The 57671-nt window shown below is 31.7% G+C and carries 53 protein-coding genes (2 of these 53 running past the window's edge); 12 read left to right on the top strand and 41 right to left on the bottom strand.

Translation table 11 applies throughout. The features are described from left to right. From Q0891_RS06590 to Q0891_RS06605, 4 genes are all read left to right on the top strand, one after another. Positions 1-124, top strand: partial view of a hypothetical protein gene (locus Q0891_RS06590; protein ID WP_299099978.1) — the 3' portion only. 989 nt of this gene lie to the left of the window's left edge; 124 of the gene's 1113 nt are visible here — the last part of the coding sequence; the start codon falls outside the window, past its left edge; it ends in the stop codon at positions 122-124. A gap of 586 nt (positions 125-710) precedes the next feature. Further along, positions 711-3962 carry a T9SS type B sorting domain-containing protein gene (locus Q0891_RS06595; protein ID WP_299099980.1) on the top strand — a complete coding sequence of 1084 codons (3252 nt, stop codon included), beginning with the start codon at positions 711-713 and terminating at the stop codon, positions 3960-3962. A gap of 471 nt (positions 3963-4433) precedes the next feature. Beyond that, positions 4434-5777: an ATP/GTP-binding protein gene (locus tag Q0891_RS06600; protein WP_299099983.1), complete on the top strand. Its 1344-nt coding sequence runs from the start codon at positions 4434-4436 to the stop codon at positions 5775-5777. After that, positions 5764-6399: an RloB family protein gene (locus Q0891_RS06605; protein WP_299099985.1), complete on the top strand. Its 636-nt coding sequence runs from the start codon at positions 5764-5766 to the stop codon at positions 6397-6399. The genes Q0891_RS06600 and Q0891_RS06605 overlap by 14 nt, the downstream gene beginning before the upstream one ends. A 1013-nt stretch (positions 6400-7412) precedes the next feature. Here Q0891_RS06605 and Q0891_RS06610 read toward each other — a convergent pair. The 3 genes from Q0891_RS06610 to Q0891_RS06620 form a co-directional block, all read right to left on the bottom strand. Then, positions 7413-8072, bottom strand: a complete 660-nt coding sequence (locus tag Q0891_RS06610; protein WP_367179563.1) for a DUF6090 family protein — start codon at positions 8070-8072, stop codon at positions 7413-7415. An 85-nt stretch (positions 8073-8157) separates the two neighbouring features. Then, complete coding sequence (locus Q0891_RS06615; RefSeq protein WP_299099987.1) at positions 8158-9033, bottom strand: YihY/virulence factor BrkB family protein; 876 nt, start codon at positions 9031-9033, stop codon at positions 8158-8160. A gap of 154 nt (positions 9034-9187) precedes the next feature. After that, a complete protein-coding gene (locus Q0891_RS06620; protein WP_299099989.1) occupies positions 9188-9379 on the bottom strand; it encodes a cold-shock protein in 192 nt (63 codons plus the stop codon). Between the two features lie 205 nt (positions 9380-9584). Here Q0891_RS06620 and Q0891_RS06625 point away from each other — a divergent pair, with 205 nt between their 5' ends. Further along, entirely contained in the window at positions 9585-9848 is a 264-nt protein-coding gene (locus Q0891_RS06625; protein WP_299099991.1) for a hypothetical protein, read from the top strand. Between the two features lie 446 nt (positions 9849-10294). Here the strand turns inward: Q0891_RS06625 and lpxD are convergent, their stop codons facing one another. The 7 genes from lpxD to Q0891_RS06660 form a co-directional block, all read right to left on the bottom strand. Beyond that, the gene (lpxD, locus tag Q0891_RS06630; protein ID WP_299099993.1) at positions 10295-11284 is read right to left on the bottom strand and encodes a UDP-3-O-(3-hydroxymyristoyl)glucosamine N-acyltransferase; all 990 of its coding nucleotides are present in this window, start codon (positions 11282-11284) and stop codon (positions 10295-10297) included. A gap of 424 nt (positions 11285-11708) precedes the next feature. Beyond that, the gene (locus Q0891_RS06635; RefSeq protein WP_299099995.1) at positions 11709-12029 is read right to left on the bottom strand and encodes a GIY-YIG nuclease family protein; all 321 of its coding nucleotides are present in this window, start codon (positions 12027-12029) and stop codon (positions 11709-11711) included. A gap of 343 nt (positions 12030-12372) precedes the next feature. Beyond that, positions 12373-13491, bottom strand: a complete 1119-nt coding sequence (locus Q0891_RS06640; protein WP_299099997.1) for a DEAD/DEAH box helicase — start codon at positions 13489-13491, stop codon at positions 12373-12375. Between the two features lie 109 nt (positions 13492-13600). Then, complete coding sequence (locus tag Q0891_RS06645) at positions 13601-14242, bottom strand: DUF4251 domain-containing protein (protein ID WP_299099999.1); 642 nt, start codon at positions 14240-14242, stop codon at positions 13601-13603. A gap of 44 nt (positions 14243-14286) precedes the next feature. Beyond that, positions 14287-15837, bottom strand: a complete 1551-nt coding sequence (locus Q0891_RS06650) for an SDR family oxidoreductase (protein ID WP_299100001.1) — start codon at positions 15835-15837, stop codon at positions 14287-14289. A gap of 12 nt (positions 15838-15849) precedes the next feature. Beyond that, a complete protein-coding gene (locus tag Q0891_RS06655) occupies positions 15850-16299 on the bottom strand; it encodes a KTSC domain-containing protein (RefSeq protein ID WP_299100003.1) in 450 nt (149 codons plus the stop codon). 86 nt (positions 16300-16385) lie between these two features. After that, positions 16386-17942: a DEAD/DEAH box helicase family protein gene (locus Q0891_RS06660; protein ID WP_299100005.1), complete on the bottom strand. Its 1557-nt coding sequence runs from the start codon at positions 17940-17942 to the stop codon at positions 16386-16388. 204 nt (positions 17943-18146) lie between these two features. Here Q0891_RS06660 and Q0891_RS06665 point away from each other — a divergent pair, with 204 nt between their 5' ends. Both Q0891_RS06665 and Q0891_RS06670 read left to right on the top strand, forming a co-directional pair. Then, positions 18147-19076 carry a peptidoglycan DD-metalloendopeptidase family protein gene (locus tag Q0891_RS06665; RefSeq protein ID WP_299100007.1) on the top strand — a complete coding sequence of 310 codons (930 nt, stop codon included), beginning with the start codon at positions 18147-18149 and terminating at the stop codon, positions 19074-19076. A gap of 59 nt (positions 19077-19135) precedes the next feature. Then, positions 19136-21370 (top strand): type IA DNA topoisomerase, encoded by a 2235-nt coding sequence (locus Q0891_RS06670; RefSeq protein ID WP_299100009.1) that lies wholly within the window; start codon positions 19136-19138, stop codon positions 21368-21370. A gap of 3 nt (positions 21371-21373) precedes the next feature. Here Q0891_RS06670 and Q0891_RS06675 read toward each other — a convergent pair whose 3' ends face one another. The 5 genes from Q0891_RS06675 to Q0891_RS06695 all read right to left on the bottom strand — a co-directional run bounded on the left by Q0891_RS06675 (position 21374) and on the right by Q0891_RS06695 (position 26352). After that, a complete protein-coding gene (locus Q0891_RS06675) occupies positions 21374-21844 on the bottom strand; it encodes a GyrI-like domain-containing protein (RefSeq protein WP_299100011.1) in 471 nt (156 codons plus the stop codon). A gap of 120 nt (positions 21845-21964) precedes the next feature. After that, on the bottom strand, positions 21965-22543 hold the full coding sequence (locus Q0891_RS06680; RefSeq protein WP_299100013.1) for a fasciclin domain-containing protein: 579 nt from the start codon (positions 22541-22543) through the stop codon (positions 21965-21967). Between the two features lie 177 nt (positions 22544-22720). Then, positions 22721-23179, bottom strand: a complete 459-nt coding sequence (locus Q0891_RS06685; protein ID WP_194241988.1) for a cold-shock protein — start codon at positions 23177-23179, stop codon at positions 22721-22723. Between the two features lie 237 nt (positions 23180-23416). Further along, a complete protein-coding gene (locus Q0891_RS06690) occupies positions 23417-23878 on the bottom strand; it encodes a DUF4251 domain-containing protein (RefSeq protein ID WP_299100016.1) in 462 nt (153 codons plus the stop codon). 2 nt (positions 23879-23880) lie between these two features. Continuing rightward, positions 23881-26352 carry a zinc-dependent metalloprotease gene (locus Q0891_RS06695; protein ID WP_299100017.1) on the bottom strand — a complete coding sequence of 824 codons (2472 nt, stop codon included), beginning with the start codon at positions 26350-26352 and terminating at the stop codon, positions 23881-23883. 135 nt (positions 26353-26487) lie between these two features. On the opposite strand from Q0891_RS06695, the gene Q0891_RS06700 reads away from it, so the two are divergent. Both Q0891_RS06700 and Q0891_RS06705 read left to right on the top strand, forming a co-directional pair. After that, on the top strand, positions 26488-26784 hold the full coding sequence (locus tag Q0891_RS06700) for a DUF3817 domain-containing protein (protein ID WP_299100020.1): 297 nt from the start codon (positions 26488-26490) through the stop codon (positions 26782-26784). After that, positions 26777-28009, top strand: a complete 1233-nt coding sequence (locus Q0891_RS06705; RefSeq protein WP_299100023.1) for a mechanosensitive ion channel domain-containing protein — start codon at positions 26777-26779, stop codon at positions 28007-28009. Before Q0891_RS06700 ends, Q0891_RS06705 begins: the two co-directional genes overlap by 8 nt. Positions 28010-28011: 2 nt before the next feature. On the opposite strand, the gene Q0891_RS06710 is transcribed toward Q0891_RS06705, so the two are convergent. Further along, positions 28012-28404 (bottom strand): hotdog domain-containing protein, encoded by a 393-nt coding sequence (locus tag Q0891_RS06710; RefSeq protein WP_299100025.1) that lies wholly within the window; start codon positions 28402-28404, stop codon positions 28012-28014. A 198-nt stretch (positions 28405-28602) separates the two neighbouring features. Between Q0891_RS06710 and Q0891_RS06715 the strand changes: the two genes are divergently transcribed. After that, positions 28603-29019, top strand: a complete 417-nt coding sequence (locus tag Q0891_RS06715; protein ID WP_299100027.1) for a glyoxalase — start codon at positions 28603-28605, stop codon at positions 29017-29019. A gap of 5 nt (positions 29020-29024) precedes the next feature. On the opposite strand, the gene Q0891_RS06720 is transcribed toward Q0891_RS06715, so the two are convergent. The 3 genes from Q0891_RS06720 to Q0891_RS06730 all read right to left on the bottom strand — a co-directional run bounded on the left by Q0891_RS06720 (position 29025) and on the right by Q0891_RS06730 (position 30979). Further along, on the bottom strand, positions 29025-29702 hold the full coding sequence (locus Q0891_RS06720; RefSeq protein WP_299100029.1) for a DUF2461 domain-containing protein: 678 nt from the start codon (positions 29700-29702) through the stop codon (positions 29025-29027). A 92-nt stretch (positions 29703-29794) separates the two neighbouring features. Beyond that, positions 29795-29959 (bottom strand): hypothetical protein, encoded by a 165-nt coding sequence (locus tag Q0891_RS06725; protein WP_299100031.1) that lies wholly within the window; start codon positions 29957-29959, stop codon positions 29795-29797. A 111-nt stretch (positions 29960-30070) separates the two neighbouring features. Beyond that, positions 30071-30979 carry a mechanosensitive ion channel family protein gene (locus tag Q0891_RS06730; RefSeq protein ID WP_299100033.1) on the bottom strand — a complete coding sequence of 303 codons (909 nt, stop codon included), beginning with the start codon at positions 30977-30979 and terminating at the stop codon, positions 30071-30073. A gap of 296 nt (positions 30980-31275) precedes the next feature. On the opposite strand from Q0891_RS06730, the gene Q0891_RS06735 reads away from it, so the two are divergent. Together Q0891_RS06735 and Q0891_RS06740 are read left to right on the top strand one after the other, a co-directional pair. Then, positions 31276-31497 (top strand): hypothetical protein, encoded by a 222-nt coding sequence (locus tag Q0891_RS06735; RefSeq protein WP_299100035.1) that lies wholly within the window; start codon positions 31276-31278, stop codon positions 31495-31497. A gap of 136 nt (positions 31498-31633) precedes the next feature. After that, entirely contained in the window at positions 31634-32047 is a 414-nt protein-coding gene (locus Q0891_RS06740; RefSeq protein WP_299100038.1) for a hypothetical protein, read from the top strand. Between the two features lie 70 nt (positions 32048-32117). On the opposite strand, the gene Q0891_RS06745 is transcribed toward Q0891_RS06740, so the two are convergent. The 22 genes from Q0891_RS06745 to Q0891_RS06850 all read right to left on the bottom strand — a co-directional run. Further along, on the bottom strand, positions 32118-32903 hold the full coding sequence (locus tag Q0891_RS06745; RefSeq protein WP_299100040.1) for a tRNA pseudouridine(38-40) synthase TruA: 786 nt from the start codon (positions 32901-32903) through the stop codon (positions 32118-32120). Positions 32904-33089: 186 nt separating this feature from the next. Beyond that, the gene (locus tag Q0891_RS06750) at positions 33090-34730 is read right to left on the bottom strand and encodes a T9SS type A sorting domain-containing protein (RefSeq protein ID WP_299100042.1); all 1641 of its coding nucleotides are present in this window, start codon (positions 34728-34730) and stop codon (positions 33090-33092) included. A 418-nt stretch (positions 34731-35148) separates the two neighbouring features. Then, positions 35149-38262 (bottom strand): zinc-dependent metalloprotease, encoded by a 3114-nt coding sequence (locus Q0891_RS06755; RefSeq protein ID WP_299100044.1) that lies wholly within the window; start codon positions 38260-38262, stop codon positions 35149-35151. Positions 38263-38378: 116 nt separating this feature from the next. Next, on the bottom strand, positions 38379-39026 hold the full coding sequence (gene hisIE, locus Q0891_RS06760; protein ID WP_299100046.1) for a bifunctional phosphoribosyl-AMP cyclohydrolase/phosphoribosyl-ATP diphosphatase HisIE: 648 nt from the start codon (positions 39024-39026) through the stop codon (positions 38379-38381). A gap of 38 nt (positions 39027-39064) precedes the next feature. Further along, the gene (gene hisF, locus Q0891_RS06765; protein ID WP_299100048.1) at positions 39065-39820 is read right to left on the bottom strand and encodes an imidazole glycerol phosphate synthase subunit HisF; all 756 of its coding nucleotides are present in this window, start codon (positions 39818-39820) and stop codon (positions 39065-39067) included. An 89-nt stretch (positions 39821-39909) separates the two neighbouring features. Beyond that, a complete protein-coding gene (gene hisA, locus Q0891_RS06770; RefSeq protein ID WP_299100050.1) occupies positions 39910-40635 on the bottom strand; it encodes a 1-(5-phosphoribosyl)-5-[(5-phosphoribosylamino)methylideneamino]imidazole-4-carboxamide isomerase in 726 nt (241 codons plus the stop codon). Between the two features lie 65 nt (positions 40636-40700). Continuing rightward, on the bottom strand, positions 40701-41282 hold the full coding sequence (hisH, locus tag Q0891_RS06775; protein ID WP_299100053.1) for an imidazole glycerol phosphate synthase subunit HisH: 582 nt from the start codon (positions 41280-41282) through the stop codon (positions 40701-40703). 89 nt (positions 41283-41371) lie between these two features. Next, positions 41372-42505 (bottom strand): bifunctional histidinol-phosphatase/imidazoleglycerol-phosphate dehydratase HisB, encoded by a 1134-nt coding sequence (gene hisB, locus Q0891_RS06780; RefSeq protein ID WP_299100055.1) that lies wholly within the window; start codon positions 42503-42505, stop codon positions 41372-41374. Between the two features lie 91 nt (positions 42506-42596). After that, complete coding sequence (hisC, locus tag Q0891_RS06785; RefSeq protein ID WP_299100057.1) at positions 42597-43640, bottom strand: histidinol-phosphate transaminase; 1044 nt, start codon at positions 43638-43640, stop codon at positions 42597-42599. Between the two features lie 109 nt (positions 43641-43749). Then, complete coding sequence (gene hisD / locus Q0891_RS06790) at positions 43750-45042, bottom strand: histidinol dehydrogenase (RefSeq protein WP_299100059.1); 1293 nt, start codon at positions 45040-45042, stop codon at positions 43750-43752. 58 nt (positions 45043-45100) lie between these two features. Then, positions 45101-45958 carry an ATP phosphoribosyltransferase gene (gene hisG, locus Q0891_RS06795; protein WP_299100061.1) on the bottom strand — a complete coding sequence of 286 codons (858 nt, stop codon included), beginning with the start codon at positions 45956-45958 and terminating at the stop codon, positions 45101-45103. Positions 45959-46225: 267 nt separating this feature from the next. Beyond that, positions 46226-47038: a prohibitin family protein gene (locus Q0891_RS06800; RefSeq protein WP_299100063.1), complete on the bottom strand. Its 813-nt coding sequence runs from the start codon at positions 47036-47038 to the stop codon at positions 46226-46228. Between the two features lie 17 nt (positions 47039-47055). After that, on the bottom strand, positions 47056-49089 hold the full coding sequence (locus Q0891_RS06805; RefSeq protein ID WP_299100065.1) for a VWA domain-containing protein: 2034 nt from the start codon (positions 49087-49089) through the stop codon (positions 47056-47058). 191 nt (positions 49090-49280) lie between these two features. Beyond that, positions 49281-49871, bottom strand: coding sequence for a DUF6515 family protein (locus tag Q0891_RS06810; RefSeq protein WP_299100067.1), 591 nt, complete (start codon positions 49869-49871; stop codon positions 49281-49283). Positions 49872-50099: 228 nt separating this feature from the next. Next, positions 50100-50399 carry a hypothetical protein gene (locus tag Q0891_RS06815; RefSeq protein WP_299100069.1) on the bottom strand — a complete coding sequence of 100 codons (300 nt, stop codon included), beginning with the start codon at positions 50397-50399 and terminating at the stop codon, positions 50100-50102. Between the two features lie 130 nt (positions 50400-50529). Further along, positions 50530-51258 (bottom strand): LytTR family DNA-binding domain-containing protein, encoded by a 729-nt coding sequence (locus Q0891_RS06820; protein WP_299100071.1) that lies wholly within the window; start codon positions 51256-51258, stop codon positions 50530-50532. A 2-nt stretch (positions 51259-51260) separates the two neighbouring features. Next, entirely contained in the window at positions 51261-52235 is a 975-nt protein-coding gene (locus Q0891_RS06825; protein ID WP_299100073.1) for a sensor histidine kinase, read from the bottom strand. Between the two features lie 69 nt (positions 52236-52304). Further along, on the bottom strand, positions 52305-53525 hold the full coding sequence (locus Q0891_RS06830) for an ABC transporter permease (protein WP_299100075.1): 1221 nt from the start codon (positions 53523-53525) through the stop codon (positions 52305-52307). Between the two features lie 2 nt (positions 53526-53527). After that, positions 53528-54271: an ABC transporter ATP-binding protein gene (locus Q0891_RS06835; RefSeq protein WP_299100077.1), complete on the bottom strand. Its 744-nt coding sequence runs from the start codon at positions 54269-54271 to the stop codon at positions 53528-53530. Positions 54272-54281: 10 nt separating this feature from the next. Then, positions 54282-55484: an efflux RND transporter periplasmic adaptor subunit gene (locus Q0891_RS06840; protein WP_299100079.1), complete on the bottom strand. Its 1203-nt coding sequence runs from the start codon at positions 55482-55484 to the stop codon at positions 54282-54284. Positions 55485-55495: 11 nt separating this feature from the next. Then, positions 55496-56824, bottom strand: coding sequence for a TolC family protein (locus Q0891_RS06845; protein WP_299100081.1), 1329 nt, complete (start codon positions 56822-56824; stop codon positions 55496-55498). Between the two features lie 135 nt (positions 56825-56959). Next, a protein-coding gene (locus Q0891_RS06850) for a hypothetical protein (protein ID WP_299100083.1) crosses the window boundary here: on the bottom strand, positions 56960-57671 show its 3' portion. 524 nt of this gene lie beyond the right edge of the window; the window shows 712 of its 1236 coding nt (coding positions 525-1236); its start codon lies beyond the right edge, outside the window — the gene reads right to left on this strand; its stop codon occupies positions 56960-56962.

A 57671-nucleotide genomic window follows, 5' to 3' on the forward strand; every position in this document is an offset into this window, starting at 1 on the left:
ATTTTCCATTCGTTTTGTCGGAGGATTTAGTTTAAAGGTAAATGAAAAAGCTAAGAATGATGACGACGATAACGATGACGATGATGACGGTATTAAAACTGTTGAAGAAGTTAAGGAGGAGTAATGTGCTTGCGTTCAGCTAGTATCTTTCCACGAGAGCTGCACAGCATTCACGAACTTTTAGAACAATATTAAACTTGTGAGTATTCGTCTAAAAATTTTTATTACGTACATTTTGTCGTTTACGTGATTTTTAAATGGAATCAAAAAATTACAAATCCACAATTAGCTTGTACATAATCTGTAGCGTTATATTAAAGCATAGCTGTCATAGAACTCAGATTATGTCAAATATCGCCAAAAAGCGCTAATACTCTAATTGTTATAAAATGTCCTATAATGTACTTGCGCTATGTACAACATGGGCTTTATTCGCAAGACTTCTATTTTCAATTAAAGAACTCATGAATCTTCGATGTGGTTAAAAGCGTATGCTAGTAATCTTATTCTAGAAAATTTAATCTATAATTTTATTTACTCAGTTAATGGAACACTCTTTTTACGAAGCGACGATAGGAGCGCAGTGGAATGTGTGTGGAATGGTAACATAGAAGTAAGTGAAATAAATAACTGATTTTTTTTTAATGTTAGACTACTATTTTTTTAATTTTTACTAATTTATTGTATTATTGAGAATGCATAAATCTACCTTGATAATTATTTTTTCTTTTTTGTTTATCTCGGCGTTTGCCCAATGCCCAACTGGAGATGTTATTTTAGAATCTCAAGCTCAGGTTAATTATTTTGTCGCCAATTATCCAAATTGTCAAAATATTGATGGTAATTTAATAATTGGTTCTGGTGTAACGGATATTTCCAATTTACCCGAAATTATAACTGTTCAAGGTTCACTAAGAATTTCTAGCCCAAATATTACATCAATTTACATATTTGATAATTTAGAGAGTATTGGTAATGATTTAGAAATTTTTGACACTTCATTACTAACTGAGATTGTTGGATTTAATGCCTTAGCTACAATTGGAAATGATTTAATTATCGAAAGCAATAATATTAGTACTACAGGTCTTGAATTAATTAATGGCTTTACCAACCTAACTTCAATCGGAGGGGATTTTGATATAAGCGATAACCAAGTTCTACTCCAAGTTGAGGGTTTTATTGCATTAACTACTGTAGAAGGGGATTTAGCAATTTATAATAATAACTCTTTAGTAAGTATACCCAGTTTCGGCTCTTTAATTTCAATTGGTAAGAGTTTAACTATTATCAATAATGATGCGCTAAATGAAATCAATGGTTTTTCTAGTTTAGAAACTATAGGTGAACTTGCAGATTTAAACCAAGAAGGGGATTTGAATATTACAAACAACGATAATTTAAATTCTATTTCAGGATTTGAAAACTTGAGAACTATCTATCGTTTTTTTGGAATAGGTAACTTCTTTGAAATAAACACAATTTATAGTATACCTAATTTCAACTTATTAGAAACCATTGGCGCTGGTTTTAATATCACTAATACTTCAATATCAACTTTGTCTGGATTTAATAGTCTAATTTCAATAGGAAATGAGATACCTGGTTCAGGTTGGTTTAATTTAACGGATAATAATAATTTAACTACAATTGACGGATTCAATGACTTAATTCAAATTTACGGTTCAGTTCAAATTATTACAAATAATGCTCTAGAGAGTATTGTTGGATTGAATTCACTTACAATTGTAGGTGGTCTTATGCAGTTTAATGCAAACCCAGCGTTAACATCTTTAACCGGATTAGAGAATTTAATTGATGTTGGTGGTTTAAATTCTAGTATAGATACGTCGTTAGTATTAACAGATAATATTTCATTAACAGACTGTTCAGCAATATGTAATCTTTTAAGCATTAATGGTGTAACAGGATTAACACAGATAGAAGGAAACCCATCTATGTGCAGCAGTAGAGAAGAAATTGAACAAGATTGCGTACCAGACTTTGATGATGATGGTATTTTAAATGATAATGATCTAGATGATGATAACGATGGGATATTAGATACAGTAGAACAAAATGGTGATGAGACTAGAGATACAGATTCAGATGGTTACCCAGATCATATGGATTTAGATAGTGATGGAGATGGTTGTTTTGATGCAGTTGAAGCAGGTTTTTCAGACAATGATCAAAATGGAACTCTTGGCACTTTACCAGATAATGTAGATGCTGATGGGTTGATTATTAGTGAGCCTGATGGTTACTCAACACCTTTAGACAATAATTCAAATTTTGTTTTTGATTTTCAAGAAATTAGTATTCTAAACGCAGGAGAAAATGGTAATTTAGAGATATGTATAAATAGTACTTCTGTAGATTTATTTGATAGTCTTAACGGTTCACCAAACATGGGCGGAATTTGGACACCAACTTTATCTAGTGGTACTGGGATATTCAACCCTTCAATTGATGCTATAGGGATTTATACATACACAATTAATAATGGGGTTTGTGGTACTAATTCTTCTGAAGTAAGTGTTGCTGTAGATACATTACCAAATGCAGGAGAAGACGGAAGTTTAGAACTTTGTGAGAACGACAGTCCTGTTAATTTATTTATGCATTTAAATGGTTCACCAGATACCAATGGTGTTTGGTTACCTGCTTTGTCTAGTGGAACAGGAATCATTGATCCTTCAATCGATTCCGCTGGTATTTATACTTATACTGTCGCAAATGGTATTTGTGGTGAGGCTACAGCAGAAGTCAATATTATCATTAATGAATTACCAAATGCAGGTGAGAATGGTAATTTAGAAGTTTGTATAAATGGTACTTCTGTAGATTTATTTGATAGTCTCAACGGCTCACCAAGTATAGGTGGAGTATGGACACCAATGCTATCTAGTGGGTCAGGAATTTTTAATCCATCTGTTGATGAATCAGGTATTTATACATATACAGTAAACAATGGTATTTGTGGCACTAATTCTTCTGAAGTAAGTGTTTCAGTTGATACAATACCAAATGCAGGACAAAACGGAAATTTAGAGCTTTGTGAATCTGATAGTTCTGTTAATTTATTTGCATACTTAAATGGTTTGCCAGATACAAATGGTGTTTGGTCACCAACATTATCAAGTGGAACAGAAATATTTGATCCATCCATGGATTCTGCAGGTATCTATACCTATACTATTACAAATGGTGTTTGTGGTTCAGCTACGGCGGAAGTTAATGTTCTCATTAATGAATTGCCAAATGCAGGTGACAATGGTAATTTAGAAATTTGTATAAATAGTGCTTCGGTAGATCTATTTGATAATCTCAATGGTTCTCCTGATCTAGGTGGAATATGGACACCAACATTATCTAGCGGAACAGGCATTTTTAATCCATCTGTTGATCCTTCAGGTATTTATACCTATACAGTTAGTAATGGTGTTTGCGGCACTAATTCTTCTGAAGTAAGTGTAATAATAACTAATGTTGAACCTATAACAGACTTTGAATTTATAATTACCGAGTTAAGTGATAATAATAGTATCGAAATCATAATAAATTCAAGCCTAGATTATCAATTTTCATTAGATGGGCTCAACTATCAAGATGACAATATATTCTATAATTTAGTAGGAGGTGATTATACGGTTTATGTTAGAGAGATTAATGGCTGTGGTATATTAGAAGAACATATTATAATTATAGATTTTCCAAAATTTTTCACACCAAATAATGATGGTTCTAATGATTTTTGGGGCATAAGAGGTAGAACAGATAGACTTTATTCAATTTTTATATATGATAGATATGGGAAATTGCTAAAAGAAATTAATGCATCAGGAGGACAATGGGATGGTAAGTATAATAATCATGATATGCCAACCAATGACTATTGGTTTAAATTAGTCTTTGATGATGGACTTACTAAAACAGGACATTTTACATTAAAGCGCTAAACCTCATTCTTATTACTAAAGCTTTCAAAAATATATAATAATCTTATCCCATAAAGCGTTACAAAGACATTTTACATAACGACAAATTATAGGAACAATGCTTTTTTAGATCTGCGAAGCAAACCGTTTCTAGTTTAATGCCCAAGTACTACATATTCTAATGGAATTATAAACTATGTGGGATATAATGGTATGTTCTTAGTAAATAATCAATATTTGTCCTATAATGTACTTGCGTTATGTAAACATGGGCTTTGGTTAAAAGCGCATGTTAAATATTACTTTTCTTTATTTTTTTCTTCTAAAATGTTTCTCTACTCAGTTAATGGAACAATCTTTTTCTGAAAGGGTAGAGTAGTGGAGAAAATGTGTGTGGAATGTTAATTATAACGTAAATTTCGTTGCATAAGGTATATTTTATTATTATTTATGCTATATTTGATAATAATAAAACGAAAAAATCGTCATAAAATGCTATTAAGATATAATGTATCCAATTACTTATCTTTCAATAAGTCAACAGAATTCAACCTATTTACTGGTGATTTTAGAAGATTAGATAATCACGTGCACAGATTTAAGAGTTTAGATGTTCTTAAATTATCCGCAATATATGGTGCTAATGCTTCTGGTAAATCAAATCTAATTAATTCTATAGATTATCTTAGAGATAGTGTTTCTTTTGGTAAAGTTATAAATATTGAGTCTTCTAATTTCAAGAGTAATAAAAACAAGCCTTCAGTTTTTGAAGTCGAATTCTTAGCTCATAAGAAAATTTATATTTATGGAATAGAAGTAAATAAAGGTGATATTGTAAATGAATATTTATATAATTCAATAATTGACAAAGAAGACAAATTAATTTTTGATAGAACTGTATCGAAAAAAGGTGTAAATAAAATAAATGTTAGTGATAACTTAATTAAAAACCAAAAGCACAAAATTTTATTAGATCATTATAAAGGTATAACAAAATCTGACGAATTATTTTTAAGTACAATAAGTGAAATTGATTTAGGGAAATTATCTAAAGAAGCAGAAGTAGCTGCTAATTGGATTTTAAGTATGCATATAATCTTCCCTTCTTCGAAACCTAAATACTTATTAAGCAATTTCATATTCGAACCATCTTTTATGGAATTCACACGGGATATGCTTTGTAGTTTTGATACAGGAATTAAAGATTTGCATATTAAGACCTTTGATATAGAAAAATATTTTGGAGAAGATGATAAAGATTTTGCAAATGAAATAATTGAAGATCTAAGCAAGGATCCTGACTCTTTTTATCATATTGATATGGATATGATTGCAATATTTGAAAACAAAAAAGTAGTACTAAAGAAGCTATATATTGAACATATTGGATTTGGTAGTGATAATTTATTTTCTCTTAGTGAAGAATCTGACGGCACTAAAAGGTTAATAGAATTCATGTCTATGCTTTATAACCTTACAGTGCATGATGCAGAATTAGATGTTTTTATTATTGACGAAATTGGTAGAAGTATTCATCCAAGTCTTTTAAAAGGTTTTTTAACTAAATTATCGAATGAAAAACTTATTAAGGGACAATTGATATTTACAACACACGAATCTAATTTATTAGATTTAAACATGTTGAGGCCAGATGAGATTTGGTTTGCGGAAAAAAACAAAAAAACTGGAAGTACTGAATTTAAAACTTTAGCAGATTATAAGAAAATTAGAACGGATTTAGATATAAGAAAAGGTTATCTCAATAGAAGATTTGGAGGAATACCGATGTTAGCAAATTTTGAGGATTTAAATTGGACTGAGTATGCCTCCAATTAAAAAAGAGAATAGAAAATATAAAAAAGGAAAACCTTTCCGTGATGCCAGAAAATTCATCTTGATATGCGAAGGAGAAAGAGAGGCTGAATATTTTAATTTTTTTGATAAAAAATCTCAAAAACTGATAGTAAAAACTATAGCACCAGTGGGTGAAAATAAAGGGGAATCTGCTCCCAATCATTTGCAAAATAGAGCTTCTGAATATATAGAAGAAAATGGGTGGGAAAATGAATTTGAAGATCAATTATGGTTTGTATTAGATGTCGACAGATGGAAAAGAGCTAGTATTGAAGAATTATATCAACTAACTGAACAAACCGATAATTGGCATATAGGAATTAGTAATCAGTGCTTTGAAGTATGGCTATATTATCATAAAGAAAAGACAAAAGTAGTCCCTGATAATCCTACACATATGAAACAGTTGTTGAGTGATCAAGTTGTAGGAGGTTATAAAATTGAGGATTATGCACCTGATATAGAGACTGCCTCAGTTAATGCAGAAAAGCTAGACAACAATAAGCTTGGATATTTTCCAGATGTTGGAATAACTAAACTATACGTTTTAGGTAAAGAAATAGTGAGTTTATTAAAATACGAAGAAGGATCACTCAAATTATGATTTTTTAAAGACATTGATGGCTGAGTGGCTTAAGGCGCTTGATTGAAAATCAAGAGTACGGTTTACTGTACCGAGAGTTCGAATCTCTCTCTTTCCGCAAATACGAAAGTATTATAACCCGTAACAAAATGTTGCGGGTTTGTTGGTTCAGTAGTTATTTTAGAACAGATAAAAACTATTTTTCTGCCGACCTCATAAAATTTTGGTAAAACAATAGGTGAATGAAGCGTAAGATTTTAGGGAGCTAGTAATACATTGTCTAAAGAGTTACGTTATTTAATAGATCCTTAAACAATCTTAATAAGTTCAGAAGTTTCCTAAAATGTAGCGTAGAGAGCCGTAATTGTTTCCAAAATTATATGCAGTCTTGAATTTTTGTTTCTTTTGTTTCAAGACAAAAGATATATAATTAAAATTTGGTTAGTTCTAATGTTTCAAATTTTGTTTTACATAATATAAGTAGTTACAATTAAAAAAGACAAATTGGAACTAACAATATAGTAAGTGCTAAGAATTTTATTTTCTTAAAATTTTAGCTCTTATGGAATGCCATGAGAATCGTCTAGAAAAAAATATGTAGTACAAATATCCAAATACCTCAAAATTTTAATGATTACTAAAACGTAGCTTTTATGTGTGGCTGGCAAGCGTTGGATAATTGTGTACAAAATAAATTGCCAGAGCAATTTGATTTTATAAAGCAATCGAGCGTTTGACAGCGGACATTTTACATAACGTCAAATTATAGGATCTAATGTTCTAAGTTTCCTAAATTGTAAAATATTATTAAAGGATAAAGTTTAATGACCCAAGTTCTGTGTATTGTAATGAAAACAAGTGTTTCTGGGTATTTTACATAATATCATTATAGTTGACTAATGGTACACTTTGACTAAATAACCAATAATAGCATTTGTCCTATAATTTATATTATGTAAAATAGAATATTTCTAAACCAACTTCTATTTGAGTTCTTTTATATTAACAAGATGCTCTATGTAAATATTACAAACCTATTGATCTTCTATAAGAGCATTCAATTCTTCTAAATGTGTTGCATACATTTGTTCAACTTCCGCAAGAATTGAGTCGTAACCATCTACATATAAAAAACGCATGTGTAGCACACGGTTTTTATAATCATCTGAACCAAAATATTTATATTCTTCAACCGTAAAACTACCGTTATCGCCAACCAATTTTTCATACCACGAGAAATTGTCCTTAATATGATTAATATTTTTAATTAATTCATCTTTCATAATATCTTCCATTGGTCGCAATGTTTTGTCAACAACATTGTAATCTTGTTCTATTTCTAACAGTTTGTTAGCCAATGCTGTATTTTGAGAAGATACTTTATCTAATGACGATGATAATACTGGGTTTACAGGTAAAAACTGAATACCAATGGTTACTAAAAATGGTGCTTGAGAAACAATCGTTAAACGTTCGGCTTTCGTTTTATCCTTTTTAAGGTATAAATTATACAGTTTTAAATTCTCGCTAATTTCTTCGCGTGTCTCTTTAATAATAGCAATATCAGAAGTTAATTTTTGCTGTATTTGTTTGGCTATTTTCAAACATTCTTTTTCAGCTTTTTTATCTTCATTATAGTTATTAATAGCCACAGCAACCAAGATACCAATCACTACTAATATAATTTCGCCTATGGCATAGAGAAGAAATTTTTAAGGCGCTTCCCTTCTATCATTTTAAATCTATTCTTGTTAAATAACTTCATATATAGGCTTAAAGTTAAGAAATATAATCGCCTTCAACATATTGATCTGCATATTGTTTGGTAAAATGTGCACCAAACAATAAAATTAAACTCGTATAAGATACCCATAGCATTATTAAAATAATAGAGCCTGCAGCACCATATGTTGAACCTGGTTCCATGGTATTAAAATATAAAGCTAGTAGATATTTACCAATTAAGAAAAACACTGTGGTTAGGCCTGCACCTACGCGCACTGATTGCCATGTAATTTTGGCTGATGGCAAATATTTAAACATGGTTGCAAACAATACGTATATAAATCCTAAAGAGATTAAAAAGTCTACTAAATATAAATAATCAAACCAATTATCTGGTAATAAACGATTTAACTGTGTGCTAAATGTGCTTAATAATGATGTTAATACAAAACTGGTTAACAACAAAAACCCTAAAATTATTATAAAACCAAAACTTTTTACTCTACTCATTAGTGTAGAGATAATACTGTTTTTGTACGTTGGGACTTGTTCCCAAATATCATCAAGTGCAGATTGTACTTGGAAGAATACACCTGTGGAACCATATAATAAAGTGGCAATACCTATTATAGTTGCAAATATTGACGTTTTCTTTTCACTTTGGTTTTCAATCATTGTTCTTATCGCATCTGCAGCATCTGGTCCTATAGCCTTTGTAATTTCGTCTAATAATTCACCTTGTACTAAGTCTTCTCCCCAAAAATTACCAACTACTTTTAAAATAATGATCACCAGAGCAGGTAACGACAATACAGCGTAATATGCAACAATTGCACTACGTTGAAATGGTTCTCCTGCAAACCATGATTTAAATGATTTAACAAGTAAACTTGGTAGATGTGTAATGTTAAATGTTTTTGTTTTGGCCATATACTTCAAACTTTCACCATAAAATTATTAATTATTCTCCACGTGAATTAGCTTATATGCTATGATTGTTATCTTATAAAATCGCTTTTTCAAATAAAAAAAGCCCATCAAATTAATGATGAGCTTCCATAAATTCTAGGTTAAGCCAAATATTTTAGATAACTTTTACGTTTACTGCGTTTAATCCTTTTTTGCCTTCTGTAAGATCGAATTCTACGGCATCGCCTTCACGAATTTCGTCTATCAATCCTGAGATGTGTACAAAATGCTCTTTGTTTGAACCTTCTTCTGTTATAAATCCGAATCCTTTGTCATCGTTGAAGAATTTTACTGTTCCTTTAATCATTGTATTTATATTTTATTTTAATAATTACTTAGTAGTATTCAACAATGATGCCAAAAATTGAAAGGTTGTTAATTATCCGATTTTAAGGTGATTACATCCATATCGTCGGAGAAATGGGTTGGTTTAACTCTCATTTTAGTTGTGGTATCCATTAGTCAATACCTTCGTATGTAGATATCCCTCAGTCTATTAAAACCTATATATTATGGAAACAAAATTCTCTTTGTTTAACCAGATTAATAGTTTATGTTACTGGTTATTAATTTCTAGTGAGTACCGAACTTCAGTAAAACTAGATGCTGACAACGATACCTACAGCGTTTGCATTATGCATGCTGGTGTTGAACTCTATGCCAATACTATACAAGGATTTAGTAAACGAAATGCTAATTTTTTAGAGCATGAATTAGACGGTATGGTTGCAGGTTTATTGCATTTAAAGCAAAATGTAGAACAGAAATCGGCTTAAGATAGTTCACAGTTGTACTTTATTCAGTTGTGTATATTAACTAAATCTATATTGGTTTATATTTTTTTAGATTCTGAAACAAGTTCAGAATGACAAATTAATAGGAACTATGAAATATGAGGATAGTTAATTTTTCTAGCGTTATAATCATTTTATGAACTGTCATGCTGAACTAGTTTCAGCATCTCTATAAGGTTTAAAAACTGAGCCATTCATCACTTCTGAGATTTAATAGTCTGTCATGCTGAACTAGTTTCAGCATCTATCTATCTATCTATCTATCTATCTATCTATCTATCTATCTATCTATCTATCTATCTATCGTCGACAGTAAAATCAGGCATCACTCTAACATAAGCTTGAATAGATATAATATTAAAAGACATATAGATTTAATAGTTTGTCATGCTGAACTAGTTTCAGCATCTCAATTCTGAAATAAATTACTATCGCGCTAATTTCCTAAGTGCAACCCATTGCTTAAGCATTTCTCTAGAGTCTACAGCAGGATAACCCAAAACGGTTTTTCCGGCAGCAACATCATTCATTACACCAGAACCAGCACCAACAGTTGCACCAGAGTGTATAGTTGTATGATCTTTTATAGAAGCAGATCCACCGATTATTACACCATCACCAAGCGTTACAGAACCTGCAAGTCCTGAACTTCCTGCCATAATGCACGAGCGTCCTAATACACAATTATGTGCAATTTGAACCAAATTGTCAATTTTACAACCATCACCTAATATAGTAGAACTAAATTTCCCACGATCTACACAAGAATTGGCGCCTATCTCAACACCATTACCAATAACAACATTACCAATATGTGGGATCTTTACCAAACCTCTACCATCATCACTTGGTCTATAACCAAAACCATCTGCACCTATACTTACATTATTATGAAAAATACAATGCGCACCAATTACAGATCGCTCTCTAATAATGGTACCAGACCAAACTGTTGTATGATCTCCAATGGTTGTATCATCGAGTATTGTTACGTTTGGGTAGATGGTAACATTATTTCCTAAAACAACATCTTTACCAATGTAAGAACCAGCACCTACTCTACTTCCACTGCCGATTTTAGCAGATTTATCAACCGTAGCTGACGGATGAATTTCAGTTTCAAAATGAGGTGTTTCAGGTGTAAAAGACTCTAATAATTTAGCCATAGCTAAATCGGCATTCTTAACTTTTATCAACACACGATTATCACCAGGTTCTATATCTAAATTGTCATTCACAATGGCCAAACTTGCTTTAGAATCCTTCCAAAGCGCAGCAAATTTTCTATTGCCTATAAAAGTTGCTTGATTTTCATTTGCCTTTTGAATTTGCTCTAATCCAGTAATATTATTTGTAGTTGTACCTACAACTTCGCCATTTATAAAGGCATTGATGTCTTCAATTGTGAATGATTTCATTAGTGTAATCGTGTTTGTTGTTTATTAGACACACAAGATAGTATTAAAATACGAAAATGCAATTCTCTCTTGCTATGAGATTGGGATTTTTGTGCTTAAGTTTTGTGGAAGTTAATTTAGTTTTTAGAACAATCTCTCTCGATTTGTCATCCTAAATAAGTATCAGGATCTACATACACGCTCTATCTAGATGCTGAAACAAGTTCAGCAGAACAGAAACTTAAGAAATCCTGTAACTAATCTATGAGGAACAAATACTCATGATTTGTCATCCTGAACTAATTTCAGGATCTAATACAAGGTCAAGCAAGATGCTGAAACAAGTTCAGCATGACAGAAACTTATGAAATCTTGCAACCAACATATGAGGAATAAACACTCTTGATTTGTCATCCTGAACTAGTTTCAGGATCTATCTAATAAATCAATCACTAATCCTTTTAGAATCTAACCGAACCCAAAGGTCATCCCAATTAGGATTAGACTCTTCGATTAAGTTAATTTTCCATTGACGCCTCCAATTTTTAATCTGTTTTTCTCGCTTAATTGCATCATTTACATATTGAAATTCTTCAAAATAAATTAAGCGCTTTAATTTATATTTTGAAGCAAAAGAACTCCCTTTACCTTCGGTATGTCTTTCCATTCTATCATCGATTCCTCCTGTAAAACCGATATATAACACACCATTTTTTTTATTTGTAATTATATAAACCCAATAGTTATGGTAATCGCGTTTTGGCATCGATTGATATTTTTTAGTTATCGATGTTTAAGATATTTAATTTTTAATGAATCTACTCGAAGTAGCTATTATTAGTAATGAGATGCTGAAACAAGTTCATCATGACAAAAACTTAAGAAATCCTGTAACTAACATGTAAGGAACAAACATTCTTGACTTGTCATCTTGAACTAATTTCAGGATCTAATACATGGTCAAGCAAGATACTGAAACAAGCTCAGCATGACAGAAACTTATGAAATCTTGCAAATAACCTATGAAGAACAAACACTCATGATTTGTCATCCTGAACTAGTTTCATGATCTCTTAAATTTGTCAATTTAAACGAAGAAAGTAAGTCAACTACATCGTTATCTCTCTAAACACAATACCTAAAGCTTTCTGAGTATCAATTACTTTCTGCATTTCACCACGAATGATAAGTGCAATAGATTGTCCTGTTTTTCCTGCTCTTGCTGTTCTTCCGCTTCTGTGTGTATAGTAATCTAAATGTTCTGGTAATTGATGATGTAATACAAAAGCTAAGTTATTAACATCAATACCTCGTGCTGATACATCAGTAGAAATTAAAACTTGTATGCTTTCATTTTTAAACGCACGCATTACCTTATCGCGTTCCTTTTGTTGCATATCACCTTCTAAAGCACCAACGGCAAAACCTTCATTTTGTAATTGCTCAGCTAAGGCTTTTGTACCTGCTTTTGTTCTGCAGAATATTATACCTCGCTCGTCTTGACGTTTATCCAAAATTCGGATAATCATATTAACTTTGTCTTTTATTGATGTTTGAATAAAGTGATGAGAAATATTTTTATTTACCAAAGCATTTTTATTTACTTCAATTCTTACAGCACTTGGCGACATGTAGTTTTTAATTATGTTTTTTATTTCTTCAGGCATGGTTGCAGAAAATAACCATGTATTTCTTCGTGAAGTGTTGAATTTTAAAATTTTATTTAAGTCTTCTTTAAAACCCATACTTAGCATTTCATCAGCTTCGTCTAAAACTAAGGTTTTAATCTTCGAAATATCTATAGAACCTCTTTCAATTAAGTCTAATAAACGGCCAGGAGTTGCCACAACAATATGAGTAGTTCTTGTTAGGTTTCTAATTTGTTTATCAATTTTTTCACCACCATATACACCTTCTGAAAATATCTTTTGGTCTACATATTTAGTAAATCTGAAAAGTTGTTTTTGAATTTGTTGAACCAACTCACGCGTTGGCGCAATAATCAAAGCTTGCACGTCAGAATTATTAGTGTCAATACTATGCAAAACAGGTAAGCCAAAAGCTGCTGTTTTTCCAGTTCCTGTTTGAGCCAAGCCTATCAAATCAGTTTTAGATTCAAGTAAAATAGGAATTACGGTTTCTTGAATTTCCGTTGGATTAACAATATTGAGTTCTTTTAATCCTTTTATATAAGATTTGTGAATTCCTAATTCTTTAAATGTAGCCATAGTGTATTTATTGTTGCGCAAAGGTAATTTGTCCTTTGAATAAACACTACAATTTATTGTAAAATATAAAGGATATTTCTAGTTTATGCTTTAGAGGCTTAACGCGTCTCTATTCAGATTCATCTTTTGCTCTGAGTCTTCCGCTATATTTAATAAAAGTCTTGTACGTCGATGTAATATTGACAGCTACTTTATTATTAGGAAATAGTTCTAGTTTTACGTTATAAGTTTCTGAAGGCTCATTAATTTGCTTAATTTCAAATTCAATGTCGAGTCTTTTTTTGGACTCATTAATAGTCTTTACATATTTTTCAGGAATTCCATTAAACACAATACCACTATTGCGACCACCATAATTACCTGCGCTCAAACGTCTTTCTCCAAAAAATGACAAATTACCTGATACAGAATCAGTATTTATTTCGATAAAATGTCCGTCTTCTGTGACATCTATTCTACTCGCATTATTGCCTGTTTGAGATAAAAATAAGGCATTGGCTACTCGTTGAGTCGCTGCGGTATTAAAAGGATATACAACATCGATATCGATATAATACTCCTCTCTTTCTAATAATTTTTGTAATGTGTTAATGGCATCAGACGGTTTATTAGCATCATCAACGTTGCTAGATTTACAACTCCACATCGTCGTTAACACAACTAAAACTATAAATACATTAAATATTTTAACTATTTCTTTTTTAACCATAATAACTAAGATACCAACAAAAGATTGAATTATCAGTAACATTAACAGTCTTTTAAGTTCTGAAATCTATGCTGAATAGCTACCAATTACCAGCTAATGGGTCTATAATCTTTTAAGAATTTGCCAGACCAATGCTTACCTGTGTTTATACCATCAAATAATGGATCCATAACACGTGCTGCACCATCCACAATGTCCAAAGGTGGCTGAAAATCGTGCAATTCTTGTTTTCGTTTTGCTAACTCAGCTGGATCTTCATCTGTAACCCAACCAGTGTCTACAGCATTCATAAAGATACCTTCTTTAGCTAAACTACCAGCTGCAGTATGCGTTAACATATTTAAAGCTGCTTTTGCCATATTAGTATGTGGATGACGATCTTCTTTAAAGAAACTATGAAACTTGCCTTCCATAGCCGAAACATTGATAATGTGCTTCTTACCTGTGTTCTCTTTCTTCATTACTTCAGATAAACGATTGCACAAAACAAAAGGTGCTACCGAATTTACTAATTGGACTTCTATCATTTCTGTGGTCTCAATTTCTCCAAGTTTTAATCGCCAACTATTGGTTTTTCTTAAGTCTACTTGTTGTAAATCGGCATCCAGTTTTCCTTCTGGGAAAACCTCTTGAGAAACTAAGGTATTATCAAAACTATATGGAATTTGGGATAATTTAGCTGAAGCTCTTAATCCAATGCCTGGTTCTGGTCCATGCCAAGTCACTGGCATATTTTTATTTGATGATGCACCAGAGGTTAGTTGTTTTAATTCATTTAAACATTCTGTATGATCATTGAGTAAATCACGTGCAAATTTCGGTAACTCCTCAATTGGTCGTTCTTCATTTGGCATTAAATGGCTATAAAAACCTGCTGGTCGTCTAACGGTTTGTGCTGCATTATTGATAAGTATATCAAGCTTTTCGTAACGTTGCTCTATAAAATTACAGAAGATCTCAACACTTGGAATATGTCTTAAGTCTAAACCATGAATTTTTAGTCGGTGTCCCCATTCTGTAAAGTCTTCCTCTTTAGAAAAACGCAATGCAGAATCTACAGGGAAACGTGTTGTGGCAATTACTGTTGCACCACCACGTAAAAGCATTAATGTAATATGATAACCAATTTTTAATCGAGAACCAGTGATTACAGCGACTTGTCCTTTTACATCTGCAGTTTGAAAACGTTTAGCATAGTTAAAATCGCCACATTCTTCACACATGGTATCGTAAAAATGATGCAGTTTAGTAAACATCGTCTTACAGACGTAGCAATTTCTAGGTGATTCTAGCTCAAATTGTTCTTTGGCTTTTAGATCAGCTTCTGGCAATAATTTTGGCGCAACAAAAATATGCGCTTCTCTGGCACTACGTATACCTGTTTCTTTACGAGCATTTTTATCTCGTGCAGCCTGTTTTCGCTTAGCGGCTTTTTTTGCGTCTTTTTTACGACGCGAAAATTCTTCTCTACTAGGACGTGATAATTGTCCGGAAGCCTTTATTAAAGCCGTTCGTTGTGGCTTAGGAATTTCAAATATCTGATCTGTATCAGCAACTAAACGTTCTAAAATAGAAATGCAGTTTTCAATCTCATTGATAGAGATATCGTCAAGTTTCTCTGAATTTTCGTTGCTCATAACTAATTGATATTATGCTTCTTGAAGTTCCCTCTTAGATTTTCTGTATAAATACGAATTAAAAATACTTCGTCTTGCAAAACGCATTTGTTTATCAGAATTTAAAAATTTGATAAAAACACCTTTAGGCACTCCAAAATACTCATAAGTAGAACCGTCTAAAAATGTGATTTCTAAAAGTTGACCTTTATGCTGAAAATCTAAAATTGAAGAATTTGTTATTGTATTGGTATATTCTTCAAGATTTAAAGCTTTAGTTTCTGGCGCAATACTCACTAAAAAATGATAGCCATCGATAATTTCAACACTCTTTTGCTCTGCCTCTTCTTGGCCAGCATCTCCATCTTGAAATTTATCTGGATGCCACTTTTTTACAAGGTTTCTATACGTTTTCTTTAAAGATTTTAAATCAATAGAATCTTCAATTGAAAATAACTTTTTGTACTGGTTAATACGTTTCATTTTTAGTGCTTTAATTTGAGGCGCGAAACTACGCTAATTTATGAAGCATAAAGCAATTAAATGACTTTAATTACAAAGTCCTTGGTTTACTCATCCTCTGGAGGAAACCCGTGGATTTCTTCAAATTTTTCATCGAAATTAGTCCTTAAATATGAGTTTAACTTCTTTTGATAATCATCCTTCAACCATTTTAAGAAGTTGTAAGTACTTCTACTTATACACTTGGCATAGGTCTCAATACGTTGATTAATATCTTCCTTAAGAAGTTTTGCTAAAGCAAGGGCATCGTATACATCTTCACTATTTTCAATACAAATTTTAGCATGATGTTCAATAGAACGTTCTAACACAACTTTACTAGATTCTCCTTTAGCAACAGCATCCTTATAAGTTTGTTTAATATCAAAATATGTGTCTTCAGATTTTGAAAACTCTTCTTTAACTTCCTCTGATAAATCGTGCTTAAAATTAGACTCAATAGCCTCATCATCTTTAATACGATCAGCATACCAATTTGGTGACTTAAAAATAAGTTGCCAATCTAAATCTGCGCCCCAAGGACCAAATCTGTAAAGGTTGTTTCCTAAATCTATTGTTGTAAATTTAGATTTGTTGTTTAGAATACGAGAACCACGACCAATCATTTGATAATATAGAGTCAATGATTTTGTAGCTCTGTTTAAGATAATAGTATCAATGGTTGGCTCATCAAAACCTGTAGTTAAAATACTTACTGAGGTTAAGATAGCATCTGGCGTTTCATGGAACCACTCTAAAATTTGTTTACGTTGTTTTTTAGTCGCTGTATTATCTAAGTGCATAATAGGAATTCCGGCTTCCTTAAAGGCATAATACACACTAATAGAAGTGTTAATTCCGTTATTAAAAATTAAAGTCTTTTTACCTAGCGAATGTCTTTTATATGCATCAATCAACTTTTGCAACATCGCAGGACTAGAATATAAATCTTCAGAAGATTTTACAGTATAATCGCCATTAGATCCTACTTCTAAAGAGGTTAAACCCATATCATAGGCATACGTTTCTGCACGTGCTAAAAACTCATTCTCGATAAGATTCTCAATTGTTTCTCCTGTAATAAGTTCGTCGTAGTTATCCTTCATAGGTAACTCTTTATTAGAACTTAAAGGTGTTGCAGTAACACCAAGAATAAAGGATTTTTCAAAAAACTTAAACAGTTTGGTAAAAGAATTATAATGGGCTTCATCAATAATAACTAAACCAACGTCAGAGATATCTAACATATTATCGTTTAGTCTATTGTTAAGCGTTTCTACCATGGCCACAAAACAAGAATAATCTGCTTGGTCATCTAAATTAGCCTTACTATTAACCACTTTGTTTGTAACACCAAAACCATCTAACATTTTAGAGGTTTGATTACAAAGTTCTACTCTGTGCGTCATAATCAAAACCTTCTTTTTGTGATTCTTTAGGTATTGACGCACCATTTCAGAGAAAATAACCGTTTTTCCACCACCTGTTGGTAATTGATACAGTAAGTGATAATCTTCGCGTTCGGAATCAAATTTTTCGAAAATCTGACTTATGGCACCTTGTTGGTAGTCATATAATTCTTTATCAGTTTTTTTTGCTTGAACAGCTTGATTTGTTTGAGACATAAATATAATTTCGGATTATCTTTTGAAGCTGCAAATTTACAACACTTTCGCTCACAAAAAAAGTATCAATCCTATAGATAAGTAGTAAAAGTAAAAAAGAATAATTTTAATAAAAATTGAATAACTGATTTTAGAAATTAAATATTGAAAATAATATTTATTATATATTTACGTTTCAAAAATTATTAGATCATTAATCCCTCTATGAAATATCTTTTTTTCTGTGTTGTTTTTGTCTGTACTAGCTTATTTATTTACGCACAGAAAGACTCAATTTCTACTTCTTTAAAGATTGAATTAAACACAAGCAAGTACAAAAAAGGTGTAATTAAGGAAGCTATTGAAATTCCATTAATTGTAAAACCTACGAAACCTGTAGTAGATATAAAAGCAGATCATTGGGATAATACAGATCATCATCCATATCATGACTTTGGTCAAAAATTTCCTTTAGAGTTGTTTTTTACCGATAGTACGTATGCTTCACCTGTTTCACATAAAAAAGTCATTACATCGCATTATGGTTGGCGACGAGGACGACCTCATAATGGTATTGATATTGACCTAGTGACTGGTGATTCAGTAGTTTCCATTTTAGATGGTATTGTGAGAATTGCGAAATACTCCAACGGATTCGGAAACGTTGTTGTTGTTAGGCATTTTAATGGATTAGAATCTACTTATGCGCATTTATCTTACATTGCAGTAAAAGCCAATGACACTATAAAGAGAGCACAATATTTAGGAAAAGGTGGTAATACAGGAAATTCAAGGGGAAGCCATTTACATTTAGAACTGAGTTATAAAGGTCAACCCATCCATCCTGAATATTTATTTGATTTTTCTTCAAATAATAAAATTAGATCTAAGCATGTTTGGGTAACACAAAAATGGACACACGCACGTTTTCACAATTCAAAACGCGTAAGTAAAATTAAAGTAATTAAGTCTGCAGATGAAGCTGCTATGGCTAGTTTAGCTAAACAGCCTAAGTTCTATGTGGTAAGAAAAGGAGATACGCTCTATGGTATTTCTAGACGAAATAATATGTCTGTTTCCAGACTATGCAAAACAAATGCTATCAATCAAAATACAACCTTAAAGATTGGGCAAAAATTAGTTTTAGAACTCTAATAAATTCCTTATTCAACTATAAAATTCTGTATTTTCGCAGTCATTAAACTGAAATCTATTTGAAAGTCTGTATAGCCGAAAAACCAAGTGTTGCAAGAGAAATTGCAGCTGTTTTAGGAGCAACCACGAAGCGCGATGGTTACTTTGAAGGCAATGGCTTTGCCGTAACCTATACTTTTGGACATCTCTGTACCTTATACGAACCAGCAGATTATAAACCGTATTGGAAAAGTTGGGACCTAAACAACTTACCAATGTTACCAGAGAAATTTGAGGTTAAGGTGGCCAAAAATGATGGTATTAAAAAGCAATTTAATATTGTAAAAAGTTTATTTGATAAAGCCGACTTAGTCATAAATTGTGGTGATGCTGGCCAAGAGGGAGAATTGATACAGCGTTGGGTCATTAATAAGGCGAATTACAAAGGTAAAGTACAACGCTTATGGATTTCATCTTTAACCACTGAAGCAATAAAAGAAGGCTTTAAGAATTTAAAGCCTGCAGAAAATTACGATAATCTTTATTACGCTGGTTTTTCTCGTTCTATTGGTGATTGGCTTTTAGGAATCAATGCAACCAGGTTATATACTGTGAAACATGGTGGATATAAACAAGTGCTTTCTGTTGGTCGTGTGCAAACTCCTACGCTTGCGATGCTTGTAAACCGTTTTAAGGAGATTGAGAATTTTGTACCACAACCATATTGGGAATTACAAACTCTTTATAGAGACACACTTTTTAGTTATGAAGAAGGTCGTTTTCTTAAAATGGAAGATGGCGAAATATTAGCCAATAAAGTCAAGGAAGATCAGTTTGAAATTGTATCTACAACCAAAAAGAAAGGTACAGAATATGCACCTAAATTATTCGACTTAACTGGGTTACAAGTATATTGCAACACCAAGTTTGGTTTTTCTGCAGATGATACGCTTAAAATAGCTCAAAAACTATACGAGAAAAAAGCAGTAACTTATCCTAGAGTTGATACTACATTTTTACCAAACGACGTGTATCCTAAGGTAAAAGGCATTTTATCTAAATTAACGGATTACGCGACGCTTACAGCACCTGTTTTAAGTAAGAAGATTAAGAAATCTGCTCGCGTATTTAACGATAAAAAAGTAACAGATCACCATGCCATTATACCAACAGGTATGCAAACACATCTGCAGTATAATGAACAACAAGTTTATGATATTATAGTCAAACGATTTATTGCTGTTTTTTATGACGATTGTAAAGTTTCTAATACAACGGTAATTGGTAAAGCAGCAGATGTCAATTTTAAAACCACAGGAAAAGAGATTATATCTAAGGGTTGGCGTGTTGTTTTTGAGAAAAAAGATGAAGGAATAACCAGCAGCACATCAAAAGATAAATTATTACCAAATTTTGAAAAAGGTGAAAAAGGACCACATGAACCGTCATTTTTAGAAAAACAAACTAAGCCACCTAATCAGTTTACAGAAGCTTCGCTTTTGCGTGCTATGGAAACTGCAGGAAAACAAGTTGAAGATGACGAGTTAAGAGACTTAATGAAAGAAAACGGTATTGGTCGTCCGTCTACACGTGCCAATATTATTGAAACACTTTTTAGACGTAAATACATAAAACGAAATAAGAAACAGATACTACCAACAATAACTGGCATCCAACTCATTGATACCATACAAAATGAGCTGCTTAAATCTGCAGAATTAACGGGTTCATGGGAAAAACAATTAAAGGATATTGAAAAAGGTGAATTTAGTGCAACAGCTTTTATTCGTGGAATGAAACGTATGGTTGATGCCTTAGTTTACGAAGTACGAAGCGAAAAAGTAGAAACTAGAATTTCTGCGGTTAATAATAAACCTGTTGGAAAATCTAAACCTAAAAGTAAACCGAAGTCAGCAGCTTTAGTTGGTAGCGCTTGCCCAAAATGTGAAACTGGCTCACTTTTAAAAGGAAAATCTGCTTATGGCTGTAATTTATACGGTAAATCTTGTGATTTTACATTGCCGTTTAGTTTCGGAAATAAGAAAATATCTGAAAAGCAATTTATTCGTTTAATCACTAAAGGTTCTACTGTAAATTTAAAAGGCTTCAAAGTTGAAAATCAATCTGTTGAAGGGCTAATACGCTTTGATGATAATTTTAAACTAAAATTAGAACCTAAGCAAACCACTAAAAAAGCAGTTTTAAAAGCAGGAGATGCATGCCCTAAATGTAAAACAGGGAAAGTGCTAAAAGGAAAAACAGCATTTGGTTGCAGTAATTATAAAGTAGGTTGTGATTTTAGAGTAGGATTTTAGAATTTAATTAATTACTAATTTTACTGGTACATAAAAATCTTCTTCAGAATCAGGACTTCCATTAATGTACTTTGCTCCCATCACTTGAAAATGTGGTCTATTATCTATTTTATAACCAGAAGACGGTAACCATTCGGTCATAATTTTTTGATAGGTTTCTGATGCATTAATGCCTTTATGAAGAAAAATAGCATAGTCTCCACTAGGTATTGTAAACGTTTCCATTTCAGTTGGTATATTTTCAAAATTAGAAACTTCGGCACAAGCTCTTATTTCAAATGGTTTATCCATAGCATTAAAATTACTATATACTTGAATAGCTATTAATTCTGTATTTATTAATGCTTTAATTTCATTTTTCCGAGGCATAAATTGTTTCCAAAGTGCAATAATTTTTCCGTATTCGCCATGACGCATTGTACTTTTCTTGCCAATTAGTTTTTTCTCTGAAATCGAAATTATTTTTGGTGTCATTTACTAGTTATCATTAGAAACTTAAAGGTATAAAAAAAAGCACAAGTATAAACTTGTGCTTTTCCAGAATTAGCTAACCAATCAACAAAAAAGCTAATTCTTCCCTAACCAATTTATATATTACATTCCTGGTAATACTACAGTATCTACAACGTGGATAACACCATTTGACTGATTTACATCGCTTATTGTAACCATAGACGTGTTACCAGATTCATCTTTTAATACTAAATTTTTTGCATCCATCATTGCAGTTAACGTTCCACCTTGTACAGTTGTAAACGTTGCTTTGCCATCTCCTTTTTTTATAGCTTTCATAATATCTTTTGCGCTATATTTCCCTGATATGACGTGGTATTTCAATACAGCTTGTAGACTTTCTTTGTTCTCAGGCTTAAGTAATGTTGCAACTGTTCCTTCTGGTAGTTTATCGAAAGCTTCATTAGTTGGTGCAAAAACAGTAAAAGGACCATCACCTTGTAATGTTTCTACTAAATCCGCAGATTTTACAGCAGCAACTAATGTTGTATGGTTTTTAGAGTTTACGGCATTAGAAACAATATCTTTTGAAGGATACATAGTAGCTCCTCCTACTATTTTAGTGTCTTTATCCATTTTAGAATCTTGAGCCATTACGGTAGATCCAAATATTAAAGCAAATGCAAATGCTATTGAAGTAATTATTTTTTTAGTTTTCATAATATGTGTTTTAAGTTTATTGTTACTCTATTTACGAAGTTATTAGAAGTATGGTTTTACAAAACTCGATATTTTTTTAAAAACACCTCTAAGTACTTGATAAACAATTCATATAAATGCATAAAAAAAAGCCACTATCTAAGATAATGGCCTTCAATTTTATAAGAAGTAAAAGAATTAAGCTTGTTTTACACGTACGGCATTCATTCCTCTTTGTCCTTTTTCTAATTCAAAAGTCACTTTATCGTTTTCTGCAATATCGTCAATGATACCACTAACGTGAGTAAAGTGTTTTTCGTTTGTTTCTGTATCAATTATAAATCCGAATCCTTTAGAACTATCATAAAAAGAAACTTTTCCGTTTCTAATTGGATCAAATTCTTCTACATCAGAATCGTCTTTTTGTGGTATTCCAATAACAATGTTTTCGGCTTTAACCTTTACTTTCATTGAAGGATCTGGTGGAGTATCTGTAAGATTACCATTATGATCTACATAAGCAAGTGGAATTCCACCTGAACCATTCTCTTCCTTTTGAAGCTTACGCGCTTCCATTTTCTTGCGCTTGTCTTCTCGTTTTTTTAATCGTTTTTTTTCTTTTTCACTTTTACTAAAAGTTTGTTGTGATTTAGCCATTCGTAGTTTTAAAAATTAATATATGTGTGCTTTTGAAAATATTGTAATGCAAACAAGTTAATTAACTTAACAATGAATAGTATTAAAATCTAGCACAATAACTTATAAATTAAGCTATTTTTTGTAGTATATCTTCAATAAGACAGTTGCAAAGATACAATTTCTATACCAATTATTAAAATGTCCTCAACACAAAATAGAATTTCTATTACGTTACACTTGATATAATTAGTTTAATTAAAGCTTAACTAATTTACCACCATACTTTAATTCGTTACCATCCATTTTTGTAATGACCAAAAATGCATTGCCATTGGGTTTTACTTCAATTGTAATCTTGTGCGATATGGCGTCAATATCAATTAAAACTTCCTGCTTTTCATCATTATAATCTACGCTAATTTTACTGTTATCCTCATTTATTGATAAAATCATTCTATCTTTTGAAAAACCATTTAAGCGACCAGATACAGATGATTTATTAATTTGAATATTATTAAGCTCACCATCTAATGTCTCTCTGCCTTCATCATTATAGATCACATTCGCTACAAATTGATAATTGTCTGATTTTATGGTAGACTTCGTGATATTATAGATAGGTTGAAATCTTTCTTTTTGAGTTTGTTTAGTCTGTGCAGTAACAATACTACCAGCAGATAAACTAAATATTAAGGCTATTAAAATTAACTTTTTCATAATTATTTTGGGTCTAAAATTGCATTTATTCTTTCAATACCGTCTTTATAATGATATTGTGTCTCAGTGTTAATATTAGTTCTTGATGCTGAAGTTAACATGCGCTTAACAACATTTAACTCGCCTCTAACTAAGGCTCTAACATCTGATTGATTGACATTATAATATTGTCTGCTTCGTCTAGGATCTAATTCTTCTGTCATTAAATTAAACATAGCATCCAAATATACACGTTGCAAGTTACGTCTAAATACTGAAACATTTTTACCAGAATTGGTCTCAGACCATATCCCTTTTCTTAAATCTCTAAGCATTTCTAATGCTGAATAGTTTTTTGAATCTAATGCGTCATGATCTATAAGACGTCCTAAACGTTCAAAACTCAGTAAGTTATTTAAGTGCCTGGCTTGGTAACGTCTAATTTTTTCTGTGTAACTCGCGTAATCAATGTTTTGAAGAATACTTTTATCAATCAAAAATGTTGGTGTTTCAAAAGCATTTTTATGTAACCATTGAATAGCAGATTTCTGATAAGCCTTATCTACCGGATTATAAACCAAACCGTCTTGCGATGGATTTTTTGTATCTTCCACAACACCACCAACGTGTGTTACGACATGGCCAATATAACGGCTCCAAACACTTAACAATTCGCCGTAAAGTTCTTCTAAGTCTTCATAGTTATCAGTTTTATCACTTGTCCAAGACGGTAAATTTTCAGCAACAATTTTTAGGTTTTTTATTCCATAAGTACTAGCTAATATGCTGTTATTTCCTATATCTTCAGTCTGTGCTGTTGGATCAAAACGACTACTCTGCTTACCAAATTTATAAATTGGATCATTTGCTTTCTCTATAATCCATTTATTTAAAGTTTCTTTTTCATCATCTGCAGATTTTGATGCATCTATATATCTATATCCATAATTAATAGCATAATTATCATAAGGTCCTAACTGCCTAACAAACCTTATGTTTTCATCACCTGGTTGCGCTATGTAATTGTAACGTGCGTAATCCATTATAGTCGCAGCAATTCCGTTCTTTTGCGTAAAAGCACCATCTCTATAGCTCTCTACATCATAAGCGTAGCTTGCACTCATGTTATGTGGCAGACCTAAAGTGTGACCGACTTCATGTGCAATTACCATTTTCATCATTTCTCCAATTTCTTCATCTGGTGTATTTAACGTTCTTGCAGAAGGATTTGCTGCACCTGTTTCTAATAAATAACGATTACGATAAGAGCGTAAATGATTATGGTACCAAATAATATCACTTTCAATTATTTCGCCACTTCGCGGATCTGAAACACTTGGTCCTGTAGCATTTCTTGTAGTACTAGCAACATATCTTACTACTGAGTATCTAATATCCTCTGGGCTAAAATCTGGATCTTCTTCTTTAGTTGGTGGATCTTTAGCTATAATAGCATTCTTAAAACCTGCAGCTTCAAAAGCTTGTTGCCAAAGCTCTATACCATCTTTCATATAAGATCTAAATTTCATTGGTGTTGCAGGATCTAAATAATAAACTATAGGCTTTATTGGCTCAACTAGCTCTCCTCTATTATAAGCTTCTATGTCTTTTGGTATAAGTTTCCAGCGTCTCAAATAAGTTTTTTGGTCAGCTTTTAATTCTTCACTACTATAATCGTATTTACTTAACGTAAACCAACCTACACGTTCATCAAAATGTCTAGGTTGCATTGGTATTTTAGGCAATAAAATCATCGACTGATTCATTTGTACACTAATCGTTTCGTCTCCTGTATTTACAGGAGGATTAACCGCGTTGTATGTGAAATCTTGTACAACTTCTATGTTTTCAGGAAAACTTTTGACAGAATTTATGAAGCTTCTACTCTTATCTAAATTTTTAACTTTATAGGCAGATCGCAGTCGCGATGACATACCACTTATGGACTTTACATCAGATCCATAAAATTTAGTTACATCAATAACTACTGATGTTGAATCGTTTGAAAAGGCTGCGATATCAAAAGCGTATAAAGTAGGCTCATAATTATTAGCCTTAACAGACACATTAATTGGTAAACTATCTGATGCAACTGCACTTGAAGATTTCTCTTTAATTAGTATTTTAGATTTAAAACGTTCCCAATTTATCAATCTTGTATTAGTTTTTGTACCAGCGTTTACATAACCACCTCCTAAGTTAGACGGTAATTTGGCAAAACGACTCACTAACAACATATCTGTATTTAGATATTCCATTGGAATTTCAAAGAAATACTTCTCGCCTACTAAATGCACATCAAATAATCCCTTATCGGTTATTGCATCTTTAGTAATTACTTGGCTATAAGCTTTTATTTTACCAGATTTCTTTTTAGTTGATGGAGGTTTGGTTTGCGTTGTATTAGAATTACTTTTCTTTTTAGCCGTAGATTGTGCAGTGGCACAAGAAAGTACAATTAGAGAACTAAGAGCTAATGTCAAGATTTTTTTCATGAATTGTTACGTGTTTTAAAGAATCATTTTGCTAAAGATACTTAAAGAATTATAGTTATAAAAAAAATCTTAAAAGCTGTTAAATTCTACTCTTATCTCTTCAAACTACAGTACTTTTGCAGCAAAATTTAAACCATGTTAAAAGTCTTACCTATTTTTAGAATTGTTGCGTTATTAGAAGGTATATCTTATATCTTATTATTATTTATTGCGTCTCCTTTAAAATGGTTTTATGATGATCCTCAGTACGTAAAAATGTTAGGAATGCCTCATGGTATCTTGTTTATGATTTACGTTGTCATGGCAGTACTAATTAGTTCTGATATGAAATGGACAACACGTACCTTATGGATTGTATTAATTGCATCTATACTACCTTTTGGTACATTTTATATTGAAAAAAAATATTTAAATAAGACGAGTCGTGCTTAATATTAGACACATTGTATACGATATTTTAATAGATAATGGTCTCTCTGTAGAAACCGCTATTTTTATAAATATGTTAGCATTATTGTTGGCAGTATTAATAATAGCATTTGTAGTAGACTATATTACAAAGCGTTTACTTTGGCGATTTTCTTCGGCAGTAGCTGCACGTACCAAAACTAATTTCGATAATATTTTAGTAGATAATAGGTTGCCAAGAAATATAGCTCACATTGTGCCTCTTATTATTTTAATAGAATTTGTACCACAAATTTTTTCAGATTTTGAATACGCAGAAACATTTATAAGTAAAACACTTAGAGTCATTGGTATTGTACTTACTTTAAGTATTATTAGAAGTTTTTTAAAATCTATAAAAGATTACCTCAAAACAAAATCCAGTTATAAAGACAAACCTATAGATAGCTATATACAAGTCTTTATGATCTTTGCTTGGCTCATTGGAGGTTTTTCTGCAATAGCTATTTTAACCGGAATTTCATTTATAAAATTTGCCACGACTTTAGGTGCAGCATCAGCGATAATTATCCTTATTTTTAAAGATACCATTTTAGGATTTGTAGCAAGTATACAAGTCTCTATAAACGATATGGTACGCATTGGCGACTGGATTACTTTTGAAAAATATGGCGCTGATGGTGGTGTTACCGAAATAAATTTAGCAACAGTAAAGGTTCAGAATTGGGATATGACTATTACCACCATTCCAACCTATGCGTTGATTTCTGATTCGTTTAAAAACTGGCGAGGCATGAAAGATTCTGGTGGTCGTAGAATTAAGAGGTCTGTAATTATTAAAGTTTCTACGATTAAATTTTTGAATGCTGAAGACATTGAAAAACTTAAAAAAATTCAGTTAGTTTCCGATTATATAGAAAATAAATCAAAAGAAATCATTGAATATAATACTGAACATGGCGCAGATAAATCTGTTTTGATCAACGGAGTTAATCTTACCAATTTTGGTGTGTTTAGAAAATATCTTCAAACTTACGTAGAAAACCATTCTGCTATCAATGAAAATATGACATTGATGGTACGTCAGTTAGAGCCTACTGCTCAAGGCATCCCAATGGAAATCTATTGTTTTAGTAAAGATCAACGTTGGGAAAACTATGAGTTTATAATAGGTGATATTTTTGATCACGTTTTAGCGGCTGTTAAGTATTTTGATTTAGAAATTTACGAGTTGGCCTTAAGTAAATAAGTTTATTTATCGGCTAATCTATCTTTTACAAATTCAATTTCAGTTTTTCCATGTGGCTTAGGTTTGCCATCCTTTCCTAAGTTTACCATAACTATATTATCTACTGTTAGAATTGTCTCTCTAGTCATTTTGTTTCTAGCTTCGCATTTTAATGTAATTGATGATTGGCCAAACTTAATTACTTCAATTCCTAGCTCAACAATATCTCCTTGTACAGCTGAACTCATAAAATTAATTTCGGATATGAATTTGGTAACAATTTTTGAATTTTCGAATTGTATTATCGTATAAAGTGCAGCTTCTTCGTCTATCCAAGCTAAAAGTTGTCCTCCAAACAAGGAGCCATTTGGATTTAAATCTTCGGGTTTGACCCATTTTCTAGTATGAAATCTCATATGTATGTTTTATTTTTTTATTTTAATTATACTATAAAGGTAAAGCTTCAAGTAATAATTTTCTTCAAATCTTCATTCGTTTTTTAGATACTAAAATGCACATTGTTAATAACAGCGTTAACAAGAAACTGCTATTCTAATTTTAGCGGTATCTTAATTAGTTAATTTAGTTGAGTATTAATCCTTAATGTTTTCAATATGGCTTCAAGATTGAACAACCTACTCTCTATAAGACCACAAATATTATCTGCTAAAGTCTATGAAACTACGAGTGCAGAAGAGTCCTTTCAGAATAAAACTTTAAGACCAATAATAAAATTACAACATGATTTATTAATAGCTGTGTTTAAAAATTATATCAGAAAACATAAGAATGTTTTCTTAGATTTAAACTTAGATAAACAATTGAATTACATTTCTAATGCCATTCAAAAAGACATAAAATTTAGAAATTCTTTAAAAGGAATGGTTATAGGTCAGTTTACGGTTGATGAATATGAAGAATACATTAAAAACTCATCTGCTCTTAATAAACGAATGACGAATATTATAAAGGAACGTTTAATACAGAGTGTTCAGCTTTTTAATTCTGAAGAAGTGCTTCAAAACTTATAATTTGTTTAAAGTAATGATTCTCCATTAAGGTTAGTGGTAAGTACATCACTCATATAATCAAAAAATGGTCTTATGTTTTTAAAAGATTCATTGACTTCTTCAATAAAACCATCTGCTAATACTTCTTTATCTGTGTAGTTTTTGGTAAATATAAATTGCTTCTTACGTATTAGATCTATGGCAGAATGTTCTTTATTGAAGCCTTTAGGTGCTGTTTTCAATTCCTCACCCACAAAATTCCCCCAAGTTGATTTAAAAGTATTGTCGTTTAGAATGTCTCGCATCTCACTGTCGTCCATTTCAAACTCTTTTCTAATTCTTAATAAGTCTTCTTTACTAGGTTGCCAAAAACCTGTTGCTATAAACGATTCGTTATTAGGCTGAATATGTAAATAATAGCCACCTCTTAACTCTGGCTTTTTTCTTGCAAATGAGCCACTAAAGTGAGTTTTATATGGCAATTTATTCTTTGAGAAACGCACATCTCTATATATCCTAAAGATTTTAATCTTTTCAATCTGATCATGGGTATTCATTAAGTCGCCCAGATGATTATAAATGGTTTTCATTTTGGCCTCAATAGTTTTAAACTCGGGCTTATTATCATTAAACCATTCACGGTCGTTATTTTTTTCGAGTTTTTTAAAAAAATTAAGGACGTCCTTAGGTATTGTATAACTCATAATATGTCTGAAATTTGATAATCTAATTTTTATAAAAATATAAAAAGCCATCGAAATGATGGCTTTTTAATTTTAGTATTTAATAGACACTATTATTTATTATCGTCTACAGCATCTTCTGCTGCATCTTCCATAGCATCACCTGTATCTTCTACAGCGTCCTCAATTTTTTCTCCTGTACTTTTTTGCTCTCTGCAGCTTGTAGTTAATAAACTTAAACTGAATAAGGCTATAAATAAATAACTTAATTTTTTCATTTTGAATTGTTTTATTGATTATTATATTACAAATATCGCATTGATATTATTGTTACGTTTGCTCTTATGAGTATTATATTAACTTGTATCACATAAAGCAAACACAGATTATTAGTTTTGATTATTAGCGAATGCTTCTTTTAAATTTGAGGCTTTAACATCTAACTTATTATCGAACTGTAATGTTCTTATAGGGAATGGAATATTGATATCTTCCTTATCGTAAGCTTTCTTTATTTCAATAATGGCTTTTGTTTTTGCTCTCATTTTCTCTAGCATACTTTCTGCATCAATCCAGAATCGACATAAGTAATTAATAGAACTTCCACCAAACTCTGTGTAATAAAACTCTACATCATCAGCTGATTTAACTTGATCGAAAGTGTTAGCAATAACACCTTTTGTTAATTGTTCTACTTTTTCTAAATCAGATTCATAACCTACACCACATTCTATAAATACTCTCATTTTTGTGGTAAGTGAGTAATTTTTTAGTGGATTATCTAAAATTGTCTTATTTGGTATAATCACAATGTTGTTATCTGCTTCTTTAAGTGTAAAATCTTTAAGATTTATATCCATCACTTCTCCAGAATACCCTGTAGTCTCTACCCAATGTCCTATTTGTATTTTCTTTCTAAAAGACAGAATTAAACCTGCAAATGTGTTTGCAAGTGTGCCTTGAAGTGCCAAACCTATAGCTAAACCAACTACACCAGCACCTGCAAGTAATGACGTTAAAGCTTTTCCTAGATTTAGAACTCCTAATGCCATGAATAAACCAAGTGCTACCACAATTACTGCACTGACTCTAGATATTGCTCCTTTAATTGATTTTTGCTCCACCCTTTTATCAATAAGTTTAGTTACTAACTTACTGACGTATTTGGCCGCATAATATGCAGCAACCATAACGACAATTGCTAGTATCATATTCGGTATGCTTTCAATAATGGCATTGAACCAACCGATTAATTTTTCATATAAATTTCCTAACGCTGTATTAAATTGCTCTTTCATTTATTTAAATGTTTTTAAAATATTAATGTAATAGAAACATGGGTATAGACGTAGATCTTAAAACTGCCTCAATTTGGACCAATATTATTGGTTTAATACAAAGGTGCAATTCCTTGTTTGATCTGATTTGCTCTAATGCAATAAGTCTTAACTCAAAACAATAATCCCTGAAAACATTTAAAATAAGTGAGATAAACTAATAGTGGATAAGTGGTTGACAATTGTTCAATAATAAACTTGTGAGTTGTGAGATTTTTTGCTATTATGCACTACTTTTAAAAACATATATAATATTTATGGGTAGACCAGCAACAAGACCAACTAAACTAAAGGACGGTTACTATATTGAAATTAGAAATAAAGGCTCAAGATCAGGTGTTAAACTATACAGTGGTACTAAATTACAGATGCATCGTGCAATTAAAATGTACGAACGTTCTAAAGAGGTACTAATCTTAGGTGAATCTGTTGACGGAAAATTTGTAAACAAAGAGCCAAAGCTTCATGTTGTAGGTTAAACTTTTTAACCTTATTATAAATTAATTACATATTGCAATTCATAGTTTTACAATTTTTTTCATAAATTGTTAATTGATTTGGTGTGAAATTTCACTAATAGCTAACTAACTAATTAACTTTATTATGATTAACTCTATGAACAAACCTCCAATTTGGTATTGGATAGTGAGTGTATTAGCATTATTTTGGAATGGTGCTGGTGTTATGGCTTACTTAACAAGAGCATTTGTTACTGATGAAATGATTGCTCAGTTACCAACAGATCAACAAGCAGAATATTTAATTGAATATCCTACTTGGTATACAGCAGCATTTGCGTTGGCTGTTTTTTGTGGTTTTTTAGGCTGTATAGCCTTATTAATTAGAAAAAAATGGGCACATGTGCTTTTTATTATTTCGGCGTTAGGTGCGATAACTCAACATGTTTATTTATTTGCAACTGTTGATATGACTGGAGTCACTATTATTATGCCTATTATGGTAATCGTAGTATGCATATTTTTAATATGGTTTGCAAAGCTTGCAATAAAAAAGCAATGGGTTAATTGAAATTTAATAATCAACCAATTAAAAAAAGGTATTAGATGTAAATCTAGTACCTTTTTTTGTGATTACACATTTATTGAAATTCTACAGAATGTAAAATTAAACCTGATGCGGGAGCTATGTAGTCCATAACCTCTGTACTATCTGGCTTTAGGGTAGATTCAATATAATCTAATGTAACTTCTCCTCGACCCAATTTAATTAGGCAACCAAACATTAATCGTATCTGATTTCTCATAAAGCCTTTTCCAATAACTTTAAAAACATATGATGATTCTGGGAAGAAATTAGCCTTATAAATAGTATTGTCAACAATTTCTGAAACCTCGATTGCTCTATAGTACTCTCCTTTATCTGTTGCTCTATAACAGTAGGTTTTAAAATTATGAGAACCTTCAAATAGTTTTGCTCCTTTCTTCATTAAATCAACATCTAGAGGTTCTAATATTGTTGTTAATATTGGTGCACAAAATGGGTGGTTTTTTCTACCTTCAGAAAATACGTAGTGATATTCTTTTAACTTTGAATCTTGAATAACATTAAATTTATTATCAACTTCTTTAATGGATAAAGCTCTAATATCTTGAGGCAAATTATGATTAAATAGATCTAAGAATTCTACAAAATCTAGAATAGGTTGATTATATATAAACAATTCTAAAGCCGCTTCATTTGCAGAAACCATAGCATCAGTTCTCCCAGCGCCTAATGTTTTAAATTTTACATCTTTAAGAATGTACTTTAAAGTACGATCTATCATTAAATGAACCGTTTTTACATCAGGTTGTTTTTGCCAACCATGAAAACGATAACCTAGATATTGAATTTTAATGAGGTAATAATAACGTTTATCAAACATCTTAACAAGAACGTTATTTTAAATTAAATTCCAAAAGTATTCTGAATTTTAAAATTGTAAAAAACAAAAAAATGAACAGAGATAACTCTATTCATTTTTTTTAAAAACTACCATAATCTGGGTTAGGGCATCGATTATGGTAGCTATTAAATAAACAACAACTTAACTAACAATCAATAAAATCATTTAATTTATAATTAATTTTTCTACTCTCTTTTCATTTGCTTTATTTCCATTTAATGCAAGGATATAAACTCCTGGAGTTAAATATTTAACATCTAAAATTTGAGTTGTACTTTTTGAATTTAAGGCGCTTTCTAATATTAAACGACCATTTGTATCATATAATTCGGCTTTTGTATCACTATATAACTGTCCTTTTATCTCAATTGTTTCATTATTATTATTAGAAATAATACTAATCGCTTCTAATTCTGAATCCACTACACTCAATGCGTTAGTAGTATAGTTAAGATAAAAACGACCTGTTCCTGAAATATCTGATTCTGGAGTGAAAACAAAATCATTTGTATTTAATAATGTTGACGTATTATTTAATGTATCTTCTAAATAGATTTCTACATTATCTGGCATATCAGTATCTAAAATACTAATAGTAACTAATTGACCTTGTAAAGCATTAACACCTAATGGCACTACAGCATCATACATAGAATCTGGATTTAATGCCTGAATAGCAAGAGCTACACCTGTATTCTCTTCAACTAAATTAGAGTATATTGAAAATTCTGGAGCCGTTTGTCCATAAAGACCTGTATCATATCCTGGATCAAAGCTGCTTGTTGCATTACTATTGAAGTATATATCGGTACTAAAATTAGAACCATCAGAACTAGAATTTAATTTAATATATCCATGGTGAGGTGAAGTTGTTTCTGATCTTCCTGCGATGAAATCATCTGAAGTTCCAGTAGTACGCATAGAAGCTGTAAAATCAACTGATCCTCCTCCCATTTTAGACTTTACAAAAAACGCTTGACCTGGAGCTAATTTTTCTGTTGTTATAGGAGAATCAATAACTGCTTGGTTCCAAATTACCCATCCGTCTGAGGCATCACCATCGTAACCATATATAGCTTGATAAGCACCTGTCTGAAACTGAGTTTTATTATGATCAAAGAACGCTTCGAAATCAATGTAAGAAGGATAAGGGTTTCCTATTAAATTCCACTGAGCTCCAAAGGCTCCATCAGAAATAGGAATTCCTAAAACATCACCAGTTTCAACCGTACCAGTAAAGGTTAATCCAGCGCCATCAGTTGTCGCAGCTCTATATCCTTGTCCTGCACTTATAAAAGTGGTAGCATTACCTAAGACATCATAATTAATATAAGATCCTAAAGACGTATCAAAAGGTCCAAAAGCTCTAAGGTTTCCTGAAGATGCTAAGTTCGTATTAACAGTAGCAAAAGCTGCAAAGGCTTGACCCGAAACTGGTGCTGAGATTAAATCATTAGTACCAATTTGTTCTGTATGTCTATGGTAGTTAGCTAAACCAATGTAAGTTCCTTCACATAAAAAACTAGAATATGATGATGATGTAGATTCAAGATCTATTAAAGTGGCTGTTAAAGTAACTCCTGTCTCTACAGTTAAAATAGATCCTGGTTTTACAGTAATGGTTGCAACAGTCATATTAGTATTTATATTTAAAGTACCAGACTGAATGATTAAATTATCTATTGATGTAATAACACCTGAAGGACTCCTAATACCATCGATATAAGTATAATCAGTTTGAGCACCAATAAGATTTGTTAAAGAAAGGGTTAATAACGCAAGTAAAGTAATTTTTTTGAATTTCATAATATTTGATATTTAAGTTAGGTTAAATTTCTGGTTCAAAATTATAAAACATTCACATACAATCGATTAAACGCAAAAAAAATCGATTAAAAAAATTATTTAATCGATTAAAGATACAAAAATCCGACAAAAGGTATATTTGTTCGATAAACGGTTAAACGTCTAAAAAAGTAGTTCATCGATGAAGTCCACGACTTAATGGATTGTCTGCTTATTAGCCAATATGCAGTACTTAAAAAGGATCCAAACCACTAAAAAACGCCATTATAGCCTTATTAAACAATTGTTTATGTATATATTGAAAGTCTTGTAAACTTTCTATTAATTATATTTGAGCCTATATACTATTTATAACTACGTAAAATTATTAAGGCCACTAATATATAAGTAGCCTCAATATTAATTTATTTTATAGATTTTATTTTAGTACTACTTTTTTAGTTTTGAAGTTATTTTGGTCTGAAATTTTTAATATATAGATACCAGTACTTAACGAAGACACGTTTATCCTATTAGAAACATTGGAAGAATTTAATTGTTTATTGAGTACAAAACGTCCTTGTATGTCATATAACTGAGCTATACTGCCTGAGTTCAATAATCCATCAATTACTATGCTATTAGTAGATTGCTCTGTAAATATAGTAAGGTTGTTTAATTCATTATAATTGACTGATAATGATTGAGTGGCATATTGAATATAAAAACGTCCTGTACCAAAAAGATCTTGAGATGGTGTAAAACTATATTCACCTGTATTTAATAATACTGACGTATTTTCTAAAGTATCATTGAAATAAATATTTACATCTGTTGGTATGTTAGAAAAGCTATCAATTGAAATTGTTATTTGTTCATTCGCAGTTGAGTTAATACCTATAGGTACTATAGTATTGTTTAAATCATTATATGGTAACGATTGTATAGCGAGGTCTAACCCTTCATTATCCTCTACTAAGTTAGAGAATATTGAGAACTGACCAGCACTACCTCTATAAGAACCTGCATCGTAACCAGAATCTAATCCTCTTGTAGTTCCCTCAATAAAATAGATTTCTGTCGAAACAGTCTTAAAATCACTAGTTAAATTTAGCTTACAAAATGCAACATTAGAATTTGAACTTCTACCAGCAATGAAATCATCCGACGTTCCAACACGCCTCATACTTGTGGTAAAATCAATTAATCCGCCTCCAGATTTAGATTTCACATAAAACCCTTGTCCTGGAGCAATTAACTCTGTTACTGTTGTGTTTGCAATAGTTGCTAAATTCCAAACCGTCCATCCATCATTGGCATCACCATCATAACCATATACAGCCTGAAAAGCTGTTCCAGTAGCAAGTTCAGTAGAATTCTCAGTGAAAAAGTCTTCAAAATCAATATAAGATGGATAAGGGTTACCTATTAAATTCCAAGCAAAGCCAGCAGAAGCATCTGTTATAGGTATATCTAATACATCAGTATTAATTGGAGAACCAATAAATGATAATGTTCCTCCATCAGTGGTAGCAGTTCTATAACCTTTACCAGCTTCGATTGTGGTTAGTAAATTAGTTACAATATCATAATTTTGGTATTCACCTGCAGCTGTATTGTAAGGTGCAAATGCTCTAACTAAAAGTGAAGCTGGCAAATTAAGAACATTTAATGTTGCAAAATCAGGAAAAAGTTGTCCAGATATTGGAGCAGAAATTAAATCGTTAGTTCCACCAATTTCAAATCCTACCAAGGACACATATCTATTATACACAACTGAACCTGTTATAGAGCCATCCGAAATTAAACTAGAAAATTGTTGTGAAGTAGAATTTAATGTCACTAAAGAAGTAGAAAGTATTACTCCCGAATCTATAGTAAGGGCTGCTCCTGGATCTACCGAAACCGTATTACAACTTGTATTAGCAGAGATATTTGCAGTACCTGCTTCAATTATGAATGTATCCGAAGAATTTGATACACCTATTGGGTTGGTTGGTGACCAACCATTATTATAAGTATACGTTGTATTTACATTGGATTCCACATAAATTGAATAATCTTCTGATTGACCATAGATTAACGACGAATAACATGATGAATTAATTAGACCTACACCAGTATAACCATCATCTACATCGGTTATTAATCGCATTCTCACATAGTCTCCATACGGTATTGCTGTTGGATAGCTTAACACGATAGGTACAGTTGCGTTAGCAGATATATCTTGAGAAAAATGCTGAAATTCAGAATCATCGTCAAAATCTCCGTCATTATTCCAGTCTATCCACACACCTAATTGTTGAAAATTATTAGTATACATTCCTACATTTAAAGTATTAGAAACCGATGCATCTATAATAAAAGAATTTGAACAAGAAGCGAGATCTATGTTTCCACCATCATTTTGTGAATATGAAGATGATTCAATATTTCCATTTAACTCTACGCTTAATATTCCGGCATATACAGAAGGAGAAGAATTAGTGCTACATGCTGTCATAGGAGCAATATAACTCGGATCTAATGGCGTAGCTCCTTTAGATTTAACAATCAATGTGCCTTCCATTATCCCTCTTACTCTAGTTTTTTGATCGTTTGTAAGTCGGTCTGAACAGCTATAATAACCCATTATATTATTGATGGTATTGCTATCTACCCAAGGCAGTCCTGTACAACTATTAATTACAGGACATGTACTTGTTTCTCTTCTATGTGGCACTGTATCTGCACAACCATCACTATCTGTACCAACAACAGCATCTAATGGGCAATCATTTCCTATACCATCACCAATAAATGTATGATGTAAATTTAAATAATGACCTGCTTCATGAACTACAGTACTATTATCTCCATTTGAATTTAATCCCCAACCATTTGTATTTCCTGGGTCGTAACCAAAAACGGAAGCCATCATTACAGAGCCATGATTCGTATAATTTTCACCATAATAATAGGCGTAGCCTTGATAGCCATATCCGCCATCATTATTATCTAATTCCGTGACAATCCATATGTTGAAATATTCATTTTTAGGCCAACTACTAAATGTTACAATATCCGAATAATCAGCTCCATTACTATTTGAAACATTTACACCATAATCAGAATAACCAGGTAATCCTGAAGCATCAACTCTCAGAATTCCATCTGTTGCGTTACAGTTGGGATCTCGTTGTGCTAATACAAATTCAATCTCAAAGTCCACTGCACTTGTTGGAATTTGACCACGATAATAATCATTAAGATTATCTATGCTACTTTGTATTTGAGCATCTGATATATTTGAGCCTACACCTTCTGCCTCTCCTAAATGCAAAACATGTATAACAACTGGTATTGTTAAGACATTTGTCATTTTAGATAGGTCTCTATTTTTTAAAGCCTCCATAGCCTTTTCCTCAGTTAACCTTTCTAATTCAACAAAATTAGGATCTAAAAGCAATTCTTGTCTTTTTATGTCAGTAGCACATTTCTGTTGAGCTTCAGAAAATGTTGAAAAAGTAAAAGCAATTAATAGTGCAAGAGCAAGATTGAAACGATACATATTAAAGAAATAAAAGAGTTATTTTTAACAAAATTATTCCGTAAAATACTTATTTAAACGATAATACGTTTAAAATTTACATTTATTCTTAAAAATTTAAATTATATGCAAAGATTTTAATTTCTCTTTAACAATACGTCAACCACATCATTTAATTTAAACCCTTTTGCCTGTAGTAACATTAAATAATGAAACAATAAATCTGCACTTTCTTCTAAAAACAAATCATCATTATCGTCTTTCGCTTCAATAACAACTTCTACAGCTTCCTCTCCTACTTTTTGGGCAATTTTATTAATGCCTTTTTCAAATAAAGAAGCTACATAAGACTTTTCAGAGTTACCTGCTTTTATTCTTGATGTAATAGTGTCCTCTAATTCTGAAATGAAACCATAAGTTTGAACATTAGATTCGTTCCAACACGTATCTGTTCCTTTATGGCATGTTGGACCTGCAGGATTTGCTTTTACTAATAAAGCATCGCTATCACAATCTAGTTTTATGTCTACTAAATTTAAAACATTACCGCTCTCCTCACCTTTAGTCCAAAGTCGCTGCTTAGACCTGCTGAAAAATGTGACTAATTTAGTATCAATGGTTTTCTTTAATGCATCAGCATCCATATAACCTAGCATTAATATTTTGTTTGTTACTGCATCTTGAATTACAGCTGGCACTAAACCGTCTGGGCTTTTATTGAAATCTACGTTCATAATTATTTCTTTTTTGTCATTTCGACATAGCAAAGCGACGAGAAATCTCATATTAATTGTGAGATTCTTCACTTTGTTCAGAATGACATTTATATTCTTACAGGAATTCCTTTATTTTTTAATTCTTCTTTTAATTCTAAAATTGGTATTTCTCCAAAATGAAACACACTCGCTGCTAATGCCGCATCTGCTTTACCTTCTTTAAAGGTATCTACAAAATGTTGAATGGTTCCTGCACCACCTGAAGCTATAATAGGAATATTAACCAAATCAGATAGATGTGCTAAAGCTTCATTTGCAAATCCGGCTTTTGTACCATCATGATTCATAGACGTAAATAGTATCTCTCCTGCGCCTCGTTTTTCTACTTCCTTTGCCCAATCGAACAATCTTATTTCTGTTGGAATGGTTCCGCCTGCCAAATGCACCAACCATTCTCCATCAACTTGTTTGGCATCAATAGCTACAACAACGCATTGACTTCCAAATTTTTGAGATAACTCATTAATTAATTCTGGTCGTTTTACAGCCGAAGAATTAATAGATACTTTATCTGCTCCACAATGTAGTAAGTCATCAACATCTTCTACAGACGATATTCCGCCACCCACAGTAAATGGAATATTGACTTGTTCAGCTACTTTTAAAACCATGTCATGCATGGTTCTTCGATTTTCTAAAGTCGCAGCAATATCTAAAAACACCAATTCATCTGCTCCTAAATCTGCATATTGCTTTGCCAGTACAACTGGGTCGCCTGCATCTCTTAAATCTACAAAGTTGACACCTTTAACGGTTCTCCCGTTTTTAATGTCTAAACATGGTACTATTCTTTTTGTTAACATAGTTTTCTGTCATTCCTGCGAAGGCAGGAATCTAATTATTTTATTCTTCAAAGTGGATTCCTGCCTACGCAGGAATGACAACAATTTGATTACCCATTAATTATAAAATTCTCTAATTCTTTTAAACTAATTCTATTCTCGTAAATGGCTTTACCAATGATTACACCTTCGCAACCCATTTCTTTAAGTTGAGGCAATTCATCAAATTTTGAAATACCACCAGAAGCAATAAGCTTTATATTCTTATTTTCCTCTAAAATCCTCTTATACAACTCAAAACTTGGCCCTTCTAACATACCATCTTTTGAAATATCTGTACAAATCACATACTGAATACCTTTAGCTTGATAGTCTTTAATAAAAGGAATCACTTCTAACGTACTCTCTTCTTGCCATCCACTAATCGCTATTTTTTCGTTATTGCAATCGGCTCCAAGAATGATGCGCTCTGCTCCAAATTTTGAAATCCAGTTTTGAAAAACTTCTGGATTCTTTACTGCGATGCTTCCTCCTGTAATTTGATTGGCTCCAGAATTAAATGCGATTTTCAAATCTTCGTCAGATTTTAAGCCTCCACCAAAATCTATTTTAAGATTAGTTTTAGTTGCAATGCTTTCTAAAACTTTATAGTTTACGATATGACTTGCTTTTGCACCATCTAAATCCACCACATGAAGATACTCAATACCTGCGTCTTCAAACGATTTAGCTACTTCTAATGGATTTTCGTTATATATTTTTTTAGTGTCGTAATCGCCTTTTGTAAGTCTTACGCACTTTCCTTCTATGATATCTATTGCTGGTATTATTCTCATCTTTTAGCTTTTAGCTTTTGGCTTTTAACTTTTAGCAAAGGGCTAACAGCTAAGGGCAAATAGCTTTATAATTCAATAAAATTCTTTAATATCTTCTCTCCTGCCTTCCCACTTTTCTCTGGATGAAACTGAACGCCATAAAAATTATCATTTTCTAATGCCGAAGCATATTCTAATTCGTAATTTGATGTGGCAATGGATTCATCGCAGTTTTCAGCATAATAACTATGTACCAAATACATAAATTCGTTATCCTTAATATCTTTAAATAAATCAGATTTTAAGTTTGAAATGGTATTCCAACCCATTTGAGGCACTTTGACCTTGTTTGAAAACCGTTTCACTTCAGTATTAAAAATCCCTAAACCTTTAGTATCGCCTTCCTCAGTGTGGTTGCACATAAGCTGCATACCCAAACAAATACCTAAAACCGGTTGTTTTAATGTTGGAATCAATTGGTATAAACCACTTTCTTTAAGCATTTTCATTGCTGAACTCGCTTCGCCTACTCCTGGAAAAATCACTTTATCTGAAGCAATAATTTCATCTGGATTGTTACTTAAAACAGCTTCTACACCTAATCGCTTAAAGGCGAATTGGATGCTTTTTATGTTTCCTGCTCCGTAATTTACTATTGATAATTTCATTGACAATTTATTGTCATTCCTGCGAAGGCAGGAATCTAATTATTTAATTCTTTAAAGTGGATTCCTGCTTTTGCAGGAATGACAAATCTTTACAACATTCCCTTTGTACTCGGCAAAATCATTTTCTCAACATCTTGCTTTACAGCCATTTTAATCGCTTTTGCAAAGGCTTTAAAAATGGCTTCAATTTTATGATGTTCGTTATCGCCTTCTACTTTAATATTAAGGTTACATTTTGCGCCATCTGTAAAAGATTTAAAGAAATGATAAAACATTTCGGTTGGCATTTTCCCAATCATTTCACGTTTAAATTCCGCATCCCAAACTAACCAATTTCTACCTCCAAAGTCAATACCTACTTGCGCCAAACAATCGTCCATTGGTAGAGAAAATCCGTAACGTTCTATACCTAGTTTATTTCCTAAGGTTGTTGCAAAGACTTCACCTAAAGCGATTGCTGTATCTTCTATAGTGTGATGTTCATCAACTTCTAAATCACCATCAACTTTAATGTTTAAATCTAATTGACCATGACGCGAAATTTGGTCTAACATATGGTCGAAAAACGCAATACCAGTATCAATGTTGCTTTTTCCGGTTCCATCTAAATTTAGGTCGATTTTAATTTTTGTTTCATTGGTGTTTCGTTCTATAGAACCAACACGTTCTGTGGTTTTCAGGAATTTATAAATAACTTCCCAATCGTTTGTTTCTAAAGCGATGTAGTCTTCTAATTCAGCATTACTAACGGTAACTTCATCAGTTCCTAAATTGGTGTTGTCATTAATAAAAATGCCTTTAGCACCTAAATTCTTAGCTAATTCTACATCAGTTAATCGGTCTCCAATGACAAATGAATTTGCTAAATCATAATCCTCAGAAAAATACTTGGTTAATAAGCCTGTATTTGGCTTTCGGGTTGGCGCATTGTCTTTGGCAAATGTTCTGTCAATGAACTGTTCTTTAAAAACTATACCTTCAGCTTCAAACGTTTTTAGAACAAAATTATGAACTGGCCAAAAAGTATCTTCAGGATAAACCTCAGTGCCTAAACCATCTTGGTTGGTTATCATCACGATTTCAAAATTCAATTCTTTAGCGATTTTGCTTAAATATTGAAATACTTTTGGGTAGAACTCTAATTTCTCAAACGAATCTATTTGCTCGTCTGCAGGTTCTTTAATTAGTGTTCCGTCTCTGTCTATGAATAATACTGGTTTCATCTTTATCTGTCATTCCTGCGTTGGCAGGAATCTATTTTAAATTATAGTTTATCATTTTGGATTCCTGCCTTCGCAAGACTGACAACCATTGTTATAATTGGTTTAATACTTCGATTAATTTCTCATTCTCAACCTGAGTTCCAACTGTGAACCTCAAACAATTTTCACACAAAGCTTGAGTTGTTCTATTTCTTACCACAATTCCTTTTTTAACTAATTCCGCATATCGTTTATTAGCATCATCTACCTTGACTAGCAAAAAGTTAGCGTCTGATAAGTAAACTGTTTCTACAAGTGAAATATCTTTTAACTTTTCCGCTAATAATTCGCGTTCAGATAAAATTGTGCTAACTTCTTCCTTTATTGTTTCCATAGTATTTAATCGTTCTGAGGCTTTATCTTGCGTTAGTTGATTAATATTATATGGTGGTTTTATTTTGTTTAAAACAGATATAATTGCTTCAGACGCAAAACAAATTCCTAATCGGATTCCGGCTAAACCATAAGCTTTAGACAAGGTTTGTGTTACGATTAAATTTGGAAATTCTTGCAAACGTTTTAACCAACTTTCTTCTTTTGAAAAATCGATATACGCTTCATCAATCACTACAATTCCTTTAAACTTATGTAATAATTCTTCTATTCTATTCGCTTCAAAACTATTGGCTGTTGGATTATTTGGCGAACACAAAAACAACACCTTCGTTTGCTTGTTGGCAGCTTCTAAAATTGATTCAATATTCGGCTGAAAGTCCGATTGTAATTGAATTTCTACATTCTCCACCGCATTAATATTAGCCAACACAGAATACATGCCGTAAGTTGGTGGCAACGTAATAATTTTATCACGATTTGGTTCGCAAAACGCTCTAAATATTAAGTCTAACACTTCATCACTTCCGTTTCCTAAAAGGATATTTTTTTCTGAAACTCCTTTTAAATCTGCTAATTGACGTTTCAATTTGACTTGCTGAGGGTCTGGATAACGATTTACGTTTGTATTAAACGGATTTTCATTGGCATCAATAAACAGCATTCCGTCTGTAATGTCCTTATATTCATCTCTTGCGGAAGAATAAGGTTTGATGTTACGAATGTTATCTCTTAATAGATTATTTATGTTGAAATTTTTCATATTGTCATTCTGAATTTATTTCAGAATCTTTAGTTTAGTTGAGATACTGAAACAAGTTCAGCATGACACAACATTTTATTTTTAACTTATTTATAATACTGAAACGAGTTCAGTACATTTTCTCCAAGTCTTTCAATCTTAGAGTTACCGCATTCTTATGCGCTTGCAACCCTTCTGCTTCTGCCATAAGTTCAATAGCATTTCCTATATTTTGAATCCCTTCTTTCGATATTTTTTGAAAGGTCATACTTTTTTGGAAACTGTCTAAATTCACACCTGAATACGCTTTTGAAAATCCATTAGTTGGTAAGGTATGATTAGTACCTGAAGCATAATCGCCTGCGCTTTCTGGTGTGTAATTTCCAATAAAAACAGAACCAGCATTACTGATATTTTCAACAAAAAAATCATCGTTTTCAGTAGCAACTATAAAGTGTTCAGGACCATAAGCATCAATTAATTCTAAAGCAGTTTCAAAATCATTAACCACAATTGACTTTGAGTTTGAAATGGAAATCTCAGCCATATCTTTTCTCGGCAAAGCTTCTAGTTGCGTTTCAACTTCTGTACTTACTTTATCTGCAAAATCTTTAGATGTTGTTACCAGAATCACTTGGCTATCTGCACCATGCTCAGCCTGACTCAATAAATCTGAAGCTACATATGCCGGATTTGCAGAATCGTCTGCCATTACCAAAAGTTCACTTGGACCAGCTGGCATATCAATAGCAACACCATATTGCGTCGCTAATTGCTTTGCAACCGTTACAAACTGATTACCAGGGCCAAATATTTTATAAACTTGTGGAATTGTTTCTGTACCAAAAGTTAAACTAGCAATGGCTTGAATTCCTCCAACCTTTACAATTTTAGTAACGCCACATAATTGTGCTGCGTATAAAATTTCATTAGCTATTTTTCCTTCTTTATTTGGTGGCGAACATAACACAATGTCTTTGCAATCTGCTATTTGTGCAGGAACTGCCAACATTAAAACCGTTGAAAACAAAGGTGCTGTTCCTCCAGGAATATAAAGTCCGACTTTTTGAATAGGTCGTTTTTCTTGCCAACATGCAACACCAGACATGGTTTCTACAGAAACTTTATCTGTTTTTTGAGCACTATGAAATTTTTCAATATTAGCTTTAGCTAGTTGTATTGCTGATTTTAGATTCTCATCAACGTTGTTGGCTGCTTCTATTATTTCTTCTTTAGAAACGATGTTGTTTTTTAATGTAACACCATCGAACTTTGATGTGTATTTTTCAACTGCACTATCGCCATTAGTTTGAATCTCATTAAAAACTGTTTTTACAGTGGCTTCAATATCTCCAATGGTTTGAGTTGGTCTTTTTAACAACGCTGACCAGGTTGATTTATCTGGATTAATATGTAATTTCATATTTTTTTAATTCTTAAAGCACTCAATATAATCTTGAGATTCCTGTCTTCGCAGGAATTTATAGCACCATGTTTTCAATTGGACAAACTAATATACCTTCTGCGCCATTTGCCTTTAATTCATCTATAATTTCCCAAAAATCATTCTTGTTAATTACTGAATGCACAGAACTCCAACCTTCAGTAGCTAAAGGTAATACCGTTGGACTTTTCATACCTGGTAATAAACCAATTATTTTTTCAAGGTTTTCGTTTGGTGCATTTAACAAGACGTACTTACTACCTCTTCCTTTCAAAACAGATTTTAATCGAAATTGAATTTTATCAATCAATTCTTGATTTTCTTCAGAAATTAAAGGCGATGTTGCCAATACAGCTTCAGATTTTAATAAGACATCTATTTCTTTTAGTCCATTTTTAAATAAAGTGCTTCCACTAGAAACAATATCACAAATACCGTCTGCTAAGCCAATATTTGGTGCAATTTCTACAGAACCATTAATGATGTGTAAATTGGCTTTTACACCTGCTTTATCTAAAAACTGATTTACTGTATTTGGATACGACGTAGCGATTCGTTTACCATCTAAATCCTTTAAACTCGTTGCGTTTGAAGATTTTGGTACAGCAATAGAGACTTTACATTTAGAAAACCCTAAACGCTCAACTATCGTTAAATCGTTTCCTTTTTCAATTAAAACATTTTCGCCAATAATAGCTGCATCCACAACACCATCTCTTAAATATTGAGGAATATCGCCATTTCTTAAGTAAAAAACTTCCAAAGGAAAATTACGTGCAGACGCTTTAAGTTGGTCTTTGCCATTATCTACAGAAATTCCGATTTCTTTTAAAATTCTCATGGAGTCTTCATTAAGACGTCCTGATTTTTGTACTGCAATTTTTAGTTTATTCATTTTTAAGTTTGATAATGTCTAAGAATCTCTGAGTTTAAAAAATAAAAAACCCGCTTGAAATTCTCAAACGGGTTTTTATAATATATCTTGAAATTATTCAATACAAATTCACCTCGCTTGATCGCTAGTATGAAAATGATGATGTAATTGAATAAATGTCATGTTTTTGTTTCTTATTACAAAGATTGTGAAATAATATTTTTAAATCCTAATTTATGATTAAAAAAATCACATTTTTAGGAAATAATTATTATTTCAACTTAAACTTTATTGATTTCCTAAAATAATTGGCATTCCAGAATCTCCAGAACCAATAACAATAACTTTACTATTTTGTGATTCCGATAGTTTTACTGTCGCTTCAATTCCTTTATCTTGTAGAATCTTATCTGTAAGCGACGCACTTAAAATACGGTTAGATTCTGCTTTACCTTTAGCTTCAATAATTACTTTTTCAGCTTCTTTTCTAGCACTTTCTAGTCTAAACTCATATTCTAAAGACTCTTGTTCTTGCTTTAATTTACGCTCAATAGCATCTTTAATAGTGTTAGGTAGTTTTACGTTTTCAACTAAAACACGCTTTACATTTACGTATTGTCCTTCTAATTCTATTCTTACTTGTTCTAAGATTTCGAGCTCAATAATATCTCTTTTACTAGAATATAATTGCTCTGGTGTATAACGACCTACGACACTTTTTGCAGCTGCATTAATAGCAGGACTCAATAATTCATTGACGTAATCTTCTCCTTTCGTCTGAATTAATTTTCCTAGATTTTTATATTCAGGTTCAAACCAAATTGTTCCACTTACGGTAATATCTAGTCCATTTACAGAAAGTACATTCATGTTATCTGATATAGATTGCTGACGTACTTTTTGAATAATCATATCATTCCAAGGTGCAACAATATGAAAACCTTCTCCATAGGTTCTTTCTGTATTAATCCCTTCTCCTAAAGGCTCAAATAAAACGCCTCCTTCTCCTGGCCCAATGGTTACTGCTGATTTTGCCACTAAAATGACGAGTATAATAATTCCGATTAAAATCGGCAATCCAACTTTAGGTAATTTTTCCATGTTTATTTTATGTTAGTTTATATTAGTCCGTTGTATTTTCTAATAAACCACTCAGCAAAAAGACTTAAAACTATGATGCCTAGCAGATATTTCCAATCTATCAAAGGTACGATATTTTTAGTGCTTTTTTGTATGGTTGCATAGCGCTTATCTGCAAGAAGATGCTCTATTAATAATTGAGATTGATTGGCAAAATAAGCTTCACCTTCGCTATTTATTGCCAATGCTTTTAATTTGGAAATATCTGCGTTAAGAAATTGTTGCTCCACATTATATTCTAAAACTTGGAAACTACCAGAGGATGAAACAGACTCTGAATTATGCTTTATCGTAAAATCATATAAACCAGCACTAATACCACTTAAATCTACTGTGTAGTTGCCATTATTTAGCAAAAGAGGCACTTCTCTAATACTCTCATCTTCTTTATTTTTTAAGATGATACTTAGTGAAGCTGAATTATCAAACTCAAAATTCTTATTAAAATATTGCGCTGAAATTATAACATCATCATTTCCATTATAAAATGATTTGTAATCAATATTGATACGCTTTCGTTTTTTATTAGAACTTAAATATTGAACGAATTTATTAATAAATTCATCAAAATTGTTGAAGCTATTGGTGTTTAGAAAAGATTGTGCTCTCCATTTCCAAATATCTTCTCCATTAAGAATGGCATGTTTTGTTCCGTCGACTTCAATCGTGGCCAGTAATACATCTTCAGTAGTAATTCCGTTTACTGATTTGTATAATAAAGTTTCAAAAGGCACTGAAATTTGAAGTGTTCCAAACTCCGATTTTAAAGGTGGAAAACTACTGAAATCGAGATTTTCTACGATGAATGTTCCATAGTTTCTGTTTAAACTCGGTTGGTAATTTTCGGTTTGATTTGTTATTTTTTGTTTGAAATAATCTTGACTTTCATTTAAGATATTCCAGTTGGTCGTTTCGCCAGAAATAATAAATGTATTGATTTTTTGGTCTTGAATTTCTTTTAAAACTGAATTAAATGTATTGTTTGGCTGATACAATACAACTAATTGAAAGTCATTTATTTTAGACAAATAATCATTTGGCTTTAATATTGAAACGCTGCGTCGCTCATTACTTTCAATTGACTTTTTAAGTGCACCTAAATCTGGATGCATTCTGTCGTAAACCAAAGCAATATTTGTTTTCTGGTCTATGACTTCAATACCAAAATTCTTAGAATTATTGACTTTATTTTTTTCACTTTCTAAAGGCACCAATTCAACACGATACGTTTTTACACCAACACTATTTGCCATTAAGGCTGTTGATATAATTTCGGAGGTTTTTGATGCACTAAACTGAAGTTGTTTTCTAAACACAACGGAATTACCAGACCAAATTTTTAGTTCTGTAGTTATGCTTTCCGTACCACTGTAGTTTGCAATAATTTCAACCGGAAACTTATTTTTTAAGTACACATAACGATTAACATTTAGTTGCTTTATGCTTAAATCTGAATACACCGTAGAATCTCCTAATATCAACGGATAAACAGGATGTTTAATGCTTTTGGCTACATAACTATAATCTGAACCGTAGGTTTGATTTCCGTCGCTAAGCATTACAATTGGTGCTGTTTGGTTAGCATAGACTTCGCCAAATTGTTTTAGTGCTAATGCTAAATTAGATTGACGCTTGTTAAAATTTAAACTATCTAAAGACGACACTGATTTGCCAAAACTGTAGGTTTCAATGTTAAAACGGTCGTTTAGTTCTGAATTTTCTTCTAATGCATCTAACAACTGCTTTGCATTATCGGCTTGTTTTAAATAAGAAACCGATTCTGAATTATCAACAGCAAGCACTAATGTTGGTTTTTCGTCAAAATACGTAAAGGATTCAAACTTAGGATTAATGAGTAATAGTAAAATACCGAATATAGAAATGGTTCTTAGTGCTGTAAGTAGGTGTTTTAAATTAGACTTAAATTTTGATTTATATATATACTGAAACAGCGCTAATAAAAGCGCTGTAACTGCAGCAATGGCTATGTAAAATATTGTTGTGTTTTGCATTACTTTAATTCTGGATGTAATAATTTTTAAACGTTAATTACATTCTCTTATTATTACGATCGCATAAGTTTCAAAATTACGAATAATTAGAAGATTTATTATAAAATCTTAATAAAACAAAAAAGAGAATAATTATAAAAACTATCCTCCTTTTCTATCAATCAACTAATCAATCTAATCAAATATATTATCTATTCCATGTCTATAATACCCACTACTTCGTAAGCTCTAGTGCCATCTATTTGTACTTTTTCGTATAAAATATTAGCATACTCGTAATACGTTAGACCATCAATGTTTACTTTTTCGTAGTCGTCTGGTAATTCGTAAACAATTGTTCCTATTTCTGGCTCTACTACTTCATACTCATTATCTATTTGTACATAAAAAGTACCATCTACATTATAATAATTATGGGCATTATGTTTTACCTTTTTAAAATGTGTAGGTAATACTTTAATTCTAAAACCTACTTTTGGTGCTATAACGATATAACGGCCTTGAGACTGCGTGTAATACTTATTATTAGCATAGTAATACGTTTGTCCTTTATGTTTTACCACTTTTTTATTAGGCACTGAACGTACTGAAACCACTTTTTTCGTTGGTTTTTTATAAGTTACTTTTGAACTAGGTATTCTTTTTATTTTAGTGACAACATTCTTTTTTGTAGTCGTCGTTTTCTTTATTGCTGAATTCCTTTTTGTTTGCGCATTTACCTCTATTGAAGTTGCCATTATAATTATGGCTGGCAAAATGAATGCTTTTATAAATGTTTTCATAATATTTGTATTTTAAGATTAAACTTATTCTCATTATATATGACTTAATTTCATAATGATAATTTAAAGATATTCGCATTATATCTGTAAAAAAAAGGAAATAGATGTTTCATTAAATTTCATCTACCAATTGGCTTATTTTATAGATATGCATTTTTAACTTTAACTATAAGCTACAAAAAAAGCATACAAATTAATGTATGCCTTATTATTATCAAGGGTTTCTATTTATTTTAGCAAACTTAGTAAACCTGTTAATTCAGTTAAGTTTAAGCTAGAATTATTATCTGTATCCAACACATTAAAATTATCTGACACTGAACCAATAGCTTCTGTTGAGCTAATAGCTTCATCTTTATTGGTATCTAACAAACCAAAAAGCGTAGTAATTTGCTGAACTGTTGAATTAGAGCTTAATGAACCTAATAATGTTGCTGCATCTGATAAATTTGAAGTATTAACATTTTTTACACTATCACAACTAAAAATTGTGATTACTACTGCTAATGAAAGTAAGATTTTTTTCATAATTGTATTTATTTATAAATTTTGACGCAAAAGTAATTCTACCTATTGAATTTCTAAAGAAGAATAGACCAACCTAGAATTTATATCTGTTAATTATATAATTTTATAGACGAAACAAAATTGAAAAGATTTACAAAGAGTTATTATTAATAAACTCTAAAAATTTTGGTTTATATTGTTCTGAAACAGTAATACGTTGATCTCTAATAATGATTTGGCTACGCTCTATAACATCAATATTATTTAAGGATACTATAAAAGAACGATGTATACGCATAAACTGAGTTTCAGGCAACTCTTGTTCTAAAGATTTTAAACTCATTAAGGTTAAAATTGGTTTTGGGTTGTCTTTCAACCATATTTTAATATAGTCTTTTAGACCTTCAAAATATAAAACATCTGCTAGTTTAATACGTAATTGTTTGTACTCTGATTTTACAAAAAGGAATTCTTTTTCCTCCGAAACAATAGGCTTCTTTTTCCCTTTTACCAATTCAAACCAAGTATTGGCTTTATTAGCCGCAGCTAAAAACTCTGCATAATCAAAAGGTTTTAAAAGGTAATCTATCGCTTCAACTTTAAACCCTTCTAAAGCATATTGATCGAATGCCGTTGTGAAAATGACACGTGTATCTTTTGGTAACATTTTTGAAAACTCAATACCTGTTAAATCTGGCATTTGTATATCTAAAAACAATAAATCCACAGGATTTGTTTTTATAAATTCCATAGCTTCAATAGCACTACTACATTTTTGTTTTAATTCTAAAAAAGGCGTTTTTTCAACGTAGCTTTCTACTAAATTAAGTGCCATTGGCTCATCATCTACAACAATACATGTTATTTTAATACTGCTCATGTTTAATTGGTTTCAATTTCTAATTGTGCTACAAATCGAGAATCTTTTACAAAAGTCTTAAAATTATTTTTGTTTGGATATAACAATTCTAATCGTTTTATAATATTAGGAAGTCCTATTCCTGAACCACTTTTATCATCTGTTTTTTTAGGTAAATTATCATTTTCAATTGTAAATAATACTGTTTTTTCGTGACAAGTCATGTTTATCTTTATAGAACTTGCTTTACTAGCAGACACACCATGTTTAAAAGCATTTTCTATTAAAGAGATAAACAATAAAGGTGCTATTTTAATTCCTTTTTCTTCTACAGGAAAATTATAACTTATAGTTGTTTTATCTGATACACGAAGCTTCATTAACTCTATATACTTTTTCATAAAATCTATTTCTTTAGATAAAAGAATAGATTCTACATTAGTTTCATATAGCATATAACGCATTAACTTACTTAAACTATGGATAGATGTTTTTGCCTGATCTGGCGAAATATCTACCATAGCATAAATATTATTTAACGAATTAAAAAAGAAATGTGGCTGTAATTGATAATGTAAATGTTGTAATTCTGATTTTAACTTAAAATTAGCTGCTTCCTTACGTTCTGCCTCTGTTTTTACCCAACGTTGCGTACTTTTTAGAGCAATGGCGAAAAACAATGGAGCCATATAAGTCAATATTTGAATGTATAAAGCCATTCTAAATGGAGGCTCTGTTCTTCCTGTGTTTTCTATTCGTTTTTTAACTAACTCTTGAAAATAATGATCTTCAATATATTCTTTTAAATATAAAAAGAGAGCTATAAACGCTAAATTTATAATTATAAATTGCAGCATTTTTTTAGGAAACAAATAACGATCTACTAAAACAAAATAATTGAAATAAAATACTATTGCTGAAAAAAATAATGGAATCCAAAAATGTGCTTTTATCCTATCTATTTCTTGTTCTTGTCCATACGATAAAAGGTAAGGCAAGGAAAATAAGGTTAGCCATACAAGCACATGGGAAAGGATCGTAATTGTTTTGTTTTTATACATAATATATTATTCGTAACGTAACGCAGTTATAGGATCTAAAGCAGAAGCTTTTCTAGCTGGATACCATCCAAAAAAGATACCTGTTACAGCACATACCGCAAAGGAAATCACAATAGAATATAAAGCTACACTTGTAGGCCAATTTAAGAATTTTTCTATGAATACCGTTACTCCTAGCCCTAATAAAACACCCAAAACACCTCCTGTAATACTTATTAATATAGCTTCAATAAGAAACTGCATTAGTATATCTGAGCCTTTACCACCAACTGCCATACGCAAGCCAATTTCTTTGGTTCGCTCTTTTACAGAAACATACATAATATTCATAATACCAATACCACCAATTAATAGCGAAATACTGGCTACTGCAACTAATAAAATGGTTAACATTTCGCTAGTAGAACTAAAAGTAGAAATTAACTCTTCCATAGAACGCACACTAAAATCATCTTCTTCGTTATCCAATAATTTATGTTCTGTTCTTAAAATTTCAGACACTTGAGTTACAGCTGCAGGTGCATCATCTTCGCTAATTGCAGAAGCTACAATTTGGTTTAAATGATCTATTGCTAAAATACGTTTTTGTACCGTTGTGTATGGTGCAATAACTACATCATCTTGATCTTGACCAAAAGTGTTTTCGCCTTTTTCTTCTAAAACACCAATAACTTTAAACGGTATGTTATTAAAACGAATCATTTGCCCAACAGGTTCTTGACCATCTGGAAACACATTATCTACAACGGTTTGTCCTATGACAACAACTTTAGAAGCCGATTTAACTTCTGCATCTGTAAACATACTCCCACTTTGTAAACCAACAACCTTAATATCTAAATATTCAGGGTTTACACCATATATAGAAGATGGCCAGTTGTTAGAGCCATTAATAACCTGTCCGTTACCATTAACTACTGGTGTTATGTAACTAATTAAATTAGATTGCTCTTTTATAGTTTCATAATTAGCTAAAGTTAATGTTTGTACATCTCCTCCACTACCTCTTGCTGGTCCTCTACTATCTGCTCCTGGTTGTATAGTTATCATATTAGAACCCATTGCAGAAATAGTAGTACGTATACTTTCTTTAGAGCCTTCACCAATAGCTAACATAGCAATTACAGAAGCTACTCCAATGATGATACCTAACATGGTAAGCAATGTTCTTGTTTTATTAAGAATAATTGCCTTTGTTGCGATTTTAAATAAATTTAATAGTCTCATAATTAATGGTCTTGTTTAGGTAATTTTGCTAATTCAGTTGCTGCAGATTGTACATCATGATTTTGATAATCTTGCATAATCTCACCATCTTTTAATACAACAGTTCTACTACTAAACGTAGCAATGTCTGGTTCATGCGTTACAAAAGTTATGGTTATACCTTTTTTGTTCAACTCTTGAAATAACGACATAATCTCGTAAGAGGTTCTAGTATCTAAGTTACCAGTGGCTTCATCTGCAAGAATCATTACCGGATTATTAACTAGAGATCTTGCTATGGCTACACGCTGTTGTTGTCCTCCTGAAAGTTGCGAAGGTGTGTGATGCAATCGCTCGCCCAAACCAACCATCTCTAAAGCTTTGATTGCTCTTTCTCTTCGCTCTTCAGAAGTTACTTTACTGTTATATAATAAAGGTAACTCTACATTTTCTATAGCCGATGTTCTTGCTAATAAATTGTAGGATTGAAAAATGAACCCAATCTTTTCATTTCTAATGGTTGCCAGTTCATTTCTACTAAGATCTTTCATACTCACACCATCAATTTCATATACTCCAGATGTTGGCTGATCTAAACAACCCAAAATATTTAACATGGTACTTTTACCAGATCCACTTGAACCCATTATGGTTACAAATTCGCCCTCTTGAATAGAAAATGAGATGCCTTTTAGCGCATGAACCGTTTCGGTTCCCATGGTAAACTCACGCTTTAAATCTTGTATTTTTATAATTTCTTTACTCATAGCTTTTCTCTTATTTTCTGTTACCTCCTGGACGTTGTGGCATAAATGGGCTTTCGCTTTTTTCTGAAGTTCCAGCCTCTGATTTAGAAACGCCTTTTAAACTGTATACTAATTTATCGCCTTCATTAACACCACTTAAAATCTGCACATTAACACCATCACTGGCACCAAGTGTTACTGTTTTTGGAGTAATAGCACCATTAGACTCTAGTACCCAAAGCGATTGATTATTTCTAGATCTTTCTGCATTATTTGCTTCTAATTGCTGTTGCTGATTATAAGCAGTAAGCGTTTCTTTTTCTGGCTTAAAGTTGATCGCTTTAGCTTCAGCAGTTAGGACTTTGTTTAACTCTAAAGTGAAAATAGAAATGGTTGCGGTGAGACCTGGCTTCAGTTTTAAGTCTTCATTTTCTGCTTTAATAACCACAGTGTAAGTCACTACATTTGAGGTTACTGTAGGATCTAAACGCACTTGTGTTACTACACCATTAAACGTTTCACCTATATAAGCATCTACAGTAAACTCTACACGTTGTCCTTCTATAACTTGACCTATATCTGCTTCATCTACATCTGCCTCTACTTGCATTTCTTTTAAATCTTGTGCAATTGTAAACAAGGTTGGTGTACTTAAACTTGAGGCAACGGTCTGTCCTTCTTCAATATCTTTAGATAATACAACACCATCTATTGGCGAGTAAATATTAGCATAACCTAAATTGGTTCTGGCAGATTGCAAATCTGAATAACGTTGTGTTACCGTACCTTTTGCAGTTTGATAATTATAGTCTGCATCATCAAAATCGGATTTACTAATTACTTGATTATCGTATAAGGTTTTCTGTCTATCGTAAATCGTTTTAGTATAATTTTTTTGACTAATAGCATTATCATACGCAGCTTGTGCTTGTGTTAAAGAGGCTTGTAAATTTGTTTTATCTAGCTCTGCTATTAATTGTCCTTCTTTAACTATCGAGTTATAATCTACATACACTTTTTCTACAACACCAGAGACTTGTGTACCAACATCTACTTGGTTTATAGGCTCTATAGTACCTGTTGCGGTTACCATAGTTGTAACATTAGCTTTTTTTGCTAAAACTGTTTCTGGCTCTATAATTACTGTATCTTCACCCTTAAAAAAACTAAAGGCTACTATAGCAAGTACTACTAGTACACTACTAATTATTATGGTTTTCTTATTTTTTTTCATGATTAAAATGATTAAAGTTTAATGTCGTTTCCTTGATAAAATTGTAATAATTGATGGTATAAAATATTTAAGTATTTCGCTTGTAAATAGTTTTGTTGTGCATTGGTAGATGTATTTTGACTTATCACTAAATCGGTTGTACTCAACGCACCTAATTCGTACTTTTTTTGAGCAAGTTTATAAGTTTGTTCAGCTGCGATTTTTGACGCTTCTGCCGCAATCATTTGCTCTTGGGTAGATACTGCATTTTGATAGGCTGTTTCTACTTTTTTATACACTTCCTTTTCAGTAGTTTGCTTACTAATTTCTGCCTTTTCAATATTTATTTGCGCCGATTGAACAGCTGCCTTGGTTTGATTTCTATTAAAAATTGGAATATTCAATGACAAGCCAATTCTTTGATTAAAATTTACATTGAATTGGTCTGAGAAATTGTTGTCATTAACACTTGTATATCCCGAACCTAAACTGCTCACAAGAGATAATGTTGGTAGATAAGCACCTTTTGCAATTTCTAATTCCTTTTCTTGCACTTCTACTCCTAGTTTACTTGCGTTTATTTCTGGCAGAATCCCTAAAGCACTATTATAAATTGAAAACTTATCAAGTTGAAGTGTAACGTAATTTGTATCACTACTTAGGGTTTGAATTTCAATGTCTTCAGTAGGATCTAATTCTAATAACTGCTTTAATTCAATAATGTATTGTTGATAAGTGTTCTTAGCGGCTATTATTGCATATTTATTCGTTGCCGCTTGGCTTTGCGCTTCTGTATAATCACTTAACGAAATTGAGCCAACGTCTAATCGTGCTTTAGATCTCTCAACTTCTTTTTCAGTTGCGATTAAATTATTTTCAGCGATAGTTATGCCTTCCTTTGCATATAAAATTTGCAAATAGTTTTCTAGAATACTCAAAATGATATTGTTTTGAGTTTCTTCGTGTAAAAACACACTTTGATTTTTCAACAACTCATTTTGCTGTATTTGATTTTCTATTTGATGCCCTTGAAATAAAGTGAATGAGCTATTTAAACTCACATTTGTGCTATAAATCTGATCCGATACGAAATCACTTGTAATAGGATCTATAGAATTTCCATTTGAGAAGGTTTCTGAAGCAGATCCATATAAATTTGGAAGACGTGAAGATTTTGCTGCACTATAATTGATTTCAGATTGTTCTAGGTTTAAACTAGCATCTTTTATGGTGATGTTATTCTCTAGTGCATAATTTAAACAGTCTTCTAAAGTCCAAATTTTAGTTGATGTAGAATCCGTTGTTTGTGCAACGACAAACTGGGAAGCGATAAGTGTTATTATAATAAAAAAACGTTTCATGTTTTCAGTGTTTTTAATTTACACTTCAAAGATGAAACGATATCTATTTTAAATAAAGTCTAATAGACGTTTGAGGTTATTTTCTATACTAATTGCCTTATTTTATAGAAGTCTTTTTTCCTATTTATAGGTATCTTAATTATATTTTCGTTGTTGAAACCATAAATCAGAAAGAGAAATATTGATATTAAGAGTGTTTACATATTCTTTTATTAGGATACTTTCCGTTGTTCCTTTTTTACCTAAAGTATATGAAATATTCAGTAAAGATCGTTTACCTAATGGCAAGCCTAAACCAATCGATGCCGCATAAGTATCAATTTTGGTATCATCTACCATTAAGTAACCAGAATTATAGTTTAAGCCCATTCTAAAATCTACGCGTTTCCAATATTTAAAACTTTTAGGATCTACAGAATACGATGCACCAAAACCATAAATATTTTGATCTACATAATCGCCAATGGCATCAGATTGATTTGTTGCAGACCAAAGATTCTTAGTATAATCTGCAGTTAGCATTAAGTTTTTTATTTTGGTGCTGTAACCAAAACCTAGTTTTAATGGCATATCAAAACTGTCTATTTCTTCGTCTTCGGTTTCCTCTAGTAAAGTATATGCTAAATTTGAATATTTACCAATCACAACATCTTTAGTTCCTTTTAAAACCGTTGGGAAATCTATGGTGAATCCAAAAGCGTGCTTATCTAAAAGATTATATTGAACACCTAATCCTAATTGCGCTCCTCTGTAATAGTTAACTTCGTTAACTTCTAAGAAACTATTTGTAGTTAAAATTGATTCACTTTCTTCAATTTTTCCAAATAAATATGATGCTTTTATACCA

It is taken from the genome of uncultured Winogradskyella sp., assembly GCF_947498005.1.
GTDB lineage: Bacteria > Bacteroidota > Bacteroidia > Flavobacteriales > Flavobacteriaceae > Winogradskyella.

Excerpts from the sequence above, each read along its gene's own strand:
- Q0891_RS06840 (WP_299100079.1), bottom strand. The coding sequence starts at position 55,484 with ATGAAAAAAAATAAGAAAACCATAATAATTAGTAGTGTACTAGTAGTA.
- hisB (WP_299100055.1), bottom strand. The coding sequence starts at position 42,505 with ATGAAACCAGTATTATTCATAGACAGAGACGGAACACTAATTAAAGAA.
- Q0891_RS06805 (WP_299100065.1), bottom strand. The coding sequence starts at position 49,089 with ATGCAAAACACAACAATATTTTACATAGCCATTGCTGCAGTTACAGCG.
- Q0891_RS06650 (WP_299100001.1), bottom strand. The coding sequence starts at position 15,837 with ATGAGCAACGAAAATTCAGAGAAACTTGACGATATCTCTATCAATGAG.
- Q0891_RS06680 (WP_299100013.1), bottom strand. The coding sequence starts at position 22,543 with ATGAAAACTAAAAAAATAATTACTTCAATAGCATTTGCATTTGCTTTA.
- Q0891_RS06700 (WP_299100020.1), top strand. The coding sequence starts at position 26,488 with ATGTTAAAAGTCTTACCTATTTTTAGAATTGTTGCGTTATTAGAAGGT.
- Q0891_RS06615 (WP_299099987.1), bottom strand. The coding sequence starts at position 9,033 with ATGGCCAAAACAAAAACATTTAACATTACACATCTACCAAGTTTACTT.
- Q0891_RS06820 (WP_299100071.1), bottom strand. The coding sequence starts at position 51,258 with ATGAGCAGTATTAAAATAACATGTATTGTTGTAGATGATGAGCCAATG.
- hisF (WP_299100048.1), bottom strand. The coding sequence starts at position 39,820 with ATGTTAACAAAAAGAATAGTACCATGTTTAGACATTAAAAACGGGAGA.
- Q0891_RS06620 (WP_299099989.1), bottom strand. The coding sequence starts at position 9,379 with ATGATTAAAGGAACAGTAAAATTCTTCAACGATGACAAAGGATTCGGA.
- Q0891_RS06600 (WP_299099983.1), top strand. The coding sequence starts at position 4,434 with ATGCTATTAAGATATAATGTATCCAATTACTTATCTTTCAATAAGTCA.
- Q0891_RS06750 (WP_299100042.1), bottom strand. The coding sequence starts at position 34,730 with ATGAAATTCAAAAAAATTACTTTACTTGCGTTATTAACCCTTTCTTTA.
- Q0891_RS06740 (WP_299100038.1), top strand. The coding sequence starts at position 31,634 with ATGAACAAACCTCCAATTTGGTATTGGATAGTGAGTGTATTAGCATTA.
- hisD (WP_299100059.1), bottom strand. The coding sequence starts at position 45,042 with ATGAAATTACATATTAATCCAGATAAATCAACCTGGTCAGCGTTGTTA.
- hisH (WP_299100053.1), bottom strand. The coding sequence starts at position 41,282 with ATGAAATTATCAATAGTAAATTACGGAGCAGGAAACATAAAAAGCATC.
- Q0891_RS06645 (WP_299099999.1), bottom strand. The coding sequence starts at position 14,242 with ATGTTACTGATAATTCAATCTTTTGTTGGTATCTTAGTTATTATGGTT.
- Q0891_RS06605 (WP_299099985.1), top strand. The coding sequence starts at position 5,764 with ATGCCTCCAATTAAAAAAGAGAATAGAAAATATAAAAAAGGAAAACCT.
- Q0891_RS06640 (WP_299099997.1), bottom strand. The coding sequence starts at position 13,491 with ATGGCTACATTTAAAGAATTAGGAATTCACAAATCTTATATAAAAGGA.
- Q0891_RS06720 (WP_299100029.1), bottom strand. The coding sequence starts at position 29,702 with ATGAGTTATACAATACCTAAGGACGTCCTTAATTTTTTTAAAAAACTC.
- Q0891_RS06835 (WP_299100077.1), bottom strand. The coding sequence starts at position 54,271 with ATGAGTAAAGAAATTATAAAAATACAAGATTTAAAGCGTGAGTTTACC.
- Q0891_RS06800 (WP_299100063.1), bottom strand. The coding sequence starts at position 47,038 with ATGGAAAAATTACCTAAAGTTGGATTGCCGATTTTAATCGGAATTATT.
- Q0891_RS06745 (WP_299100040.1), bottom strand. The coding sequence starts at position 32,903 with ATGTTTGATAAACGTTATTATTACCTCATTAAAATTCAATATCTAGGT.
- Q0891_RS06725 (WP_299100031.1), bottom strand. The coding sequence starts at position 29,959 with ATGAAAAAATTAAGTTATTTATTTATAGCCTTATTCAGTTTAAGTTTA.
- hisG (WP_299100061.1), bottom strand. The coding sequence starts at position 45,958 with ATGAATAAACTAAAAATTGCAGTACAAAAATCAGGACGTCTTAATGAA.
- Q0891_RS06845 (WP_299100081.1), bottom strand. The coding sequence starts at position 56,824 with ATGAAACGTTTTTTTATTATAATAACACTTATCGCTTCCCAGTTTGTC.
- Q0891_RS06710 (WP_299100025.1), bottom strand. The coding sequence starts at position 28,404 with ATGAGATTTCATACTAGAAAATGGGTCAAACCCGAAGATTTAAATCCA.
- Q0891_RS06695 (WP_299100017.1), bottom strand. The coding sequence starts at position 26,352 with ATGAAAAAAATCTTGACATTAGCTCTTAGTTCTCTAATTGTACTTTCT.
- hisIE (WP_299100046.1), bottom strand. The coding sequence starts at position 39,026 with ATGAGATTTCTCGTCGCTTTGCTATGTCGAAATGACAAAAAAGAAATA.
- hisC (WP_299100057.1), bottom strand. The coding sequence starts at position 43,640 with ATGAAAAATTTCAACATAAATAATCTATTAAGAGATAACATTCGTAAC.
- Q0891_RS06675 (WP_299100011.1), bottom strand. The coding sequence starts at position 21,844 with ATGACACCAAAAATAATTTCGATTTCAGAGAAAAAACTAATTGGCAAG.
- Q0891_RS06830 (WP_299100075.1), bottom strand. The coding sequence starts at position 53,525 with ATGAGACTATTAAATTTATTTAAAATCGCAACAAAGGCAATTATTCTT.
- Q0891_RS06660 (WP_299100005.1), bottom strand. The coding sequence starts at position 17,942 with ATGTCTCAAACAAATCAAGCTGTTCAAGCAAAAAAAACTGATAAAGAA.
- lpxD (WP_299099993.1), bottom strand. The coding sequence starts at position 11,284 with ATGAAATCATTCACAATTGAAGACATCAATGCCTTTATAAATGGCGAA.
- Q0891_RS06810 (WP_299100067.1), bottom strand. The coding sequence starts at position 49,871 with ATGAAAACATTTATAAAAGCATTCATTTTGCCAGCCATAATTATAATG.
- hisA (WP_299100050.1), bottom strand. The coding sequence starts at position 40,635 with ATGAGAATAATACCAGCAATAGATATCATAGAAGGAAAGTGCGTAAGA.
- Q0891_RS06755 (WP_299100044.1), bottom strand. The coding sequence starts at position 38,262 with ATGTATCGTTTCAATCTTGCTCTTGCACTATTAATTGCTTTTACTTTT.
- Q0891_RS06730 (WP_299100033.1), bottom strand. The coding sequence starts at position 30,979 with ATGAAAGAGCAATTTAATACAGCGTTAGGAAATTTATATGAAAAATTA.
- Q0891_RS06685 (WP_194241988.1), bottom strand. The coding sequence starts at position 23,179 with ATGGCTAAATCACAACAAACTTTTAGTAAAAGTGAAAAAGAAAAAAAA.
- Q0891_RS06635 (WP_299099995.1), bottom strand. The coding sequence starts at position 12,029 with ATGCCAAAACGCGATTACCATAACTATTGGGTTTATATAATTACAAAT.
- Q0891_RS06715 (WP_299100027.1), top strand. The coding sequence starts at position 28,603 with ATGGCTTCAAGATTGAACAACCTACTCTCTATAAGACCACAAATATTA.
- Q0891_RS06625 (WP_299099991.1), top strand. The coding sequence starts at position 9,585 with ATGGAAACAAAATTCTCTTTGTTTAACCAGATTAATAGTTTATGTTAC.
- Q0891_RS06655 (WP_299100003.1), bottom strand. The coding sequence starts at position 16,299 with ATGAAACGTATTAACCAGTACAAAAAGTTATTTTCAATTGAAGATTCT.
- Q0891_RS06815 (WP_299100069.1), bottom strand. The coding sequence starts at position 50,399 with ATGAAAAAAATCTTACTTTCATTAGCAGTAGTAATCACAATTTTTAGT.
- Q0891_RS06735 (WP_299100035.1), top strand. The coding sequence starts at position 31,276 with ATGGGTAGACCAGCAACAAGACCAACTAAACTAAAGGACGGTTACTAT.
- Q0891_RS06690 (WP_299100016.1), bottom strand. The coding sequence starts at position 23,878 with ATGAAAAAGTTAATTTTAATAGCCTTAATATTTAGTTTATCTGCTGGT.
- Q0891_RS06665 (WP_299100007.1), top strand. The coding sequence starts at position 18,147 with ATGAAATATCTTTTTTTCTGTGTTGTTTTTGTCTGTACTAGCTTATTT.